The 54,172-nt window shown below is 70.8% G+C and carries 61 protein-coding genes and 2 riboswitches (1 of these 63 cut by a window edge); of the genes, 34 read left to right on the forward strand and 27 right to left on the reverse strand.

Going from position 1 to position 54,172, the window contains the following annotated elements; translation table 11 throughout:
• Positions 1 to 194: 194 nt before the first annotated feature.
• Positions 195 to 683: a transcription elongation factor GreA gene (gene greA / locus ABIC61_RS11545; RefSeq protein ID WP_144755577.1), complete on the reverse strand. Its 489-nt coding sequence runs from the start codon at positions 681 to 683 to the stop codon at positions 195 to 197.
• A 67-nt stretch (positions 684 to 750) separates the two neighbouring features.
• Complete coding sequence (locus ABIC61_RS11550) at positions 751 to 1,236, reverse strand: DUF4307 domain-containing protein (protein WP_186322048.1); 486 nt, start codon at positions 1,234 to 1,236, stop codon at positions 751 to 753.
• A 52-nt stretch (positions 1,237 to 1,288) separates the two neighbouring features.
• On the opposite strand from ABIC61_RS11550, the gene mca reads away from it, so the two are divergent.
• Both mca and ABIC61_RS11560 read left to right on the forward strand, forming a co-directional pair.
• A complete protein-coding gene (gene mca, locus ABIC61_RS11555; protein WP_354030013.1) occupies positions 1,289 to 2,179 on the forward strand; it encodes a mycothiol conjugate amidase Mca in 891 nt (296 codons plus the stop codon).
• Positions 2,176 to 2,478 (forward strand): hypothetical protein, encoded by a 303-nt coding sequence (locus ABIC61_RS11560; protein ID WP_354030014.1) that lies wholly within the window; start codon positions 2,176 to 2,178, stop codon positions 2,476 to 2,478. Before mca ends, ABIC61_RS11560 begins: the two co-directional genes overlap by 4 nt.
• A gap of 54 nt (positions 2,479 to 2,532) precedes the next feature.
• On the opposite strand, the gene trhA is transcribed toward ABIC61_RS11560, so the two are convergent.
• On the reverse strand, positions 2,533 to 3,252 hold the full coding sequence (gene trhA / locus ABIC61_RS11565) for a PAQR family membrane homeostasis protein TrhA (RefSeq protein WP_354030015.1): 720 nt from the start codon (positions 3,250 to 3,252) through the stop codon (positions 2,533 to 2,535).
• A gap of 75 nt (positions 3,253 to 3,327) precedes the next feature.
• On the opposite strand from trhA, the gene ABIC61_RS11570 reads away from it, so the two are divergent.
• The 3 genes from ABIC61_RS11570 to phoH2 all read left to right on the forward strand — a co-directional run bounded on the left by ABIC61_RS11570 (position 3,328) and on the right by phoH2 (position 7,033).
• Positions 3,328 to 4,113, forward strand: coding sequence for an isoprenyl transferase (locus tag ABIC61_RS11570; RefSeq protein WP_354030016.1), 786 nt, complete (start codon positions 3,328 to 3,330; stop codon positions 4,111 to 4,113).
• Positions 4,114 to 4,200: 87 nt separating this feature from the next.
• Positions 4,201 to 5,310: an aminotransferase class V-fold PLP-dependent enzyme gene (locus ABIC61_RS11575; RefSeq protein ID WP_354030017.1), complete on the forward strand. Its 1,110-nt coding sequence runs from the start codon at positions 4,201 to 4,203 to the stop codon at positions 5,308 to 5,310.
• A 361-nt stretch (positions 5,311 to 5,671) separates the two neighbouring features.
• Entirely contained in the window at positions 5,672 to 7,033 is a 1,362-nt protein-coding gene (gene phoH2 / locus ABIC61_RS11580) for an RNA 5'-3' helicase PhoH2 (protein WP_354030018.1), read from the forward strand.
• A gap of 124 nt (positions 7,034 to 7,157) precedes the next feature.
• On the opposite strand, the gene ABIC61_RS11585 is transcribed toward phoH2, so the two are convergent.
• The 4 genes from ABIC61_RS11585 to ABIC61_RS11600 all read right to left on the reverse strand — a co-directional run bounded on the left by ABIC61_RS11585 (position 7,158) and on the right by ABIC61_RS11600 (position 10,254).
• Positions 7,158 to 8,582, reverse strand: a complete 1,425-nt coding sequence (locus tag ABIC61_RS11585) for a class II fumarate hydratase (RefSeq protein WP_354030019.1) — start codon at positions 8,580 to 8,582, stop codon at positions 7,158 to 7,160.
• Positions 8,583 to 8,692: 110 nt separating this feature from the next.
• Entirely contained in the window at positions 8,693 to 9,307 is a 615-nt protein-coding gene (locus tag ABIC61_RS11590; protein ID WP_354030020.1) for a carbonic anhydrase, read from the reverse strand.
• Between the two features lie 66 nt (positions 9,308 to 9,373).
• On the reverse strand, positions 9,374 to 10,012 hold the full coding sequence (locus ABIC61_RS11595; RefSeq protein ID WP_144755559.1) for a DUF4245 domain-containing protein: 639 nt from the start codon (positions 10,010 to 10,012) through the stop codon (positions 9,374 to 9,376).
• A complete protein-coding gene (locus tag ABIC61_RS11600) occupies positions 10,009 to 10,254 on the reverse strand; it encodes an exodeoxyribonuclease VII small subunit (RefSeq protein WP_079238377.1) in 246 nt (81 codons plus the stop codon). The genes ABIC61_RS11595 and ABIC61_RS11600 overlap by 4 nt, the downstream gene beginning before the upstream one ends.
• Before the next feature lie 83 nt (positions 10,255 to 10,337).
• Between ABIC61_RS11600 and ABIC61_RS11605 the strand changes: the two genes are divergently transcribed.
• Positions 10,338 to 11,093, forward strand: a complete 756-nt coding sequence (locus ABIC61_RS11605) for an alpha/beta hydrolase (RefSeq protein WP_354030021.1) — start codon at positions 10,338 to 10,340, stop codon at positions 11,091 to 11,093.
• Between the two features lie 88 nt (positions 11,094 to 11,181).
• On the opposite strand, the gene xseA is transcribed toward ABIC61_RS11605, so the two are convergent.
• On the reverse strand, positions 11,182 to 12,417 hold the full coding sequence (gene xseA, locus ABIC61_RS11610) for an exodeoxyribonuclease VII large subunit (protein ID WP_354030022.1): 1,236 nt from the start codon (positions 12,415 to 12,417) through the stop codon (positions 11,182 to 11,184).
• A 93-nt stretch (positions 12,418 to 12,510) separates the two neighbouring features.
• Here xseA and ABIC61_RS11615 point away from each other — a divergent pair, with 93 nt between their 5' ends.
• Together ABIC61_RS11615 and ABIC61_RS11620 are read left to right on the forward strand one after the other, a co-directional pair.
• The gene (locus ABIC61_RS11615) at positions 12,511 to 13,575 is read left to right on the forward strand and encodes a 4-hydroxy-3-methylbut-2-enyl diphosphate reductase (protein WP_502908806.1); all 1,065 of its coding nucleotides are present in this window, start codon (positions 12,511 to 12,513) and stop codon (positions 13,573 to 13,575) included.
• Positions 13,572 to 14,246 (forward strand): DUF6264 family protein, encoded by a 675-nt coding sequence (locus tag ABIC61_RS11620; protein WP_354030023.1) that lies wholly within the window; start codon positions 13,572 to 13,574, stop codon positions 14,244 to 14,246. Before ABIC61_RS11615 ends, ABIC61_RS11620 begins: the two co-directional genes overlap by 4 nt.
• A gap of 133 nt (positions 14,247 to 14,379) precedes the next feature.
• On the opposite strand, the gene ABIC61_RS11625 is transcribed toward ABIC61_RS11620, so the two are convergent.
• Complete coding sequence (locus tag ABIC61_RS11625) at positions 14,380 to 15,639, reverse strand: M18 family aminopeptidase (protein WP_354030024.1); 1,260 nt, start codon at positions 15,637 to 15,639, stop codon at positions 14,380 to 14,382.
• 92 nt (positions 15,640 to 15,731) lie between these two features.
• Positions 15,732 to 16,760, reverse strand: coding sequence for a class II fructose-bisphosphate aldolase (fbaA, locus tag ABIC61_RS11630; RefSeq protein WP_354030025.1), 1,029 nt, complete (start codon positions 16,758 to 16,760; stop codon positions 15,732 to 15,734).
• Positions 16,761 to 16,862: 102 nt separating this feature from the next.
• Here fbaA and glpX point away from each other — a divergent pair, with 102 nt between their 5' ends.
• Positions 16,863 to 17,852, forward strand: coding sequence for a class II fructose-bisphosphatase (gene glpX / locus ABIC61_RS11635; RefSeq protein ID WP_079238384.1), 990 nt, complete (start codon positions 16,863 to 16,865; stop codon positions 17,850 to 17,852).
• Positions 17,853 to 17,984: 132 nt separating this feature from the next.
• Here glpX and ABIC61_RS11640 read toward each other — a convergent pair whose 3' ends face one another.
• On the reverse strand, positions 17,985 to 19,247 hold the full coding sequence (locus ABIC61_RS11640) for a DNA recombination protein RmuC (protein ID WP_144755395.1): 1,263 nt from the start codon (positions 19,245 to 19,247) through the stop codon (positions 17,985 to 17,987).
• Positions 19,248 to 19,380: 133 nt separating this feature from the next.
• Here ABIC61_RS11640 and iolC point away from each other — a divergent pair, with 133 nt between their 5' ends.
• The 10 genes from iolC (at position 19,381) to ABIC61_RS11690 (ending at position 30,333) form a co-directional block, all read left to right on the forward strand.
• On the forward strand, positions 19,381 to 20,397 hold the full coding sequence (gene iolC / locus ABIC61_RS11645) for a 5-dehydro-2-deoxygluconokinase (RefSeq protein ID WP_354030026.1): 1,017 nt from the start codon (positions 19,381 to 19,383) through the stop codon (positions 20,395 to 20,397).
• Positions 20,390 to 21,364, forward strand: a complete 975-nt coding sequence (locus ABIC61_RS11650; RefSeq protein ID WP_354030027.1) for a class I fructose-bisphosphate aldolase — start codon at positions 20,390 to 20,392, stop codon at positions 21,362 to 21,364. Before iolC ends, ABIC61_RS11650 begins: the two co-directional genes overlap by 8 nt.
• Entirely contained in the window at positions 21,361 to 22,872 is a 1,512-nt protein-coding gene (locus tag ABIC61_RS11655) for a CoA-acylating methylmalonate-semialdehyde dehydrogenase (protein WP_354030028.1), read from the forward strand. Before ABIC61_RS11650 ends, ABIC61_RS11655 begins: the two co-directional genes overlap by 4 nt.
• 7 nt (positions 22,873 to 22,879) lie before the next feature.
• A complete protein-coding gene (gene iolB, locus ABIC61_RS11660) occupies positions 22,880 to 23,794 on the forward strand; it encodes a 5-deoxy-glucuronate isomerase (protein WP_354030029.1) in 915 nt (304 codons plus the stop codon).
• A 35-nt stretch (positions 23,795 to 23,829) separates the two neighbouring features.
• Complete coding sequence (gene iolD / locus ABIC61_RS11665; protein WP_354030068.1) at positions 23,830 to 25,737, forward strand: 3D-(3,5/4)-trihydroxycyclohexane-1,2-dione acylhydrolase (decyclizing); 1,908 nt, start codon at positions 23,830 to 23,832, stop codon at positions 25,735 to 25,737.
• A 37-nt stretch (positions 25,738 to 25,774) separates the two neighbouring features.
• A complete protein-coding gene (locus tag ABIC61_RS11670; protein ID WP_354030030.1) occupies positions 25,775 to 26,701 on the forward strand; it encodes a sugar phosphate isomerase/epimerase family protein in 927 nt (308 codons plus the stop codon).
• 32 nt (positions 26,702 to 26,733) lie between these two features.
• Entirely contained in the window at positions 26,734 to 27,807 is a 1,074-nt protein-coding gene (locus tag ABIC61_RS11675) for a Gfo/Idh/MocA family protein (protein ID WP_354030031.1), read from the forward strand.
• 3 nt (positions 27,808 to 27,810) lie between these two features.
• Positions 27,811 to 28,680 carry a sugar phosphate isomerase/epimerase family protein gene (locus ABIC61_RS11680; RefSeq protein ID WP_144755377.1) on the forward strand — a complete coding sequence of 290 codons (870 nt, stop codon included), beginning with the start codon at positions 27,811 to 27,813 and terminating at the stop codon, positions 28,678 to 28,680.
• Positions 28,677 to 29,792, forward strand: a complete 1,116-nt coding sequence (locus tag ABIC61_RS11685; protein ID WP_354030032.1) for a transaldolase family protein — start codon at positions 28,677 to 28,679, stop codon at positions 29,790 to 29,792. The genes ABIC61_RS11680 and ABIC61_RS11685 overlap by 4 nt, the downstream gene beginning before the upstream one ends.
• Positions 29,793 to 29,919: 127 nt before the next feature.
• Complete coding sequence (locus ABIC61_RS11690; RefSeq protein ID WP_354030033.1) at positions 29,920 to 30,333, forward strand: tautomerase family protein; 414 nt, start codon at positions 29,920 to 29,922, stop codon at positions 30,331 to 30,333.
• Positions 30,334 to 30,337: 4 nt separating this feature from the next.
• On the opposite strand, the gene ABIC61_RS11695 is transcribed toward ABIC61_RS11690, so the two are convergent.
• The 3 genes from ABIC61_RS11695 to ABIC61_RS11705 all read right to left on the reverse strand — a co-directional run bounded on the left by ABIC61_RS11695 (position 30,338) and on the right by ABIC61_RS11705 (position 32,432).
• Positions 30,338 to 31,096, reverse strand: a complete 759-nt coding sequence (locus ABIC61_RS11695; protein WP_354030034.1) for a GntR family transcriptional regulator — start codon at positions 31,094 to 31,096, stop codon at positions 30,338 to 30,340.
• A 164-nt stretch (positions 31,097 to 31,260) separates the two neighbouring features.
• Complete coding sequence (locus ABIC61_RS11700) at positions 31,261 to 31,896, reverse strand: exonuclease domain-containing protein (protein WP_354030035.1); 636 nt, start codon at positions 31,894 to 31,896, stop codon at positions 31,261 to 31,263.
• A 74-nt stretch (positions 31,897 to 31,970) separates the two neighbouring features.
• On the reverse strand, positions 31,971 to 32,432 hold the full coding sequence (locus ABIC61_RS11705; protein ID WP_354030036.1) for a hypothetical protein: 462 nt from the start codon (positions 32,430 to 32,432) through the stop codon (positions 31,971 to 31,973).
• 93 nt (positions 32,433 to 32,525) lie between these two features.
• On the opposite strand from ABIC61_RS11705, the gene ABIC61_RS11710 reads away from it, so the two are divergent.
• Both ABIC61_RS11710 and ychF read left to right on the forward strand, forming a co-directional pair.
• A complete protein-coding gene (locus ABIC61_RS11710; protein ID WP_354030037.1) occupies positions 32,526 to 32,732 on the forward strand; it encodes a hypothetical protein in 207 nt (68 codons plus the stop codon).
• 70 nt (positions 32,733 to 32,802) lie between these two features.
• On the forward strand, positions 32,803 to 33,876 hold the full coding sequence (gene ychF, locus ABIC61_RS11715) for a redox-regulated ATPase YchF (protein WP_079238397.1): 1,074 nt from the start codon (positions 32,803 to 32,805) through the stop codon (positions 33,874 to 33,876).
• A gap of 203 nt (positions 33,877 to 34,079) precedes the next feature.
• Here the strand turns inward: ychF and ABIC61_RS11720 are convergent, their stop codons facing one another.
• The gene (locus ABIC61_RS11720) at positions 34,080 to 34,256 is read right to left on the reverse strand and encodes a hypothetical protein (RefSeq protein ID WP_354030038.1); all 177 of its coding nucleotides are present in this window, start codon (positions 34,254 to 34,256) and stop codon (positions 34,080 to 34,082) included.
• A gap of 334 nt (positions 34,257 to 34,590) precedes the next feature.
• Positions 34,591 to 35,499, reverse strand: coding sequence for a hypothetical protein (locus ABIC61_RS11725; RefSeq protein WP_354030039.1), 909 nt, complete (start codon positions 35,497 to 35,499; stop codon positions 34,591 to 34,593).
• Positions 35,500 to 36,104: 605 nt separating this feature from the next.
• Here ABIC61_RS11725 and ABIC61_RS11730 point away from each other — a divergent pair.
• From ABIC61_RS11730 to ABIC61_RS11750, 5 genes are all read left to right on the forward strand, one after another.
• On the forward strand, positions 36,105 to 36,380 hold the full coding sequence (locus ABIC61_RS11730) for a type II toxin-antitoxin system TacA family antitoxin (RefSeq protein ID WP_144755345.1): 276 nt from the start codon (positions 36,105 to 36,107) through the stop codon (positions 36,378 to 36,380).
• Between the two features lie 4 nt (positions 36,381 to 36,384).
• Entirely contained in the window at positions 36,385 to 36,909 is a 525-nt protein-coding gene (locus ABIC61_RS11735; RefSeq protein WP_354030040.1) for a GNAT family N-acetyltransferase, read from the forward strand.
• 31 nt (positions 36,910 to 36,940) lie between these two features.
• A complete protein-coding gene (locus ABIC61_RS11740) occupies positions 36,941 to 37,405 on the forward strand; it encodes a DUF8821 family protein (RefSeq protein WP_354030041.1) in 465 nt (154 codons plus the stop codon).
• A 408-nt stretch (positions 37,406 to 37,813) separates the two neighbouring features.
• Positions 37,814 to 37,993: a hypothetical protein gene (locus ABIC61_RS11745; protein ID WP_354030042.1), complete on the forward strand. Its 180-nt coding sequence runs from the start codon at positions 37,814 to 37,816 to the stop codon at positions 37,991 to 37,993.
• A 79-nt stretch (positions 37,994 to 38,072) separates the two neighbouring features.
• Complete coding sequence (locus ABIC61_RS11750; RefSeq protein ID WP_354030043.1) at positions 38,073 to 38,444, forward strand: hypothetical protein; 372 nt, start codon at positions 38,073 to 38,075, stop codon at positions 38,442 to 38,444.
• A gap of 57 nt (positions 38,445 to 38,501) precedes the next feature.
• Here ABIC61_RS11750 and ABIC61_RS11755 read toward each other — a convergent pair whose 3' ends face one another.
• The 3 genes from ABIC61_RS11755 to ABIC61_RS11765 form a co-directional block, all read right to left on the reverse strand.
• On the reverse strand, positions 38,502 to 38,789 hold the full coding sequence (locus ABIC61_RS11755; protein WP_354030044.1) for a hypothetical protein: 288 nt from the start codon (positions 38,787 to 38,789) through the stop codon (positions 38,502 to 38,504).
• Positions 38,790 to 39,019: 230 nt separating this feature from the next.
• Positions 39,020 to 39,646: an HD domain-containing protein gene (locus tag ABIC61_RS11760; RefSeq protein WP_354030045.1), complete on the reverse strand. Its 627-nt coding sequence runs from the start codon at positions 39,644 to 39,646 to the stop codon at positions 39,020 to 39,022.
• Between the two features lie 83 nt (positions 39,647 to 39,729).
• Entirely contained in the window at positions 39,730 to 40,506 is a 777-nt protein-coding gene (locus tag ABIC61_RS11765; RefSeq protein ID WP_354030046.1) for an isocitrate lyase/PEP mutase family protein, read from the reverse strand.
• Between the two features lie 271 nt (positions 40,507 to 40,777).
• Between ABIC61_RS11765 and ABIC61_RS11770 the strand changes: the two genes are divergently transcribed.
• Positions 40,778 to 41,965 carry a MalY/PatB family protein gene (locus ABIC61_RS11770; RefSeq protein WP_260852732.1) on the forward strand — a complete coding sequence of 396 codons (1,188 nt, stop codon included), beginning with the start codon at positions 40,778 to 40,780 and terminating at the stop codon, positions 41,963 to 41,965.
• A gap of 74 nt (positions 41,966 to 42,039) precedes the next feature.
• Here ABIC61_RS11770 and ABIC61_RS11775 read toward each other — a convergent pair whose 3' ends face one another.
• The 3 genes from ABIC61_RS11775 to ABIC61_RS11785 form a co-directional block, all read right to left on the reverse strand.
• On the reverse strand, positions 42,040 to 42,228 hold the full coding sequence (locus tag ABIC61_RS11775; RefSeq protein ID WP_079238408.1) for a hypothetical protein: 189 nt from the start codon (positions 42,226 to 42,228) through the stop codon (positions 42,040 to 42,042).
• 17 nt (positions 42,229 to 42,245) lie between these two features.
• The gene (locus ABIC61_RS11780) at positions 42,246 to 42,701 is read right to left on the reverse strand and encodes a GNAT family N-acetyltransferase (RefSeq protein WP_354030047.1); all 456 of its coding nucleotides are present in this window, start codon (positions 42,699 to 42,701) and stop codon (positions 42,246 to 42,248) included.
• A gap of 94 nt (positions 42,702 to 42,795) precedes the next feature.
• On the reverse strand, positions 42,796 to 43,293 hold the full coding sequence (locus ABIC61_RS11785; RefSeq protein WP_354030048.1) for a GNAT family N-acetyltransferase: 498 nt from the start codon (positions 43,291 to 43,293) through the stop codon (positions 42,796 to 42,798).
• A gap of 68 nt (positions 43,294 to 43,361) precedes the next feature.
• Between ABIC61_RS11785 and ABIC61_RS11790 the strand changes: the two genes are divergently transcribed.
• Genes ABIC61_RS11790 through ABIC61_RS11800 form a run of 3 tightly spaced genes read left to right on the forward strand, consistent with a single transcriptional unit; the run spans position 43,362 to position 45,166 of the window.
• Positions 43,362 to 44,249: a LysR substrate-binding domain-containing protein gene (locus tag ABIC61_RS11790; RefSeq protein ID WP_354030049.1), complete on the forward strand. Its 888-nt coding sequence runs from the start codon at positions 43,362 to 43,364 to the stop codon at positions 44,247 to 44,249.
• 42 nt (positions 44,250 to 44,291) lie between these two features.
• Complete coding sequence (locus tag ABIC61_RS11795; protein WP_354030050.1) at positions 44,292 to 44,459, forward strand: ribbon-helix-helix domain-containing protein; 168 nt, start codon at positions 44,292 to 44,294, stop codon at positions 44,457 to 44,459.
• Positions 44,456 to 45,166, forward strand: a complete 711-nt coding sequence (locus ABIC61_RS11800) for a hypothetical protein (RefSeq protein ID WP_354030051.1) — start codon at positions 44,456 to 44,458, stop codon at positions 45,164 to 45,166. Before ABIC61_RS11795 ends, ABIC61_RS11800 begins: the two co-directional genes overlap by 4 nt.
• Positions 45,167 to 45,172: 6 nt before the next feature.
• On the opposite strand, the gene ABIC61_RS11805 is transcribed toward ABIC61_RS11800, so the two are convergent.
• From ABIC61_RS11805 to ABIC61_RS11820, 4 genes are read right to left on the reverse strand one after another with little or no spacing between them, the layout of a single operon-like run.
• A complete protein-coding gene (locus ABIC61_RS11805) occupies positions 45,173 to 45,427 on the reverse strand; it encodes a hypothetical protein (RefSeq protein ID WP_079238412.1) in 255 nt (84 codons plus the stop codon).
• Positions 45,424 to 45,906: an FBP domain-containing protein gene (locus ABIC61_RS11810; RefSeq protein WP_144755305.1), complete on the reverse strand. Its 483-nt coding sequence runs from the start codon at positions 45,904 to 45,906 to the stop codon at positions 45,424 to 45,426. Before ABIC61_RS11810 ends, ABIC61_RS11805 begins: the two co-directional genes overlap by 4 nt.
• Positions 45,907 to 45,946: 40 nt before the next feature.
• Entirely contained in the window at positions 45,947 to 46,684 is a 738-nt protein-coding gene (locus tag ABIC61_RS11815) for a M56 family metallopeptidase (protein ID WP_144755303.1), read from the reverse strand.
• A 13-nt stretch (positions 46,685 to 46,697) separates the two neighbouring features.
• Positions 46,698 to 47,090, reverse strand: a complete 393-nt coding sequence (locus tag ABIC61_RS11820; protein ID WP_144755300.1) for a BlaI/MecI/CopY family transcriptional regulator — start codon at positions 47,088 to 47,090, stop codon at positions 46,698 to 46,700.
• Positions 47,091 to 47,185: 95 nt separating this feature from the next.
• A riboswitch (glycine riboswitch) is annotated at positions 47,186 to 47,287 on the forward strand.
• Positions 47,288 to 47,389: riboswitch (glycine riboswitch) on the forward strand.
• A gap of 49 nt (positions 47,390 to 47,438) precedes the next feature.
• Here ABIC61_RS11820 and gcvT point away from each other — a divergent pair.
• The 4 genes from gcvT (at position 47,439) to ABIC61_RS11840 (ending at position 52,551) form a co-directional block, all read left to right on the forward strand.
• Positions 47,439 to 48,557: a glycine cleavage system aminomethyltransferase GcvT gene (gene gcvT, locus ABIC61_RS11825; protein ID WP_354030052.1), complete on the forward strand. Its 1,119-nt coding sequence runs from the start codon at positions 47,439 to 47,441 to the stop codon at positions 48,555 to 48,557.
• Positions 48,558 to 48,561: 4 nt separating this feature from the next.
• A complete protein-coding gene (gcvH, locus tag ABIC61_RS11830; RefSeq protein ID WP_354030053.1) occupies positions 48,562 to 48,939 on the forward strand; it encodes a glycine cleavage system protein GcvH in 378 nt (125 codons plus the stop codon).
• Entirely contained in the window at positions 48,936 to 51,860 is a 2,925-nt protein-coding gene (gene gcvP / locus ABIC61_RS11835; protein ID WP_354030054.1) for an aminomethyl-transferring glycine dehydrogenase, read from the forward strand. The genes gcvH and gcvP overlap by 4 nt, the downstream gene beginning before the upstream one ends.
• A 154-nt stretch (positions 51,861 to 52,014) precedes the next feature.
• On the forward strand, positions 52,015 to 52,551 hold the full coding sequence (locus tag ABIC61_RS11840) for a hypothetical protein (protein ID WP_354030055.1): 537 nt from the start codon (positions 52,015 to 52,017) through the stop codon (positions 52,549 to 52,551).
• Positions 52,552 to 52,620: 69 nt separating this feature from the next.
• On the opposite strand, the gene ABIC61_RS11845 is transcribed toward ABIC61_RS11840, so the two are convergent.
• Positions 52,621 to 54,172, reverse strand: the 3' portion of a protein-coding gene (locus ABIC61_RS11845) for a S9 family peptidase (RefSeq protein ID WP_354030056.1). It continues 446 nt past the right edge of the window; 1,552 of the gene's 1,998 nt are visible here — the last part of the coding sequence; its start codon lies off the right edge, out of view; the stop codon is at positions 52,621 to 52,623.

The raw sequence follows: 54,172 nt of genomic DNA on the forward strand, positions 1-54,172 counted from the left end.
ACACGATCATCACCGACCCCGCCGTGGGGGCCCCCCGCGGGGGGGGGGGGGGGGGGGGGGGGGGGGGGCGGGGGGGGGGGGGGGGCGGGGGGGGGGGGGGCCCCCCACCCCCCCCCCCCCCCGGGGGGGGGGGGGGGGCCCCGGCGCCCCCCCCGCCTCCAGTCCGTCTTCCGGTCGCCCGCAGGGCACGCGACCTACGGGACGTAGCGCTCGACGTTCGTCACCTCGACGGCGATCTCCTTGCCGTTCGGCGCGGTGTACGTGGTCTTGGCACCGGGACGGAGGCCGACGATCGCGGCGCCGACCGGGCTGACGGGGCTGTAGACGGTGAGGTCCGAGCCCTCGCCGACGATCTCGCGGTTGCCGACGAGGAAGGTCGACTCGTCACCGGCGATGACCGCCGTGACGACGGTGCCGGGCTCGACGGTGCCGTCGAAGTCCGCCTCGCCCACGGTGGCGTTCTTCAGGAGCTCGGTGAGCTGACGGATGCGGGCCTCGATCTTGCCCTGCTCGTCCTTCGCAGCGTGGTAGCCGCCGTTCTCCTTCAGGTCGCCTTCTTCGCGAGCGGCCTCGATGCGGTCCGCGATCTCCTGACGACCAGCACCGGAGAGCGTCTCGAGCTCGGCCTTGAGTCGGTCGTGCGCCTCCTGGGTCAGCCAGGTGACCTGCGTGTCGTTGCTCATCGTGAATCCCTTCAGCAAAGAACAAGACCGGCCGGTGTGGCCGGTCTTGTCCGCGAATCACAGCAGTCTAGGGAACCCAGCAGTCGTGGATCAACCCGGTGACGCCGCGGGACACGGTCTGCACGGGCGTGCTGACGCTCCGGGTGCGCTGGTCAATCGCGGGAACCCGGATCTCCTTCCAGCCGACGATCGTGTACGACTTGTCGAGCACCTGCACCGCGCACTTCGCTGCCGTCCCGGGGTCCACCGAGATCTGCGAGTGCACGACGGTCTCGTGGTCGGAGACGACCTGGTACCCGATGTCGTCGGTGTCGAGGCCGTGGCTGGTCTGTCCCGGGCCCGCCCAGATCACCCAGACGACGAAGACGAGGGCGACCGCGGCTGCGGCGACGATCCCGATGAACCGTGTCCGGCGGGCGCGTCCGGGGGTGCGGCCGTAGCGGTCGTCCAGCGTCGCGGTGGTGGCGGCGGACGGCTGAGGTGCCGATGGGTGCTGCGGTTCGGACAGTTCGGGGCTCCCGGGGTGATTATCCTGATGACCAGGGTAGTTCACGTGACGCTGTGCGCTGCCCGCGTCCGCCGCACGACCGAGTGAGGATCCCCACGTGCCGTACCGCCTGATGGCCGTCCACGCCCACCCCGACGACGAGTCGAGCAAGGGAGCGGCGACCGCGGCGAAGTACGCGGCCGAGGGGAACGAGGTCCTGGTGGTCTCCTGCACGGGTGGTGAGGCGGGGGACATCCTCAACGACCAGCTCGGCGAGCCCGCCACGAGTCGCGCGCACCGCGACATGGCCGGGTACCGCCGCACCGAGATGGCGGCCGCGCAGGCCGCGCTCGGCATCGACCACGTCTGGCTCGGGTACCACGACTCCGGGCTGCCGGACGCCGAGAAGGGCGAGACGGTGCGTCCGGGCACGTTCTCCACGGTGCCGCTCGAGTACTCGACCGAGGCGCTCGTCCGCGTGATCCGGCGCTTCCGGCCGCACGTGCTCGTCACCTACGACGAGAACGGCGGCTACCCCCACCCCGACCACATCCGGACGCACGAGGTCTCCGTGGCGGCCTGGACCGCCGCCGCCGACCCGGAGGCGTACCCGTCCGCCGGGCCCGCGTGGTCGATCTCCAAGCTCTACTACGAGCGCACCATGAACCCGCGCCGGTTCCGGACGATCTTCGAGGCCCTGCAGGAACGCGACCCGGACAGCCCGGCCGTCGAGCAGCTCCGCGAGTGGGTCGAGCGGTTCGCCGATCGTCCCGACCTCGCGACCACCCACGTCGACGTGCACGAGTACTTCGACGCCCGCGACGCCGCGCTCCGGGCGCACGCGAGTCAGGTGCCGCCGGACAGCGCCTTCTTCTACTGGCCGAACGACCTCCTCGCGACGGTGTGGCCGACCGAGGACTACCAGCTCGTCGAGGCACGCGTGCCGACGTCGACGCCGGAGTCCGACCTGTTCGCGGGGATCCCTGCCGACAAGGACACCACTGCGTGAGCACCATCACGGCGGTACTCGCCGCCACCCCCAGCCCGAGCCCGACCTCGACCGTCCCCGACGTCGACGTGACGCCGGGCGTCGCGGGCTTCATCGCGATCGCGCTCGTCGCGGTCGTGACGATCCTGCTCGTCATCGACATGACCCGGCGCATCCGCCGGACCCGCTACCGGTCCGAGATCCGGGAGCGGCTCGAGGCCGAGGCAGGCGGGGACGACGGTGTCGCCACGGACGAGCCGGAGCGCCGCGCGGCCGAGGAGGGCCGGGCCGACGTCGGCGACGACACGGAGCGCGGGTAGACGCGACCCGAACACGCTTGGTGTCGCGACCGTTCTGGGAAGGAACGGGCGGGGTCAGCGGACCGGGTGCAGGGCCACCAGGAGCACGCCGACCCACTGCGCGCCGAAGGCGACGACGGTGAGGGCGTGGAAGACCTCGTGGAAGCCGAACACCGTCGGTGACGGGTTCGGACGCTTGAAGCCGTACACGAGTGCGCCGAGGATGTACGCCACACCGCCCGACAGGATCAGCACGGTCATCGGGACGCTGGCGGCGAAGAACTGCGGCAGGAGCCCGAGCGCCGCACAGCCGAGCACGAGGTAGATCGGCACGTACAGCCACCGCGGCGCCCCGATCCAGAGCACCCGGAACGCGATGCCGAGCGCCGCACCGGACCACATCACCCAGAGCACGACGACCATCAGCGTGTGCGGCAGGGCGCAGATCGCCACCGGGGTGTACGTGCCGGCGATCAGCAGCAGGATGTTGGTGTGGTCGATGCGCTTCAGGACGGCCTTGACCGTCGGCCCCCACGGGAAGCGGTGGTAGGTCGCCGAGACGCCGAACATCGCGAGCGAGGTGGCCATGAACACGGCACTGCCGACCTTCGCGGCAGGGGACCCGGCGAGGGCGATGAGCACGATGCCCATCGCGATGGCGAACGGGAACGCACCGAGGTGGATCCACCCGCGCCAGGCCGGTCGGGGCTCGGGGGTGCGGGCGTCCGCGGTGCTCGCGGCCTCCTCGGTGAAGGGGACGTGGGGGAGCGTCCCGGTGTCGTTCTCGGCCTGCATGGTCCGACCGTAGGGGCCGTTGCCGAACGAACGCCGAACACGCCCTTCCGAGGTGCGGTGCACTATGTTCGTTCCGTGACCGGCACGGTGGGATGGGCAGGACGGGGGATCCTCTACCGCGCCTACCAGAGCCGCATCCGTCGGCAGATCGACGATGCGGCGAAGCCGAAGCACGTCGCCATGATCGTGGACGGCAACCGACGGTGGGCGAAGCAGCTCGGGCTCGAGTCCGCCGCGCACGGTCACCGGGCCGGCGCCGCGAAGATCCCCGAGTTCCTGACCTGGTGCGACGACCTCGGGATCGAGGTCGTGACGCTCTACCTGCTGTCGTCCGACAACCTCACGGGTCGCGGGGGTGACGAACTCGAGCAGCTCGTCGGCATCATCGCGGACCTGGCCGGCACGCTCGCCGACCACCGGGACTGGCGGGTGCAGCACGTCGGGTCGAACGAGGGGCTGCCCGCGGCGCTCGTCGACGCCCTCGCTGCAGCCGAGACCCGGTCCGCGGACCACACCGGGCTGCACGTCAACCTCGCGGTCGGGTACGGCGGACGCCGGGAGATCGCGGACGCCATGCGCAGCATCGTGCGGGCGCACGGCGAGGGCGGCGGCACGCTCGACACCCTGGCCGAGGTGCTCACCCCGGAGCTCATCGGCGACCACCTCTACACGCAGGGACAGCCCGACCCCGACCTGGTCATCCGGACCTCGGGCGAGCAGCGGCTGTCCGACTTCATGCTGTGGCAGAGCGCGCACAGCGAGTTCTACTTCGTCGAGGCGTTCTACCCGGACCTGCGCGAGGTCGACTTCCTCCGAGCGGTCCGCGACTTCGGGCTGCGTTCCCGGCGCTTCGGCGGCTGACGTCCGCCGATCCCCGCGCTGCGGCGACCAACGGGCGTCGATCCCAGTAGACTCACAGGGTTTTTCGTCCCATGGAAGGTTGCCCCTGTGAACATCGACGAGTACGCCGCAGGCTTCGCTGAGGAGCCCGGCTACCTCGACCACGCCGCGTTCGGTCCCGTGCAGACCGCGGTCCTCGAGGAGCAGCGCGTGCTCGGCACGATCCAGGAGCACATGCGTTTCGGCGCCATGGAGACCCTCGACGAGCAGGACGCCCGGGTCCGCACGGTCGCCGCGCGACTCGTCGGCCGCCGCGAGGACCAGGTCGTCTCGCAGACCGCCACCACCCCCGGGCTCCTGCACACCGCGTTCGGGCTCACCGGTGGTGTCCTCGTCGCCGCGGACGAGTACCCGTCGCTGCCGCTCGCCCTCGCCAGCACCGCCTCGGCCACCGGCGGTCGCGTGCAGCCCGTCGTCGTCGAGTCCGGTGCCGGGTGGATGACGCCGTCGCTCATCGAGTCGCGGCTGTCGGACGACGTCACCGCCGTCGCGGTCTCGCTCGTCGACTGGCAGACCGGGTACCTCGCCGACCTCGCCGCCATCCGCGAGGTCATCGGCGAACGCCTGCTCATCGTCGACGCGATCCAGGGCTTCGGCGTCGTGGACGCCCCGTACGAGCTCGCCGACGTCGTCGCGACCGGCGGCCAGAAGTGGTTGCACGCCGGGTGGGGGACCGGGTTCACGGCCTACAGCGACCGGGCCCTGAACCGTCTGCGCCCGGCGTTGTCCGGCCCGCACGGCACGACCGGCTGGCCGACCGAGGTCCCCTCCGTCCGCCCGGGAGCCGCCGGCTTCCAGATGACGCGCATCGACCCCGTGGCGCAGGCCCGGATGGCCGTGTCGCTCGACCGGCTGACGGCCGTCGGGGTCGCCGCCGTCCAGGAGCGCGTCGCCGACCGGGTCGAGCGGGTGTTCGACATCGCCGACGAGTTCGGGCTGTCCGTGGAGTCCAGCCGCGACCCGCGCGAGCGGGCGGGCATCGTGGTGCTCCGGCCGCCGCAGGGGCGCCTCACGGCGCTGTCCGCCGCGTTCCACAACCACGGGGTCACCGCGACGACGCGGCTCGGCGTCGCGCGCGTGTCGGTGTTCGCGTCCACCACGGACGAGACGCTCGACATGTTCCGCGACGCCTGCCTGTCGTACGCCACGATGCAGTAGCGGGCGCGCCGCGTCGCCGCGCCCGACGCGAGCCGTCCTTGTCGCGAAAGCGACACTTCTGCGCCGACGGTTCGCGGGACTCTGTCGCTTTGGCGAGTGGGGCGGTGGGGCCGGCTGCGCCGCTTCGGACTGGAGGCGCGGTGCGGGCTGGCACCGCGCCTCCAGTCCGACAGGCGGCTGCGTTGTTCACGTGACCGTAACTCGGGAAACCGCGTGTCGCTGGTGTCGTGTCGGGGGTCGGACGTAGCTTGTCCCCATCGGGCACCGCGCCCGATCGAAGCGGCCACAGTCGGTGCTTCGGGACCCGCTCCACGGCCGCGTTCGAGGACATGGACCGGGCCGAGCGCGGCCCGGGGATGGAGTGGTCGTGACCTCTCAGAACGTCTCTCGCGGAACACAGCAGCAGCACACCGCGGACTCGTCCACATCGGTCGCCCAGCGCACGTACGTGCTCGACACCTCGGTGCTCCTCAGCGATCCGCGGGCACTGTTCCGCTTCGCGGAGCACGCGGTCGTCCTGCCCGTCGTGGTCGTCAGTGAACTGGAGTCCAAGCGCAACGACCCGGAGATCGGGTACTTCGCCCGACAGGCGCTCCGGCTCCTCGACGAGCTGCGCATCGAACACGAACGGCTCGACTTCCCGATCGCGATCGGCGAGGGCGGCTCGTTCCGCGTGGAGCTGAACCACTCCAACCAGTCCGTGCTGCCGTCCGGGCTGCAGCTCGGCGACAACGACTCGCGCATCCTCGCGGTCGCCTCGAACCTCAAGAACGACGGGCTCGACGTCGTCGTCGTGTCGAAGGACCTGCCCCTGCGCGTCAAGGCGTCCTCGATCGGCATGGCGGCGGAGGAGTACCGCGCCGAACTCGCGGTCGACTCCGGCTACACCGGCATCACCGACCTGCAGGTGTCGGGCGAGCAGATGTCCGACCTGTACGAGAAGGAGGAGATCCGCTCGTCGCAGCTCGACGGGGTCCCGGTCAACACCGGCGTCGTCATCCACTCCGAGCGCGGGTCGGCCCTCGGTCGCGTCCACACCGCCGGTGCGGTGGCGCTCGTCCGCGGCGACCGCGAGGTCTTCGGCCTCCGCGGGCGGTCCGCGGAACAGCGACTCGCCATCGACGCGCTGCTCGACCCGGAGATCGGCATCGTGTCCCTCGGTGGCAGCGCAGGTACCGGCAAGTCGGCGCTCGCGCTCTGCGCCGGACTCGAGGCCGTGCTCGAACGGCAGCAGCACAAGAAGATCATGGTGTTCCGCCCGCTGTACGCCGTGGGCGGTCAGGAGCTCGGCTACCTGCCCGGGGACGCCTCCGAGAAGATGAACCCGTGGGCCCAGGCGGTGTACGACACGCTCGGTGCCCTGGTGTCGGACAACGTGCTCGACGAGGTCGTCGAGCGAGGCATGCTCGAGGTGCTCCCGCTGACGCACATCCGCGGGCGTTCCCTGCACGACGCGTTCGTGATCGTCGACGAGGCGCAGTCCCTCGAGCGCAACGTCCTGCTCACCATGCTGTCCCGGATCGGTCAGAACTCCCGGGTCGTCCTCACGCACGACGTCGCCCAGCGCGACAACCTGCGGGTCGGTCGGCACGACGGGGTCGCCTCGGTGATCGAGCGACTCAAGGGGCACCCGCTGTTCGCCCACGTGACGCTGACACGCTCCGAGCGGTCGGCGATCGCTGCGCTCGTGACGGAGATGCTCGACTCGCCGGACCTGGTGTAGCGAGCGGCGGGTGGCCCGGCGGGCGGCCCGGCGTCGGCCCGGCGTCGCCGAGTCTCGGCCTGAGCGACAGTTCTCGCGCTGATCGGCGCGAGAACTGTCGCTGGGCGCGAGTCTCGGGGCAGCGTCAGTTCGGGTGCGTCATGGACAGGACGTCCAGTGCACTGTCGAGCTGCTCCTCGGTGACCTCGCCGCGCTCGACGTGCCCGAGGGCGATGACCGCCTCGCGCACGGTGATGCCCTCGGCGACGGCGAACTTCGCGACCTTCGCGGCGGCCTCGTACCCGATCACGCGGTTGAGCGGCGTGACGATGGACGGCGAGGACTCGGCGAACGAGCGGGCACGCTCGAGGTTCGCCTGCAGTCCGTCGATCGTCTTGTCGGCGAGGACCCGGGAGCTGTTCGCCAGCAGGCGGATCGACTCGAGGAGCGCCGTGCCCATCACCGGGATGGCGACGTTCAGCTCGAACGCACCGGAGGCCCCGGCCCAGGCGATCGTGGCGTCGTTGCCGATCACGCGCGCGGCGACCATGAGGGTGGCCTCGGGGATGACCGGGTTGACCTTGCCGGGCATGATCGACGACCCCGGCTGGAGGTCCGGGATGTGGAGTTCGCCGAGGCCGGTGTTCGGCCCCGAGCCCATCCAGCGGAGGTCGTTGTTGATCTTGGTCAGGCTGACCGCGATGACCTTGAGCGCGCCGGACGCCTCGACGAGGGCGTCACGCGCGCCCTGCGCCTCGAAGTGGTCGAGTGCTTCGGTGATCGGCAGACCGGTGTCGCTCGCGAGCTGGGCGATCACCCGCTGCGGGAAGCCCTTCGGGGTGTTGATGCCGGTGCCGACCGCGGTGCCGCCGAGCGGGACCTCGGCCACGCGGGGGAGCGTCGCGTTCACGCGCTCGATGCCGAGGCGGACCTGGCGGGCGTAGCCGCCGAACTCCTGCCCGAGGGTGACCGGGGTGGCGTCCATCAGGTGCGTGCGGCCGGACTTCACGGCGTCGGCCCAGAGCGTCGCCTTCGCCTCGAGCGACCCGGCGAGGTGCTCGAGTGCGGGGACGAGCGTGCGGAGGAGCGCTTCGGTCACCGCGACGTGCACCGAGGTCGGGAAGACGTCGTTCGACGACTGCGAGGCGTTCACGTGGTCGTTCGGGTGCACGGCCGAGCCGGCGATCTCGGACGCCAGGGTCGCCAGGACCTCGTTCATGTTCATGTTCGACGAGGTGCCGCTGCCGGTCTGGTAGACGTCCACCGGGAACTGGTCGTGGTGGGCGCCGCCGATGATCGCGTCGGCGGCCTCGGCCACGGCGTCGGCCACGGCGGGGTCGACGATGCCGAGTTCCCCGTTGACGATCGCCGCGGCACGCTTGATCCGGGCGAGGGCGACGATCTGCGCCGACTCGAGACCACTGCCCGAGATCGGGAAGTTCTCGACCGCGCGCTGCGTCTGCGCACGGTAGAGCGCCGACTTCGGCACCCGTACCTCGCCCATGGTGTCGTGCTCGATGCGGTAGTCGCCGTCGCTGTCGGTCACGGTGGTCGCGGTGGTGTCGGTCACGTCGTCGTGGTCCTTCCTGGAGTGCTCGCCGGCCGCGGTCGCGCCGGCTGGTGTGCTGTCCGGGTGGTGGGGTCTCCGCCGGTGCCCGGGACGGTCGTCGTGGCGGGCGGTCAGGCCTGGCCGACGACGGTGTCGATGGTGACCTCGCCCGTGGTGAGGTCGTAGGTCGCCCCGACGACGGCCAATCTACCGTCGGCGATCGCATCGGAGACCGCGCCGGAGCGTTCGAGCACCTGGCGCAGGGTGGCCTCGAGGTGGGCGGCGCCGACGGATTCCTGGGGGACGTCGGCGTCGGTGGCGCGCACGCGCTCGACGCTCGGGGCGATGGCGTCGACGAGGGCCTGCAGGTGGGGCGCCGGGACGGGCTCGCCGGAGCGGGCGGCCGCGACGGCACCGCACTTGGTGTGCCGGAGCACGACCACGAGCGGGGTGCCGAGCGCGACGACCGCGAACTCGATCGAGCCGAGCACGACGTCGTCGACGATCTGCCCGGCGTTGCGGATGGCGAAGAGGTCACCGATGCCGGCGTCGAACACGTGCTCGAACGGCACGCGGGAGTCCGAGCAGCCGAGGACGGTGGCGAACGGCGCCTGCGATCCGGCGAGCTCCGAGCGGCGGTCCGGGTCGATCCGGCCGGTGCGGCGCTTGTCCGCGGCGAAGCGGGCGTTGCCGTCGACGAGGAGACGGAGGGCGTCGGACGGAGTGGCGGCGGCGCGGTCGGGCATGGGGCTCCTCGGGTGCTGGTCTTCGGGGGACGTGCTGCGGGTGCTGCGGGTGGGTCCGGTCGCCGGTCAGTCCGCGAACTGCTTGCTGACGGCGGTGGCGACGGTACGGAACGAGGACTGGTCGGCGGTGCCGGACAGGACGATGGTGTTCGAGCCGAACGTCGACACGAGCGAGTACGCCTGGTTGGCGGCGTCCTTGCCCTCGGACCGTCGGTCGTACACGGTCCACTTCGTGCCCGCGATCGTTCGGGAGCCGGTGGCCGCGTGCTGGTCGAGCTGGTTCGACACCCACGTGTCGTTCGCCCTGATGCCCTGCTGCAGCCCGATGTACTGCTTGTCGGGCGTGATCAGTCCGACGGTCCAGACGCTGACGCCGTCGGTGGTCTTGTCCTTGTAGTCGGCGCGGTTGGACGAGAACGTGTCGGGCAGGGCCGGTGCCGCCAGGGTCACGCCGGGGACCTTCGCCTGCGCCGCGACCTTCTGGTAGTCGACGTCCCGGTCGACGACGGTGGTGTTCGGTCGGACCACGACGGCGACGAGGAACAGCACGATCCCGAGCGACGCGATGAGCGCGATCACGAGGTTGAACGCCGTCTGGTGCTGTCGGCGCGCGGTGCGTGCGGCGTCCTTCCGGGCCCAGGTCTCCTCCGCCGTCTCGGGGCGACCGAGCTCGGCGACGATCGGGCGGCCGTCGGGGTCGGTCATCGGGCGGCGCCGTCCTCGGTCTCGGAGGCGGCACGGGCGGCGTCGAGGCGTGCACGTGCACCGACGAGCCATTCCTCGCACCTGGCAGCGAGGGACTCGCCCCGCTCCCACAGCGACAGCGACCGTTCGAGCGTGGCGGAACCCTGCTCGAGCTCGGCGACGACGCGCACGAGTTCGTCGCGCGCGGCTTCGTAGCTCAGCGACTGGACGTCGGCCTGCTCGGGTTCCTGCTGGGATGACACACCTCGATCCTACCGAGGCTCCACCGACGTGCGGTCCGTCCGCGCAACCTGTGGACAGCCGGGCGGCGAGTAGGTTCGCGTGCATGACGGACCTCCCCGACGGCGCGACCTGGTACCCGGCCCCGACCATCCCGGACCCCGCGAACGCGAACGCGACCGCGCGACCCGCTCTCGCCCTCGTCCTGCCCGGCGGCGGCTACCACGGGCACGCCGCCCACGAGGGCGAGGGCTACGCCCGGTGGCTCAACGCCATCGGCATCTCCGCCGTCGTCTTCGAGTACCCGGTCGCTCCGCACCGGTACCCCGACGCCGTGGTCGCGACCCGCGCGCTCGTCCGCAGCCTGCGCGCCGGAGCCCACCCGGGCCTCCCGTCCGATCCCCGGATCCTGCTGGTCGGTTCGTCCGCAGGCGGCCACCTCGCCGCCCTCGTCTCGAGCGCGCCGACGCCCGGGGAACGCGCCGTGTCGGACGTCGACGACCGGCCCGACCTCGCGCTGCTCTGCTACCCGGTGATCTCGATGACCGACCACCAGCACCGGGGGAGCGCCGACAACCTGCTCGGGAAGGGTGCGACGGTGTGGGCGCAGGGTGCGCTCGACACCGAGCTCATGGTCGACGCCGCGACCCCGCCGACGTTCCTCTGGCACACCGCCGAGGACCCGGCCGTGCACGTCACGCACTCGCTCCTGTACGGGCAGGCACTCGCGCGGCGGGCGGTGCCGTTCGAGCTGCACGTCTTCGAGCGCGGGGCGCACGGGATCGGGCTCGCCGAGGGGACCGGGACCGCAGCAGCGTGGCCGGGCGTCGCCGAGGCCTGGCTGCGCGACCGCGGGTGGTGACGGCCGCCGGAGCCGCACACGCGAGCCCGCACGCGCGCGACGACGCCCGCGGGCACGCGCGCGGCGGCGTCCGTGCGCGCCGGTCCGGTCAGGCCCCGTCGGGGCCGGGCCCGTCCGGCGCGAGCGTCCCCGTGGCCGTCCCGGCGCCGAGCGTCACGTGCACCGGCGTCGCGCCGACGAGGTCCTCCGAACCGCGCACCACGCCGCCGTCCGAGGTCTGCACGATCGCGTAGCCGCGGCGCAGGGTGTCCCGCGGCGACAGCGCCCGCAGCCGCGCCGTGAGGTGCCCGACCTCGGAGTGCGACCGTTCGAGCCGTCGGTCCAGGAGCTCCCGGGCGCGGGAGAGGTCGCGTGCCACCTCTTCGGCGCGGGTGTCGACGAGCCACGCGGTCGACGCGAGGGCCGGCCGGGAGCGCAGCGACGCGATGCGGTCCGCCTCGACCGAGAGCGTGTGCGACAGCCGCAGCCCGAGCCGTGCACGCGCCGCGCGGACGTTCGCGAGTTCCTCGGCCACGTCCGGCACGACGCGCTTCGCGGCGTCGGTCGGGGTGGAGGCACGGAGGTCGGCGACCTCGTCGAGGATCGGCCGGTCGGCCTCGTGCCCGATCGCCGAGACGATCGGCGTGCTCGCCGCCGCTGCGGTCCGGACGAGTCCCTCGTCGCTGAAGCCGAGCAGGTTCTGGAAGTCGCCGCCACCGCGGGCGACGACGATCACGTCGACCTCGGGGTCGGCGTCGAGTTCGAGGATCGCCGCGGTGACCTCGCTGACGGCGCGCTCGCCCTGCACGGCGGTGTGGACCGTGCGGAACTCGACCTGGGGCCACCGGAGCTGCGCGTTGCGCTTGACGTCCTTCTCGGCGTCGGAGTCCTTGCCCGTGATCAGGCCGATGCGGTGCGGCAGGAACGGCAGGCGCTTCTTGCGGGAGGGGTCGAACAGCCCTTCCTCGCCGAGGGTCCGTCGGAGTCGCTCGAGTCGTTCGAGCAGGTCCCCGAGGCCGACGTGCTTCATCTCGACGACCTGCATCGTCAGCGAGCCGCCCTTGACCCAGTAGTTCGGCTTGACGGCCGCGACGACCCGGTCACCCTGCTTGATGTCCGCCGGCACCCGGGAGCGCACGCTCGACCAGATGGAGAACGACACCGTCGCGTCGACCTCGACGTCCTTGAGCTTGCCGTAGACGTTGCCGCCGGCGACGTTCCACTGGGTGATCTCACCCTCGACCCAGGCCGTGCCGAGCCGGTCGATCCAGTCCCGCAGCTTCGCGCCGAGCAGCGCGACGGGCCACGGGTTGTCGGCCGTCGGGGGTCCCTGTTCGATCGCCATGGCCCCCATGCTGCCGCATCCCGGCGACACCGGGCCCGCACCCGCCCGGCGACACCCAGGCCCCGCGCGCGCCCGGCACCTATCATCGGGGACGTGACGATCACCAACGGCCACTCCGTTCCGCTCGCCCCGCCGCGGGTCCTCGCGGCGCGCGGCCGCCTGCGGGACGAGCCGGTCGCCGGCACGAAGAAGGTCCTGCTCGCCGCACCCCGCGGCTACTGCGCCGGTGTCGACCGTGCCGTCGTGGCCGTCGAGAAGGCGCTCGAGCAGTACGGCGAGCCCGTCTACGTCCGCAAGCAGATCGTCCACAACGTCCACGTCGTCTCGACCCTCGAGCAGCGGGGAGCGGTCTTCGTCGACGACGTCGCCGAGGTCCCGCGCGGCTCGCACGTCGTCTTCAGCGCGCACGGCGTCTCGCCCGCGGTGGTGGCCGGCGCCGCCGACCGCGACCTGCACGCCATCGACGCGACGTGCCCGCTCGTCACGAAGGTCCACCGCGAGGCAACGCGCTTCGCCAAGGCCGAGCGCACCATCATCCTCATCGGCCACGCCGGCCACGAAGAGGTCGAGGGCACCATGGGTCACGCCCCCGAGCGCACCATCCTGGTCAACGGACCGGAGGACGTCGCCGCACTCGAGGTCCCGGACCCGGACAACCTCGTCTGGCTGTCGCAGACCACACTGAGCGTCGACGAGACGATGGAGACCGTCCGCCTGCTGCGCGAGAAGTTCCCCGCCATCGAGAACCCGCCGTCGGACGACATCTGCTACGCCACCCAGAACCGCCAGGTCGCGATCAAGAAGGTCGCCCCCGGAGCCGACCTCGTGATCGTGGTCGGCTCGGCGAACTCGTCGAACAGCGTCCGCCTGGTCGAGGTCGCGCTCGAGCACGGCGCCCACGCCGCGCACCGGGTCGACTACGCCTCCGAGATCCAGCAGGACTGGCTCGACGGCGTCCGCACGGTCGGTGTCACGAGCGGGGCGTCCGTCCCCGAGGAACTCGTCGCCGAGGTCCTCGATCAGCTCGCCGACGCCGGCTACAGCACCGTCGAGGAAGTGGTCACCGCGCACGAGGACCTCATGTTCTCGCTCCCGAAGGAGCTCCGCACCGACGCGGCGGGCAACCCGACGCGCGCCCTCGGCGGGCGTCGCTCGTGAGCGGCGGGACGGACGGCTGGTCGTCGGTGCCGGCCCGTGACCCGGGTCACGTCGACGACACGGCAGACGGCCTGGAGGCGCGGCGCACCCACGCCACGTCGGCCGCCGGCGCGCAGGACGGTCGCGTCCACGGCCGCCCGGCGCCGCACTACGGCGAGTACGCCCCGGAGGGCTGGGTGAACCCGGTCCTCGAACATGAACGGCGCGAGCAGCAGAGGCTCGAGCAGGCCAAGCGCCCGGCGGAGCCCGTCACGGTGACGGAGGCTCCGGCCCGCGCGACCCCGGCCGCCGGACGCTTCGGCGCGTCGCCGCGCGACTTCGTGCTGACCATCGGTCTCCTCGTGATCGGCCTCTGGTCCGTCATCGAGTCGCTGTCCGTGGGGAGGATCGCGTCGGCCTTCCGGATCGGCATCGAACGTCAGTCCACCGAGCTCGCCGATCCGGGAGCACTGTCCCAGGCGGCCGCCGTCCGTGCCGTCGTGATGGCGATCGTGTTCGTGCTGGTTGCCTGGTGGTCCATCCGACGTCTCCGTGCCGGTCGTCGCACGTTCTGGGTGCCGCTCATCGGCGGAGTCGTCGCGACCGTGCTCGGTGTCGTGCCCTTGTTGATCGTGCTCTTCCAGGACCCGGCGTTCATGGACTACGTGCACCGGATGACCCCGGGCGGCTGACCCGCCCGACTGCCCTGCCGCAACTGCGCGGCCGGACGACGAGTGTTCGTGGTGCGCCCTGCGCAGTTGTCGTCCTGATGTGCGCTTGCGCGGCTCCGGCAGGCACCGCGCACTCTGGTCAGCCGGCCAGGACTCAGCCGGCCAGGAACGCGGCGACGGCGCCGTGCAGGGCCGCGAGGTCGTCGACGTGCACGAGCTCCCGGACCGAGTGCATGGACAGCAGCCCGACGCCGATGTCGATCGTCGGGATCCCGAGTCGGGTCGCCGCGATCGGACCGATGGTCGAGCCGCCGGGGATCGTGTTCACGTTGACGAACGGCTGCCACGGCACTCCGGCCGTGTCGCACGCGGCGGTCCAGACGGCCTCGCCCTTCGCCTCGGTCATGTAGCGCTGGTTCGCACTGATCTTCAGGAGCGGACCACCACCAGGGCGCGGACGGTTCGTCGGGTCGTGCTTCTCCGGCTGGTTCGGGTGCACCAGGTGCCCGGCGTCGCTCGACAGCAGCCACGAGGCACGGAACGCCCGCGCGGCCTCGGAGCGGGTGGCGCCGAGGCCCTCGTGCACGCGGCCGAGCACGTCCTCGAGGAACGGCCCACCGGCTCCGGACGGCGTCGACGAGCCGATCTCCTCGTGGTCGAACGCCGCGAACACCGGGATGTGGCCACCGTCGGTCGGCGCGGCGATGACCCCGCGGATGCCGGCGTGCACGCTCGTGAGGTTGTCCATCCGGCCCGAGGCGAGGAACTCGCGGTCGATGCCGATCCGGGCGGGAGGCTGCGTGTCGGCGAGGAAGAGGTCCCACGACACCGCGTCCGCGCCGACTCGGGCGCGGAGCCACGACACCACGTCGGTGCCGCCAGCGTCGCCGTCCACGCCGACGATCGGCAGGGTGTGGCGCTGGCGGTCGATCTCCTTGCCGTCGTTCACGCCGCGGTCGAGGTGGATCGCGAGGTTCGGGATCCGGGCCACGGCGTCGGTCGACACCAGGCGGACCGTGCCGTCGGCGTCGACCACCCGGCCGGCGATCCGGAGATCGCGGTCGAACCACGTGGAGAGCAGTGCTCCGCCGTAGACCTCGACGTTGAGCTGCTCCCACCCACCGGTCCGGACGCCGGGGTTCGGCTTGATGCGGAACCCGGGGGAGTCGGTGTGCGCGCCGAGGATGCGGAACGGCGTCGTGCTCGTGGCGCCGGACGGCAGTCGCCAGGCGATGACCGCACCGTCGCGGACCACCACATAGGCACCGGCCTCGGTCGGCCACGCGTCGAGTTCGGACAGCTCGGTGAACCCTGCCTCGACGAGTCGGTCCCGGGCCGCGGCCGCCGCGTGGAACGCGGTGGGGGACTCGGTGACGTACTGGGCGAACTCGGAGGCGATGGCGTCGGCGGTCACCCGCCCATCGTGGCACGCGGTGGAGGCGACCGGACGCAGAACGGGGCGCGTCCGTCGGACGCGCCCCGTTCCTCCCGGCAGTTGCTCTGGTGTCAGCCCTTGGTGTGCCCGGCGGAGCCGAGCACCTTCGCGGCCTCGCCCACGCGGGCCGCCATGGCGGTCTCGGCGACCTTGCCCCAGGCGCGCGGGTCGTACTGCTTCTTGTTGCCGACCTCGCCGTCGATCTTCAGGACGCCCTCGTAGTTGGTGAACATCGAGCCGGCGATCGAGCGCGTGAACGCGTACTGGGTGTCCGTGTCGATGTTCATCTTGATGACGCCGTTGCGGACGGCCTCGTGGATCTCGTCGTCGGTCGATCCCGAGCCGCCGTGGAACACGAGGTCGAGCGGGTTCTCGCCGGTGCCGTGCTTGGCCGCGACGGAGGCCTGGATCTCGCCGAGGAGCTCGGGGCGGAGCTTGACGTTGCCCGGCTTGTAGACGCCGTGCACGTTGCCGAAGGTGAGCGCGGCGATCCAGCGGCCCTTGTCGCCGAGGCCGAGCGCGTCGACGACCTTCTCGACGTCGTTCGGGGTCGTGTACAGGGCGTCGTTCGTGCCCTCGTGCTCCACGCCGTCCTCCTCGCCGCCGACGACGCCGATCTCGACCTCGAGGATCGCGTTGATGTTCCGCGTCTTCTCGATCATGGTCTTCGCGATCTCGATGTTCTCGTCGAGCGGCACGGCCGAACCGTCCCACATGTGCGACTGGAAGATCGGGTTGCGGCCGGCACGGACCTCTTCCTCGCTCGCCGCGATGAGCGGGAGGACGAAGCCGTCGAGGGCGTCCTTCGGGCAGTGGTCGGTGTGCAGGGCGACGGTGATGTCGTAGTTCTTCGCGACCTCGTGGGCGAACTTCGCCATCGCGAGCGCACCCGCGGCGCGGTTCTTCACGGTGTGGCCGGCGAAGTAGTCGGCGCCACCGGTGGTGACCTGGAGGATGCCGTCCGAGCCCGCCTCGGCGAGGCCCTGGAGGACCGCGTTGATGGTCTGGGACGACGACACGTTGACGGCGGGGTACGCGAACTTGCCGGCCTTCGCTCGTTCGATCATCTCGGCGTACTGTTCCGGCGTTGCGATGGGCACTGGGATCTCCTTCGACGTGGTGGTGTCCGGTCCGAGCCTAGTCAGCCCCACCGGAGTGTGACCCGGACGGACGTCGGGGCAGCCGTCGGTAGGCTGGAGGCTGTGACTCCCACCACTGAGACCGGCAGCCTGTTCCTCCAGCCCGACCGCAACCTGGCGCTCGAGCTCGTGCGTGCGACGGAGGCCGCGGCGATCCGTGCGCAGCCGTGGGTCGGGCGGGGTGAGAAGAACCTCGCGGACGGTGCCGCCGTCGACGCGATGCGGAAGTTCCTCGGCACGGTGAACTTCGACGGTGTCGTCGTCATCGGTGAGGGCGAGAAGGACAACGCCCCGATGCTCTACAACGGCGAGCACGTCGGCAACGGACACGGTCCGGCCTGCGACATCGCGGTGGACCCGATCGACGGCACCTCGCTGACCGCCGCCGGCCGTCAGAACGCCATCTCGGTGATGGCCGTCTCGGACCGCGGCTCGATGTACGACCCGTCGGCCGTGTTCTACATGGACAAGATCGCCGCCGGGCCCGAGGGCCGTGGCGTCCTCGACCTCGAGAAGCCGATCGGCGACAACATCCGTGCGCTCGCGAAGGCGAAGGGCAAGGACCTCGAGGACATGCAGATCGCTGTCCTCGACCGTCCCCGCCACGACGAGCTCATCCGTGCGATCCGTGCGACCGGTGCCGGCACCCGACTGCTGCTCGACGGTGACGTCGCCGGTGGGATCGCCGCGGCGCTGCCCGGGTCGACGATCGACATGTGCGTCGGTGTCGGCGGTACTCCGGAGGGCATCATCACGGCGTGCGCGATCAAGGCGCTCGGTGGTGTGATCCTCGGCAAGCTCCAGCCGAAGGACGACGAGGAGCGCGAGAAGGCGATCGCTGCCGGACACGACCTCGACAAGGTCCTCGACCAGGACGACCTCGTCACGGGCGACAACACGTTCTTCGTCGCGACGGGTGTCACCGACGGTGTCCTCGTGGACGGTGTCCGCCGGTCGCGTGGCGTCATCCACACGGACTCGCTCGTGCTCCGGTCCCGCTCGAACACGATCCGCCGGATCCAGGCGGACCACCGCGCGGAGAAGTGGTTCTGATCGGCTGAGCCGGCCGTGATCCGCATGGATCGCGCCCCGATGTGAACATTGCGCCCCGTCACGACGTGGCGCAATGTTCGTCCGGGGGCGCGATCCCGGGCGGCAGCCGCGCCGGGGTCGAAGCGGCGTGCGTCAGTCGCGGTCGGCAGCGGCGACGAGCTCCGGGGCGGTGAGCAGCCGCGGCTCGTCCTCGATCGTGGCGGGGTCGGCGATGACCTTCGACTCGTCGAGCAGTGACAGGCGCCGGGCACTCGGGAGCACCTGCCGCTCGAGTGACCCCACGAACCGGTTGTAGTCGACGACGGAGCCCCGGATCGACCGCCCGAGCTTGTCGATGTGCTGCGCCATCGTGGCCAGGCGTCCGTGCAGTTCGCGCGAGATCGTGAAGAGCTCGCGGGCTTCCTGCGTGACAACGTCCTGCTGCCACGAGAACGCCACGGTCTTGAGCACCGACCAGAGCGTCACGGGTGAGGCCAGGGCGACCCGCTTGCGGAAGGCGTGGTCGAGCAGCCCCGGGTCGGCGGCGAGGGCGCTCGCGATGAGGGATTCCGACGGGATGAACGCCACGGTCAGTTCGGGGGAGGCGTCGTACCCGGACCAGTACTCCCGCGCGGCCAGGGCGTCGACGTGCGCCCGGAGCGCCTTGACGTGCTGTTGGAGGAGCTGGTCGCGGCGGGCGCCCTCGGCCCCGGTGGCGCTCGCGGGGATCTCGGCGGCCTGCAGGTAGGCGCTGAACGGCACCTTGGCGTCGACGGCGAGGCTCTTGCCCCCGGGCAGGTGCACGATCATGTCGGGGCGGGCGGCACCGGCCGAGGTCGTCACCGAGGACTGCACGTCGAAGTCGACCCGTTCGAGCAGCCCGGCGGCCTCCACCACGTTCCGCAGCTGTGTCTCGCCCCAGACCCCGCGCGTGCTGTTGGCGGAGAGGGCACTCGCGAGGGTCTCGGCCGTGGCGCGCAGGCGCTCCTCGGACTCGGCGGCGGAGCGGAGCTGCGCGGACAGGGTGCCGTACTGCTCGCTGCGGGCCTGTTCGAGCTCGGCGATCTTGGTGCGCATGACGTCGAGGGTCTGGGCGACCGGGCTGAGGGCGGAGAGCACCTTCGACTCGTTCTCGTTGCGGGCCGCGTCGGCTCCGTGCATGCGCTGCACGAGGTGCTCCAACTCGGCGCCGCGGCGCTCGAGGGAGTCGACCTGCCGCCGGTACTGCGCGTCCTGCGCGTCGAGTCGTTCCTCGGCGTCACGACGGGCGGCGTCGAGCTGCCCGCGCAGCGCCTCGGCCGTGGCCCGGGCGGACGCGGCGTCCACGCCGGCGCGGGAGCGGGCGAGCGACCAGGCGACGACGGCGCCGACGGCGACGCCGATCACGAGACCGATGACCAGGGCGAGGATCTGCATGTCGTGACCTTGGCAGGATCCACCGACACCGCGCCTCCAGGCCGCCGGAATCCATGTCATGACATTAGGGCAAACAAGGTGTACAGTCGTGATCGTCCGCCGATGAAGCCGCACGGAAGGTCCACCACGTCGCATGACGAACCGAGCTCCCCACGCCTACGACGTGATCACCATGGGTCGCGTGAGCGTCGACATCTACCCCCAGCAGACGGGCCCGCTCGAAGACGTCTCGACGTTCTCGAAGTCCGTCGGCGGCAGCGCCACGAACGTCGCGATCGCCGCTGCGCGCCACGGCGCCGACGCAGCCGTCATCACCCGCACGGGCAACGACCCGTTCGGCCGCTACATCGCCCGCACCCTGCCGGAGTTCGGCGTCGCGAACGACTTCGTCGAGACCGTCGACGGGCTGAACACCCCCGTCGCGTTCTGCGAGATCTTCCCGCCGGACGACTTCCCGCTGTACTTCTACCGGGCGCCCAAGGCTCCGGACCTGATGATCACGGTGAAGTCCCTCCCGCTGCACGAGATCGAGCGGGCGAAGATCTTCTGGACCACGGTGACCGGCCTCAGCGAGGAGCCGAGCCGCCAGGCCCACCACGTTGCCTACGAAGCGCGGAGCGCGTCGCAGAACGACACGAAGCTCCACACCGTCCTGGACCTGGACTACCGGTCGATGTTCTGGTCGACCCCCGAGGCCGCCACGCGTGAGGTCGCCGTCGCCCTCGAGCACGCCACCGTCGCCGTCGGCAACCGCGAAGAGTGCGAGGTCGCCGTCGGGGAGACCGACCCGGTGCGCGCCGCCGACGCCCTGCTCGAACGTGGTGTCGAGATCGCCATCGTGAAGCAGGGCCCCAAGGGCGTGCTCGCGAAGACCCGCGACGAGTTCGTCGAGTTCCGCCCGCACCACATCGACGTCGTGAACGGCCTCGGGTCGGGCGACGGCTTCGGCGGTGCGCTGACCCACGGCCTGCTGCAGGGCTGGGGCCTCGAGCGGATCCTCGCCTTCTGCAACGCCGCCGGCGCCATCGTCGCGACCCGGTTCGAGTGCTCCACGGCCATGCCGACCAGCGACGAGATCGACGCCTTCATCCAGTCGAACCCGGCCGAAGGCACCACCCACGACAGCACCGAGGAGAAGGTCGATGCCTGAGATCAGCACCGCGGACTTCGCCCGGCTGCGGGACATCCGCGCCGGACAGCCCGACCTCGTGCGGGCCACGCTCGACGCCCGCCGCAAGCGCTCCCTGCTCGCCGACGACGGCAAGCTCTTCATCGTCGCCGCCGACCACCCGGCCCGCGGCGCCCTGGCCGTCCGGAACGACGAGTCCGCCATGGCCGACCGCTACGACCTGCTCGAGCGGCTCGTCACGGCCCTCGGTCGCCCGGGCGTCGACGGTGTCCTCGGCACGCCGGACATCCTCGAGGACCTGGCCTTGCTCGGCGCCCTCGACGGCAAGGTCGTCGTCGGCTCGATGAACCGCGGTGGTCTGCGCGGTGCGTCGTTCGAGATGGACGACCGCTACACGGCGTACTCGGCGCAGGCCATCAAGGACTCCGGGCTCGACTTCGCCAAGCTCCTGGTGCGCATCGCCCTCGAGGACTCGGGCACGGCCCCGACGCTCGAGGCCACGGCTCGTGCGGTCAGCGAAGCCGCCGCACTCCAGCTGCCGATCATGCTCGAACCGTTCATGTCCGCGTGGCAGGACGGCCGGGTCGTGAACGACCTGACCGCCGACGCCGTCATCACCTCGATGGCGATCGCCGCGGGCCTGGGGGAGTCGAGCGCCTACAGCTGGCTGAAGATCCCGGTCGTCGACGACATGGATCGGGTGATCGCCGCGACGACGCTGCCGACGCTGCTGCTCGGCGGGGACCCCTCGTCCCGCCCGCTCGAGACCTACGCCAAGTGGGCCGACGCCCTCGCGCTCCCCGGAGTGCGCGGCCTGGTCGTCGGCCGCACCCTGCTCTACCCACCGGACGGCGACGTCGCCGCCGCGGTGGACGTCGCCGCCGGTCTCGTCCACACGGGCGGCCGAACCACGCAAGCAGACGTCAGCACGCACAACGACGCCACCACGCACGAAGAAGCCACCACACTCGAAGGAAGCAACGCATGACCATCACGGAGACCACCACCTCCACCGTCGGCCACTGGATCGACGGCAAGCGCGTCGAGTCCGTGTCGGGAAACACCGCTCCCGTGTACGACCCCGCGCTCGGCGTCGCGACGAAGCAGGTCGCCCTGGCGAACGAGGACGAGATCCAGGCCGCCATCGCGAGCGCCAAGGCCGCGTTCCCGGCGTGGAGCAACCTCTCGCTCACCAAGCGCCAGCAGATCCTGTTCTCCTTCCGCGAGATCCTCAACCGCGACAAGGGCGAGCTCGCCGAGATCATCACGAGCGAGCACGGCAAGGTCATCGACGACGCGCTCGGTGAGATCGCCCGTGGGCAGGAGGTCGTGGAGCTCGCGACGAACATCCCGAGCCTGCTCAAGGGTGAGTTCAGCGACCAGGTGTCGACCGGCATCGACGTGTACTCGATCCGGCAGCCGCTCGGCGTGGTGGGCATCATCAGCCCGTTCAACTTCCCGGCCATGGTGCCGCTGTGGTTCCTGCCGATCGCGATCGCCGCGGGCAACACCGTCGTGCTGAAGCCGAGCGAGAAGGACCCGAGCGCCGCCATCTGGCTCGCCGAGAAGTTCTCCGAGGCCGGGCTGCCCGACGGCGTCTTCAACGTCCTGAACGGCGACAAGCTGAGCGTCGACGGGCTGCTCACCAGCCCCGACGTCGAGTCGATCTCGTTCGTCGGCTCGACCCCGATCGCCCAGTACGTCTACGAGACCGGCACCAAGCACGGCAAGCGCGTGCAGGCCCTCGGCGGCGCGAAGAACCACATGCTGGTGCTGCCGGACGCAGACCTCGACCTCGTCGCGGACAACGCCATCAACGCGGGCTTCGGGTCCGCCGGCGAGCGCTGCATGGCGATCTCGGTCGTCGTCGCCGTCGAGCCCGTGGCCGACGATCTCATCCAGAAGATCAAGGACCGCGCGGCCACCCTGCGCATCGGCGACGGTCGTCGCGGGTGTGACATGGGCCCGCTCGTCACGAAGCAGCACCGTGACAAGGTCGCCTCGTACATCGAGGTCGCAGAGCAGGACGGTGCGGTGGTTGTGGTGGACGGCCGCACCGTCCGACCCGACGGCGACGAGAACGGCTTCTGGCTGGGCCCGACGCTGATCGACCAGGTCCCCACCACGAGCCGCGTCTACACCGAGGAGATCTTCGGTCCGGTGCTGAGCGTCGTCCGCGTCGCCACGTACGAAGAGGGCCTCGAGCTCATCAACTCGGGTGCGTACGGCAACGGGACCGCCATCTTCACGAACGACGGCGGCGCCGCCCGTCGCTTCCAGCGCGATGTGCAGGTCGGCATGATCGGCATCAACGTGCCGATCCCGGTGCCGGTCGCGTACTACTCGTTCGGTGGCTGGAAGAACTCGCTGTTCGGCGACCACAAGGCGTACGGCGCCGACGGCGTGAGCTTCTTCACCCGCCAGAAGGCGATCACGAGCCGCTGGCTCGACCCGTCGCACGGCGGCATCAACCTCGGCTTCCCGTCGAACAACTGACCCGCGCATGACGAACGAACAGCACCAGCACGACGACTGGTTCGTCCCCGCCGGATCCCGCCCCGAGGCGGGCTGGACCGACGTGGTGGACGGACGCATCGAGGGGTGGGCGCACACCGGTCTGCGGACCGGCGCGCTGACCGACGGAGGTGAGCTGCGCCTCCAGGCCGCTGCCGTGGAGCGCATGGTCGTGCCGCTCTCGGGGAGCTTCCACGTCGCGTGGTCCGGCGCCGAGACCGGCGAGCAGGGCCTGGAGGGACGTGGCGGGGTCTTCGAAGGCCCCACCGACGTCCTGTACCTGGGTTCCGGCCTGGAGGCGCGGATCACCGGATCGGGACGGGTCGCGGTCGCCGAGGCGCCCACCGACGTCGTCAAGCCGGTCGGGTACATCGCGAAGGGCGACGTGCCCGTGGAGCTCCGCGGCGCCGGCCAGTCCAGCCGACAGGTGCACAACTTCGGCACCCCGGCCGGGCTCGACGCGGTGAAGCTCCTGGTCTGCGAGGTGATCACGCCGGCCGGCAACTGGTCGTCGTACCCGCCGCACAAGCACGACACGAACGTGCCCGGCGAGGAGTCGAACCTCGAGGAGATCTACTACTACGAGTCCGCGGTGGCCCGGGGGGTCTCCGCCCCGGCCAGCGCCGACCCGTTCGCGCTGCACCGGACGTACGCGTCGGACGACCGTGCGATCGACGAGTTCCGCGAGGTCCGCACCGGCGACATCGCCCTCGTGCCGTACGGCTGGCACGGCCCGGCCGTCGCAGCGCCGGGCTACGACATGTACTACCTCAACGTGATGGCCGGGCCCGACCCGGAGCGCGTCTGGAACATCACCGACGACCCGGCCCACGGCTGGGTCCGCCAGGTGTGGGCGAGCGAGCAGCTCGACCCGCGCCTGCCCTACGAGAAGGAGTCCGCGTGACCACCACCACGCGCGCAGCCGGCGCGACGCGCCGGATGACCGTCGGCCAGGCGCTCGTCGAGTTCCTGGCCAACCAGTGGACCGTCGACGGCGACGTCCGCGAACGCACCATCCCGGGGATCTTCGGCATCTTCGGGCACGGCAACGTCGCCGGCGTCGGTCAGGCCATCAAGCAGCTCCACGTCGAGCAGCCCGGCCTGCTGCCGTACCACCAGGCCCGCAACGAGCAGGCGATGGTGCACGAGGCCGTCGGCTTCGCGCGCATGCACCGCCGCCGAGCGACCTTCGCCGCGACGGCGTCGGTCGGCCCGGGTGCCGCCAACATGCTCACCGCCGCGGCGCTCGCGACGACGAACCGGCTGCCCGCACTGCTCCTGCCGTCGGACACCTTCGCCACGCGCACGACCGACCCCGTGCTGCAGCAGATCGAGCTGCCGCACGACACCTCGTTGCAGGTGACCGACGCGTTCCGTCCGCTGTCCCGCTACTTCGACCGCGTCGAGCGCCCGGAGCAGTTGTTCTCGATCGCCCTCGCGGCGATGCGCGTCCTGACCGACCCGGCTGAGACCGGTGCCGTGACGATCGCGCTGCCCGAGGACGTCCAGGCCGAGGAGTTCGACGTCCCCGTCGCGTTCCTGCAGCCGCGCGAGTGGCACATCCGTCGTCCGCTGCCCGAGCGCGGGCCGCTGGCGCGTGCGGTGGCGGCGATCCGAGCGGCGGAGCGTCCGGTCGTCGTGGCGGGCGGTGGGGTGCTCTACTCGGACGCTGCCGACGAGCTCGCCGCGTTCGTGGAGGCCACCGGCATCCCCGTCGGCACCTCGCAGGCCGGCGGCGGCTCGCTCGTGTGGGACCACCCGCAGTACCTCGGCGGCATCGGTGCGACCGGCACCGCAGCCGCGAACGCGATCGCGGCGCAGGCCGACGTCGTCATCGGGATCGGCACGCGGTACAGCGACTTCACGACGGCGTCGCGGACCGCGTTCCAGAACCCGGACGTCACGTTCGTCAACGTGAACGTCGCTGCGTTCGACGCGTACAAGCACGGTTCGCAGCTGCCGCTGGTCGCGGACGCCCGGGAGGCACTGGTCGCCCTGACCGCGTCGCTCACGTCCGCCGGGTCGTCGCCCGCAGAGCCCGCGTACGTCGTCGACGACGCCTACGCCGCCGAGATCGCATCCCAGAAGGCCGCGTGGGACGCGGCGGTGGACGCCGCGTTCGCGCCGTCCGGCCTCGCCCTGCCCGGCCAGCCCGAGATCATCGGCGCCGTGCAGTCGGTGACCGATCCCCGCGACGTCGTCATCCAGGCCGCGGGCTCGCTCCCCGGCGACCTGCACAAGCTCTGGCGGGTGCGGGACGAACTCGGTTACCACGTCGAGTACGCCTTCTCGTGCATGGGCTACGAGATCGCCGGCGGCATCGGCGTCCGCCGGGGTGCCCCGGACCGCGACGCGATCGTCATGGTCGGCGACGGCAGCTACCTCATGCTGCACACCGAGCTCGTGACCGCCGTGGCCGAGGGCATCAAGATCGTCGTCGTCCTCATCCAGAACAACGGGTACGCGTCGATCGGGCACCTGTCCGAGACCGTCGGGTCCGAGCGCTACGGCACGAAGTACCGCTACCTGGACGAGACCGGTTCGTTCGAGGGCGACGACGTCCTGCCCGTCGACCTCGCCGCGAACGCCCGCTCGTACGGCGTCGACGTGATCGAGGTCCAGCCCGGACCGAACGCGATCGAGGACCTCAAGGCCGCGGTGCGCCAGGCGAAGGCGAACGACCACACCACGCTCGTGCACGTCCACTCCGACCCGCTCGTCTACGCCCCGGACGGCGACGGCTGGTGGGACGTCCCCGTCGCCCAGACCTCCACGCTGCCGAGCACGCAGCAGGCCCGAGCCGAGTACGAGCAGCAGGTCGCGGCCCAGCGGCCACTGCTCGGCTGAACACCCTCCACCACGACTGCAGAAGGACGACGACGTCATGACCGACACCGCCACCGCCACCGACGCCATCCGGATCGGCACCGCCCCCGACTCGTGGGGCGTCTGGTTCCCGGACGACCCGAAGCAGGTCCCGTGGCAGCGCTTCCTCGACGAGGCGACCGCGGCCGGCTACAAGTGGATCGAGCTGGGGCCGTACGGCTACCTGCCGACCGACCCCTCGGAGCTGCGCGACGAGCTGGAGTCCCGCGGGCTCCAGCTGTCCGCCGGCACCGTCTTCACCGGGTTCCACAAGGGTGACGACCAGTTCCAGCGCGCCTGGGACCAGGCGGTGAAGGTCGCCGGCCTCGCCGCTGCGCTCGGCGCGGAGCACCTCGTCACCATCCCCGACCTCTGGCGCTCCGACGCCACGGAAGAGGTGCTGGAGTCGCGCACGCTGACCGACGAGCAGTGGCAGCGACTCGGCAAGGGCCACGACCAGCTCGGCAAGGCGCTGCTCGAGGAGTTCGGCGTCCACCAGCAGTTCCACACGCACGCCGACAGCCACGTCGGCACGTACAAGGAGACCGTGCGCTTCCTGTCCGAGACGGACCCGGCGTACACGAACCTCTGCCTCGACACCGGCCACTTCGCGTACTACGGCGGCGACAACCTCAAGCTCATCGCCGAGCACCCGGAGCGCATCGGGTACCTGCACCTCAAGCAGGTCGACACCGACCTGCTGTTCGACGTGCTGAAGAACGACGTGCCGTTCGCCACCGCCGTCTCGCAGGGGATCATGACCGAGCCGCCGCACGGCACGCCCGAGCTCGCGCCGATCATCGAGGCCGTCGCGAAGATCAACCCGGACGTCTTCGGCATCGTCGAGCAGGACATGTACGGCTGCTCCGTCGACGCTCCCGGCCCGATCGCCGAGCGGACGTTCCAGCACATCTTCGGCTCGACCTCCGCCGCCCGCGCGCTCTGACGAGCGACCGTCCACCACCTCTGGAGAACAGCATGACCACCGAGAACCTCCGCGTCGCCGTCGTCGGTGCCGGCGCCATGGGCAGCGACCACGTCCGTCGCATCACGTCCACCATCGCCGGCGCGGACGTCGTCGCGATCGTCGACCCCGACACCGCGCGCGCCACCGCCGCGGCCGAGAAGGCCCCTGGTGCGATCACCGCCGCGTCCTTCGAGGAGGCGCTCGACGCCACCCCGATCGACGCCGTGATCGTCGCGACCCCGGGGTTCCTGCACGAGCCCGTGCTCGTGCCGGCCATCGAGCGCGGCCTCGCGGTGCTGTGCGAGAAGCCGCTGACCACGAGCGCCGAGGACTCGCTGCGCATCGTCGAGCTCGAGCAGGCGAAGTCCGACCGCCCGAAGATCCAGGTCGGGTTCATGCGCCGCTTCGACAAGGGCTACCAGGAGCTCCGTGCGCTCCGCGAGTCCGGCTCGAACGGTGCCCTGCTCGCCCTGCACCACGCGCACCGCAACCCGACGACCCCGCCGAACTTCAGCGAGTCGATGCTCATCCACGACTCGGTGATCCACGAGATCGACATCATCCCGTTCATCACCGGCGAGCCGATCACGAGCGTCGAGGTGAAGAAGCCGCGCAAGAACTCCCTGGCGCCGGCCGACCTGCCCGAGCCGCAGTTCGTCCTGTTCACCACCGAGTCGGGCACGATGGCGATCGTCGAGATCAACGTGAACGCGCAGTTCGGCTACCAGGTGACGACCGACGCGGTGTTCGAGTCGGGTGTCGCGTACATCGGCCGCGAGACCTCCCTCAACCTCGTCTCGCAGGGCGTCTCCGGTCAGGGCGTCACCCCGTCGTTCGTCGAGCGCTTCGGTGCCGCCTACGACGAGGAGGTCCAGCGCTGGGTCGACGCCGCGAAGAACGGCGGGATCGACGGCCCGAGCGCCTGGGACGGGTACACGGCGTCCGTCGTCGCCGAGGTCGCCGTGCGTGCGCAGCAGACCGGTGCGCTCGAGCAGGTCGCCTACGCCACCGCGAAGCCGGCGTTCTACGACGCCGGTGCCGGTGCCGGCGCCGGTGTCGGCGCCGGTGCGCTCGCGGGGGCCTGATCGATGCCGAAGATCGCCCTCGATCCGACACCGTTCCACCACGACCTGTCGCTGCTGGAGTTCCCGCAGAAGGTCGCGGACCTCGGCTACGACCACCTCCAGCTCACCCCCCACAAGGACTTCATCCCCTTCTACCGGCACCCGAAGGCCGACGACGACCTCGTCGACGCGTTCGCCGCCGCGTGCCGGAAGGCCGGGGTCCAGGTCGCGTCGGTCCTGCCGGTCCTGCGGTGGTCCGGCCCCGACCGTGACGCCCGCGAGGCCGCGGTGACGAAGTGGAAGCGGGTCATCGAGATCACGAAGCGCCTCGGTGTGGACACGATCAACACCGAGTTCTCCGGACGCCCCGAGCGCCCCGAGGAATCCGAGGACGCCTTCTACCGCTCGATGGAGGAACTCCTGCCGATCATCGAGGACGCCGGGATCCGCGTGCTCATCGACCCGCACCCGGACGACTTCGTCGAGGACGGGCTCGAGGCACTGCGGGTGATCCGCGGCCTGAACTCGAAGCACGTCGGGTTCGTCTACGTCGCCTGCCACACGTTCCACTACGGCGGCAACATGGACGAGATCATCGACGCCGCGGGGGACTCGCTCCAGCTGGTCCACGTCGCCGACGCCTACGACCACCGTCGTTCGCACGGCCTGCGCTACATCACGAACCCGCCCGGCAACCCAGTCCGCGTGCACCAGCACCTGCCGGTCGGCCAGGCGGACGTCGACTTCGACGCCTTCTGGGCGGCGCTCGACCGTGTCGGCTTCTCCGCTCGCGAGGACACCGTCGCGGTGTCGAGCGTCTTCGCCGAGGACGAGAACGCCGACGAGGTCTCGCGCTTCCAGCTCGACACGATCACGAAGGGACTCACACGATGACCACGACCCTCGAGACGTCGGCCACCACGACCGATGCAGACACCCGCCCCGTCACCCTGCAGGCGGCCTCGCAGACGGTGACCGCGCTCTGGAACGACTCCGCGGACCCGCACGAGCTGTCCACCGCCATCCACGAGTACGGCGCCGTCGGTGCGACGTGCAACCCGGTGATCGCGTACACGTGCATCAAGCAGGACCCCGACACCTGGGTACCGCGCATCCGCGAGATCGCCGCCGAGCACCCGACCGCGGGGGAGTCCTGGATCGGCTGGAAGGCCGTCGAGGAGCTCTCGATCGCCGCGGCGGAGCAGCTGCTGCCCGCCTTCGAGGCATCGGGCGGCCGCAACGGCCGACTGAGCATGCAGACCGACCCGCGCTTCCACCGCGACCAGGACGCGCTCGTCGAGCAGGCCGTGCGGTTCTCGCAGCTCGCGCCGAACATCATCGTGAAGATCCCCGCGACGAAGGTCGGCATCGGCGCGATCGAGGAGGCCGCCTACCGCGGTGTCTCGATCAACGCCACCGTGTCGTTCACGGTGCCGCAGGTCGTCGCCGTGGGCGAGGCCATCGAGCGCGCCCTCGAGCGCCGTGCCGCCGACGGGCTGCCGGAGCAGGAGTTCGGGCACGTCGTCACGCTCATGGCCGGCCGGTTCGACGACTGGCTGAAGACCGTCGTCAAGCGCGACCACGTCATGGTCGACCCCGGCATCCTCGAGTGGGCCGGTGTCGCCGCGGTCAAGAACGCGTACCGGGTGTTCCAGGAGCGCGGCTTCCGGTCGCGCGTGCTCGTCGCGGCCTTCCGCAACGCGCTGCAGTGGTCCGAGTTCCAGGGCGGCGACCTCGTCGTCTCCCCGCCGTTCCAGTGGTCGAAGGACATCAACGACAACGCGTTCCCGTGGCGCCCGGACGCGATCGACGACGAGGTCCCGGCGTCGGTCGTCGAGGCGCTCCGTGCCGCGACGCCCGAGTTCGCCCGCGGGTACGACGTCGACGGCATGACGATCGACGAGTTCGACCGCTTCGGGGCGACGGTCACGACCCTGCGGCAGTTCCTCGACGCGGACGCGAAGCTGGACGCGCTGGTGCGCGACATCATCGTGCCGGCTGCGTAGTCTTCCGCGACCACCCACCGGACGGGAGGCACGGTGCCAGCTGGCACCGTGCCTCCCGTCCGCTCTTTCCCGGGTTCGCCATCCATGTTAGTTTGTCAGGACAAAGTCCCGAACTGCAGGAGGCATCATGCCGCTCGTCCGTATCGACCTCGCCACCGGCCGCACGCCCGAGGCGGTGCGCGCCATCGCCGACGCGATCCACACCGCGATCGTCGACGTCTACGCGATCCCCGTGCGCGACCGGTTCCAGGTGATCACCGAGCATCCGGCGCAGCAGATCATCGCCGAGGACGCCGGGCTCGGCTTCGAGCGCACCGACGGGGTCGTCATGATCCAGGTCTTCACCCAGCGCGGACGGACCGACGAAGCGAAGACGACGCTGTACGCGGCGATCCACGACGCGCTCGCCGCGGTCGGTGTCGCGTCGGAGGACGTCTTCATCGGCTACGTCGAGAACGGGCCGCAGGACTGGTCGTTCGGGTTCGGGCGGGCGCAGTACGTGACGGGCGAGCTGGGCGTGCCCGCGTCCGTTCCGGCCTGATCGCCTACTTGTCGACCAGCGTGACCTCGAACGAGTAGCGGTCGGGGCGGTAGCAGTGCACGCCGTACTCGACCGCTCGGCCCGAGGCGTCGTACGCGGTGCGGCTCATCGTGAGGACGGGGTCGCCGTCCTCGATCTCGAGCAGACTTGCCTCGTCGTCGGTCACCGCGCGGGCGCCGATCCGCTGCTTCGCGACCCGCATCGTCACGCCGCGGCCTCGGAGCAGCTGGTACAACCCGTGGTCCTGCAGGTCCTGGTCGGTGATCTCGAGGAACTCCGGCGGCAGGTAGTTCTCGAGGATCGCCATCGGGACGTCCTCGGCGAACCGCACGCGTCGGATGTGCGCCACCGTCGTGCCCGGGGCGAGCCCCAGTGCCTCCGCGACGACGTCGGACGCGGGGACGTCGTTGCGCTCGAGCAGCTTCGTCGCCGGCGCCTGCGAGCCCTGCGCGAGGTCGTCGTAGAGGCTCGTCAGCTCGACCTTGCGCGTCACCGGGCCGTGGACGACCTGCGTGCCGATGCCACGGCGACGGACGAGCAGGCCCTTGTCGACGAGGTCCTGGATCGCACGGCGGATCGTCGGGCGGGAGAGCCCGAGCCGTTCACCGAGCGCGATCTCGTTCTCCAGCCGTGCACCCGGCGGCATCGCCCCGGAACGGATCGATTCCTCGATGCGGGAGGCCACCTGGAAGTACAGGGGCATCGGACCCGACCGGTCCAGGTCCATGAACAGGTCGGACGGCAGCTGGCCTTCGTTGGTCATCGCGGTCCTTCGGAGTGCGGGGTTCGGCGTCGGTGCCGAGGGAATGTCGTGACAATACCACCGGGGGTGCTCGGCACCGGGGAGCCCGCTCCCGTCGTCGCTGGACCGGCCCGGGCGGGTCAGTCGGCTGAGTCGGCTCGGCCGGTTCAGTCGGTTCAGTCGGTTCAGTCGGCGAAGATCATCGGGCGGTTCGACAGCCGGGGCTGGCTCGCCTGCTTCGGCTTCTCGGCGCGGGGTCGGACCGGCGCGATGTGCACGCGTGTGGCGGCACCGAGCGCCTCGACCGTCCCGACGCCGTGGTGGCCGGCGGCGTGCACCACGATGGCCGCGCAGGCCTCGGCGTCGGCGGCGGCGTCGTGGTGTTGGAAGCCCTCGTAGCCCGCGGCTCGCGCTGCCATCGGGAGACGGTACGAGTCGAGCGTGTAGGTCTTGCGTGCGACCTGCAACGAGCACATCGAGTGGTGCTCGGCCAGGGCGATGCCCGTCGCCGAGCAGCCGCCCGCGATCACGCCCATGTCGAAGCGGGCGTTGTGCGCGACGAGGACGTCCCCCTCGGCGAACGCGACGATGTCCGGGTACTGCTGCTCCCAGGTCTTCGCGCCGACGACGTCGTCCGCGACGATGCCGTGGATGCGTGTGTTCCACTCGAGGAACGCGTCGTGCCCGAACGGCGGTCGGATGAACCACGAGGCCCGTTCGACGACCTTCCCCGCACGGACCTTGACGAGTCCGACCGAGCAGGCGCTGGCGGGCGAGCTGTTCGCGGTCTCGAAGTCGATCGCGGTGAAGTTCAACGGCACGTTCCCGATGGTCGCACGCGGCGCCGACATCGCCGGAAGCCGCCTCGGCGTTGCGTCCCGGCGCCCGGGGGTGATCAGCGACGACGTCGGCGACGTGAGCCGCGTCGGCGACGTGCCACGAGCCTCCAGACATCCGCCGTGCGCTCCCACTCGCGAACTCGGTGCGGGTAGGCGAACGTGCTGACGAGCTCGAAGGCGAGTGCTGCGGCGTCGATGCGCCAGCGCGGCGGCACCGACGCGACGTGCGCTGAGAACGACTCCGCGAAGGCCGACGTCACGGTCGGGAACGCGACCTCGGCCGGCGGCGCGACCATGCGGAAGCGGTCTTCCTCGTCGTGGTCGATCGCCGGATCGTCCGGGTCGTACTCCACCAGGACGTCGGCCTCGAGCTCCGCGAGCGAATCCTGGAGCGCGATGGACTCCGACGGAGGGAGCACCCGGAGCGCGGCGACCGTCTCCGCGGGGAAGAGTCGTCGTCGCCCTCGGGCGTCCAGGCCCATCGAGTGCACCGTGCTCCGGTCACGTTCGAACCACATCGACGTCCTCCATCCGTGTCGTCCGGACCACGCTGCCACCCGGGCGCTCCACGTGTGCTGTTCTCCGGGCCGGAACACGCCTACGCTGCCCGCATGGGGGACCCTCGCGACCTGGACGAACTGCTGGCCCGCGCCGACGTCGTCGACCCGCCGTCGCACACCGTGCGTCGCGCGGTCGGGCTGGGAGTCGCCCTGACGGGCATCGGGGTCGCCGTCGCCGTCGGTCTCACCTCCGGGGTGTCCGCAGTGCTCGGCGCGGTGCTCCGCGCGGCCTTCGGGCGCTGGGGCGACCTGTTCTGAGCGTCGCCGGCACGGCGGCCTGGAGGCACGGCGCGGCTCCGCCACGCAGCCGCCGGTAGGCTGTACTCCCGTGGCACTCACCATCGGAATCGTCGGTCTCCCGAACGTCGGCAAGTCGACCCTGTTCAACGCCCTGACCAAGAACCAGGTCCTCGCCGCGAACTACCCGTTCGCGACGATCGAGCCGAACGTCGGTGTGGTGAACCTGCCCGACCCGCGCCTCGACCAGCTCGCGGAGCTGTTCCACTCGGAGAAGACCGTCCCCGCGCCGGTGTCGTTCGTCGACATCGCGGGCATCGTCAAGGGTGCGAGCGAGGGTGAGGGGCTCGGCAACAAGTTCCTCGCGAACATCCGCGAGGCCGACGCCATCGCGCAGGTCGTCCGCGGGTTCACCGACGACGACGTCGTGCACGTGGCGAACAAGGTCTCCCCGAAGGACGACCTCGAAGTCATCAACACCGAACTGATCCTCGCCGACCTCGAGACCATCGAGAAGGCCCTGCCCCGGTACGAGAAGACCGTGAAGCTCAAGCAGGCCGAGCCGATCGTGCTCGAGACCGCGCAGGAGGCGAAGGCGGCGCTCGAGGCGGGCACGCTGCTGTCCGCCACCTCGATCGACCTGACCCCGATCGCGGAGCTCGGCCTCCTGTCGGCGAAGCCCTTCATCTTCGTCTTCAACGTCGACGAGGCGATCCTCACCGACGACGCCCGCAAGGCCGAGCTCGCAGCGCTCGTCGCCCCCGCCCAGGCGGTGTTCCTCGACGCGCAGGTCGAGTCCGAGCTGATCGAGCTCGACCCGGCCGACGCCGCCGAACTGCTCGAGTCGACCGGCCAGACCGAGTCCGGCCTCGACCAGCTCGCCCGCATCGGCTTCGACACCCTCGGGCTGCAGACCTACCTGACGGCCGGTCCGAAGGAAGCCCGTGCGTGGACGATCGGCAAGGGGTGGAAGGCTCCCCAGGCTGCCGGCGTGATCCACACCGACTTCGAGAAGGGCTTCATCAAGGCCGAGGTCATCTCCTTCGAGGACCTCGTCGCGACCGGCTCCATCGCCGAGGCCCGTTCGGCGGGCAAGGCTCGGATCGAGGGCAAGGACTACGTCATGCAGGACGGCGACGTGGTGGAGTTCCGCTTCAACAACTGAGCGGGCTCGATCCGCATTAGCGTGCTGATCGACAGGTCCTGTTCGTCAGGGACTCGTCTGCGCGTCTGGTCTTCGGCCGAAGTTCAGAGGTACAGATGGGCGCGATCGGATGTGCGGCTGGCTCTGCCGCGAGCGAAACTCCCCGAAAAGGCGGCCGTCCGGAGCTGCCTGTCGGGGCGCTTCGCGCGTTCGGCAGCGGAGGCTTAGCTCTCCACAACGACGGATCCGGGTTGTGCGCCGCCGTCGATGTAGCGGTAGGCGAGAGCTAGCTCGGCGAGGTACTTTGAGGGCGTGTCGGCAGCGATAGCCTCGCTGATGTGTTCGAGCAACTCGAGCTGCACGTCGTGACGTCTTGAGAGGACTTTGGTGCGGTCGGCCATGGTGGTTCCTTTCGATGATTGGTGAGGACCGCTCATCGGCCCTAAACGCGAGAATATGACACCCCTCCGACAGTGTTCATTACCTGGTCGCTGGTCTGGCAGGGGAGTGCGTGGCCCGTCTTGATGCACACGACCGTCCGTGAGGGCGAGGAGTGACGAGACCCCCACCGGAGATCTTCGGGATCCTGGTGGGGGTCTACTTTCGTTCTATGGTTTGGCCTATCGGCTGCTGCTTCGCGAGTATCCGACGGAGGTGGCGCGAGCACGGAGCCACTGCTTCCGCTCTTCGCTCCTCCGAGCAGCTTCCCGACGGGCTTCGGCCCTCTCGCTGCGGCTACTCGGTGTGGTCTGCGGTGTGTTGATCGGGTGAGTCATCTTCCACGCCCATCTCTTGAGGTGCTGTCAACGTACCCGCAACGGATGACATTTGCGGTTCGGCTTCTCGGCTTGTCAAAACGCGCGGTCCCAGGTCCATCGCCAGAGCAAGCGCCATGACCCGAGCCATCGTGATGATGGTTTCACGCTGTGCTCCGCCGATGGACTGAGGTTCCGAGTTGTTGACGCTGAGCAGCCCAAACTGCACCCCGTGAGCCTTCACGGGGACTGAGATGAAGCACTTGTAGGGCTTCCGGGTCCAGTCAACACCTTGGACGGCGTCTGGAGCGTTGAGCACCTCCGGCTCCTCATCCGGACGTTCCAGGATGCGCCAGACATCGTGGTCAGGTGACTCAGTTTCAACAAACGGACACGGCGGCTTGTCGTGGCGCCCGTACTCAACTGCGTGCTGCGCGTCGCCAAGCACGCGAGCACCCGGAGTAGTGGGGTCCAGCGTGTAGTAGGTGGCTCGGGTGCCAGGTCCGATGGACTTGGCGGCGAACTGAACGAGGCTGCGGCGTAGCCCACGGATGGCGTTGACACGCGACGCTCCTTCGAGGAAGCTCACCTCGACGGCCTCCGCGACGAACGCGTTGAGGTCAGTGACCGAATTCTCGGCGGTTCTTTCGCTACCCTCAAGCGCCCGGTTCGCGTTGCGCTTGTCGAACGAGTCAGCGATCTTATCGAGGATGGCAGCCAGCGCGGCGGCAATACCGAACCCGACCACCCAAGGGGTCCACGCAGGATCGAAATTGCCCTGCCCGTCTAGGAACACCCTGGTCGCCAGCAGAGCGACTGTTGCGCTCGCGAAGATGACAATGGGAAGGATCCAGTTGCGCTTCAGGAACTGCGCGAACGGGCCGAACATATCGAGGAACCCATCGCCTCTGGTCCGGCCGTCGGTGGGTAGATGTGGAGGCACAGCCCGATCTTGACAGATCGTCGTTATGTCCTCAATGTGCGGCGGCAATGGGATCAGGACCGCTGTTGAGCCAATCGCAGTCCGCACCGGAACCCCACTCGATGCGTATGGCGCGGTCAGTCTGCGCGAGCGCACGCGCCTCGACCTCGATGATGCGGTCGGCGAACTGCAGCCAGGTGAGCGCCGGCGTCTACAGCGCCTGCCTGCGGGACGGGCGGCTGATCGCCGTCGAGAGGCACACGGACGGTACATAGGGTGGTGCGCCCTGCCCGGTGGCTCGGCCGGGAACTCGTCGAGGATCGTGGCGTCGAGGTGGCGGAGATCGGGTCCTGGCTCCAGTTCGGCGTCCACGTGGATCGTGGCAGCGACGGGTGGGGTCATCGACTTCCGGCATCGTGGACAGATCGCGCTCGTAGGGTCGTCGAGCCCGTGCGGCCGACCGAAGGCGTCGAGGACCTCGCTCGGATGGTCCTCCTCGCCCGCACGCTGCTCGACGGAAAGCGAGGCTGACTGAGTCGACAATGTACGGCGATCTGCCGTACGATCGTGACATGGTTGCCCCGCGTAAGTCAGATCGGCTCGACCTCCGGCTCACCCCGGAGCAGAAGCACGAGATCGAAGCAGCCGCGGCGATCTCGGGCCGATCGATCACGGACTTCTCGGTCAGCGTCCTGGTGGAACACGCGGAGGACACGATCCGCCGCGAGCGCGAGATCGCGATGTCCGACAAGAGCTTCGCCGCGTTCTCCGCCGTGCTCGACCGTCCGGCGAAGTCCGTCGCCGGGTTGGCCGACCTCCTGGCTCGCCCCAGCGTCTTCGTCGACTGAAGCGATGGCGATCCTCCGGCGCCCTCGGCCGATCACGCAGCACGACGACACCAGCCACTTCGACTGCGGCAAGCCCACCCTGACGAGCTGGCTGCAGATCCGCGCGATCCGCAACGAAGCAGGCGGAGCATCCCGCACGTTCATCTCGATCGACGACGAGACGGATCGGATCGCTGGCTACTACTGCCTCGCGGCCAGCTCGCTCCAGTCGGCGGATGTGCCGGGCTCGTTGCGGCGCAACATGCCCGATCCGATCCCCGTCGTCCTCATCGGTCGGCTTGCCGTGGATCTGGCGTTCCAGGGTCTGGGCCTCGGAACGAGTCTGCTGCAGGATGCGCTCGTCAAGAGCATCGAAGCATCGCGGCTCGTCGGTGCGCGCGCTGTGATCGTGTACGCGATCGACGACGAGGCTGCGGCGTTCTACGAGCGATTCGGGTTCGCCGTGATCCCGGAGACATCACGCTGCATGTACCTGCTGGTGGCGGACGCTGAAGCGACGATCCTCGCCGCGAACGCTGCGGCACGGTAGGTTCACCACGAGCGATGCACCAGGAGGCCCCATGTCGTACGTCGTCGACTTCGTGAACGTGTCCACCACCGGGTTGGAGTCCTCGCCGGTCGCCGAAGCCCTCGCGGGACTCCGTGCCAACGAGGCTCGGTACTTCAAGAACAAGTACGACCACGTCTTCACGACCCATCCGGCCGTCGACGTCCCCGACCTGGTCGACTACGTCGCACGGGTGCTCCAGGAGGAGCGCGGTCTCGTGATCGCATCGCCGCCGCTCGAGGCGACCGAGGCGCTGGTGGACGGCGTCCGCTGGACGTACGTGTTCTACGAATCCGGGCTCGCTATCAACGCGCTCTACACACTGGAACCCGGCGGGAAGCGGGCGGTCGGCTTCAAGCTGTCCGACGGCATGGACGTGCCGGAGGAGTTGGCGGACAAATTCAAGTTCGCGCGACAGAAGTCGAAGCTCGCAGGCACGATCCGCGGGTCGTTCTTCGTCGTCAAGGGCGAGTACTGATCGGCGCGTTGCCTCCCTGCCCCTCCGGGCATTCAAAATGTTCGCTGCGGTCTCCTCGTCCGCGCCATCATCGAGTGACGGCGATGGAGCGGACGGGACTTGCACGATGACGACGAGGATCATGAGTGCGCTCCTGCACGGAGCGTGTGTCGGGATGTCGGGCGACACCACGAGGCTGCGAGCGATGCGGACGCTCCTGACAGATCAGAGGAAGACAGCGAGCAACCGATCTCCCGCCAGGACGGAGAAAGCGACGTCTTCGCGCTAGCCGCTGCCGAACTGTTCAGCGGTCCGATCGCTTCCCCGCGAGCGCTGCGTGACTACGAGCTCGTGGTCGGAGGGGCCGCTCGGTAGCTCATCGACTGCCACCTCCGTTCGGAAGCAGTCGCGGCGGACGCGATAGAGCGTGTGAGCCGCGCAGAGTCCGCAGCAGTGGTCATCGGTGCACAAGTACTGACGGTTGGTGCGCTCGCGGCCGCGGTCGTCCTGATCTCCGTGGGGTCGACGGCTGCAGGCCTCGTCGCGATCGCGCCCGGAATCCTGGCCGCGGCGTCACAGCTCGTCGCTGCCGCACGTCGGCGCTCCTGATGCGCCGGATTGGCCACCGAACGCGCTTCTTGTGCCCACGTGCATCGCCCGCACCTACCGTCGGTTGCTAGGAGGAAACGTGAAGTACATCCACTACGACGGCAGCCTGATCCTGACAGGGGACCTGATCGCCGACGCGGTCGCGGACTACGCAGCGGTCCTCGGTGCGAACGGCCGGACGGACACGGTCTCGATCCCGTCCGTCGCGGACGACGGGTCCGTGACCCGGACGACGGTGCTCGTGGGACCGGCGAGCGAACTGACCGTGAGCACGGCACCGGACGACGAACTCGAACCCGAGGACCACGGGTTCATCCGCAACCTGCGTGACGCCGCGGTCCGGGCCGGCGCGGAGCGCCCACTCGACGTCGACGGCGGACAGCGGTTCGTGGGGGCGGACGACCCTGACCTCCCCGACGACCCCGACGCCTACGAGGGAAGCCGCCCCTGAGACGACGAATGCCGCCGAGCACTGCTCGGCGGCATTCGTGTGTGTGGAGCGTGGGGCTCAGGCAGCGAGTGCGAGCTCGCCCGTGCGGACGGACTGCGCCTGCACGAGCGTGCGGCTCGCTTCGCCGCGCCACGAGCGGCCGGGCACGGTCCAGCCGGCCTCGCCGTCGACGTCCACGCGGGACCCACGGGTGATGAAGCGACCAAGGTCGTCGGCCGGGATGCGGACGAGGTACTCGCGCTGCGAGCGCTCGTCGCGCACACCGAACTCGGCGATGCGGTCGGGTGAGACGGTCGGCGCCGCGAGTGCGGTGCCGATGATGGTGATTCGTTCGTTGCTGGTCATGGTGTTGCGGTACTTCCTGGTCGTTCGGCGCCCAGGGCCTCGGTGTCGGCGGACGGCTGAGTCCGGCGCGACGCATCGAGTGCGGGGCGGGCACGTCGCGTTTCGACGTGCAGCTCGTCCGTTCGGATCGAGCGGTGGTCTCGTGGGAATGCGATTCGGGTGAATCGGCTTCGAGCCGGTTCGGTGTGCGCGAGTCAGATGGGTTCGCTGCAGTGCACCAAACGAACACACTACCCGATGGTGGCCGGAATGTCCAGGAACGATGTCCAACGGGTCCCGCCGGCAGCCACGTTCCCCGAACCGTCGAGTCTGGCGGCGGACGAGGACGGCTTGCGACCGGCCTGCTCGTGGATCGCCCCGTCGAAGGCCTCGGAGAAGTCGAGGCGGGGGACTGCATCGGTGACGGCACGGAGGTCTGACGCGTCCCACCGAGCGAACCCGACCCCGGAGACGTCGAGCGACGTCGCGACCTCGAGCAGGTGCCCCTCGGCGTCGAGAGCGGGGTCGACGGACGTCCACATGTGCCGCTCGATCACCTCGCCGACCCGACGGGCCCGCGCGGCGTCCCAGCCGGCTCCGAGCGCGAACACGGAGCCGACGGCGCCGCCGGCGTCCTCGAACGGCACCGAGTGGGCGTCGAAGGACGGGGTCACGCCGAGGTCGTGCAGCATCGTCGCGACGAAGAGGAGCTCGCGATCGGGGTCCAGGTCGATCGTCGGTGCGAGCAGCGACGCCCACGCCCACGAGCGCAGGCAGTGGTTCACCAGCGCCGGCGAGGACCACGCCCGGACGACGTCGAGCGCTCGCGCGGCCACGGGGGAGGGCGGTGCGAGCAGCGCGTCGACGTCCAGGGTCATGGCACGAACGTAGCGGAGGTGACCGACAGACGGACTGGAGGCACGGAGCAAGCTGGCACCGTGCCTCCAGTCCGGTTCCTGGTTCAGTTCAGGGTCGGGGTGTCCTCCGGCACGACGCCACCGCCGTACAGGTCGGTCGCCAGGTCACGGAGCGCGCGCAGCGCGACGCGCTGCGTCAGCGGGCCGTAGGAGATGCGCGCGACCCCGAGGGCCTCGTACTCGGCAGCGGGGAGGGCTCCGGGCAGGCCGATGACGGAGAGCTTCCCGCGGCCGAGCCCCTCGACGAGCCGCTCCACGACGTCCCGCTGGATGGCTCCCGGCACGAAGACCAGGGCGGCACCGTTGTCCAGGAACGCCTTCCCGCGAGCGATGGCGTCGGCGATGCTCTCGTCGAGCGGCCGTTCACCACCGCGGGCGATCGCGTCGGTGCGGGCGTTCAGCTGGAAGTCGACGCCCTCGGTCTGCGCGGCGGCGGTGATGGCGGCCACGCGGGCGACGGCCTCGTCGAACGGGCGCAGGCGGTCCTCGACGTTCGCGCCGACGATCCCGGAACCGATCGCGCGGCGGATCGTCTCGGCCGGGTCCTCGTAGCCGTCGTCCAGGTCGGCGGTGACGGGCAGGTCGGTGGCGGCGGCGATCTTGGCTGCGCCGGCGAGGGCGACGTCCAGCGGCATCCCGCCGTCGTCGTACCCGTGGCTCGCCGCGATCGAGTGACCGGCTGTGGCGATCGCCTTCGTCTCGGGGAGGTCACTGACGACCTTGGCGCTGATCGCGTCCCAGACGTTGACGACCCGGAGGATCTCGGGGGCTTCGTGCAGCTGCTTGAGGGTTGTCGCCTTGTCGGCGGTGCTCGTGCTCATGACGCCGACAGTAGGCCGACCAGCCCGGGCAGGGATCATCGTGTGCGTCGCACGACGTCACCGTAGCGTCGAGGGTGACGCTCATCCACGGAGCAGAAATCGTCGAGTCGGCGCCAGCGACCCGACGATTTCTGCTCAGTGGACGATCGCAGACCGGCAGCTCCGCGTGCCCGGCCGACGGGGCGGCCCCCGGCCCGGACCCGCCCTGCAGACGACGCGAGATGACGTCCGGACTCGCGCCGTGCCTCCAGTCCGATGCATGCTGGGACGCATGGCGCACGACGAGGAGGACCCGGTCGGCACGCTCCGCGGGGTCCGCACGAGCATCAAGTGGACGCGCTACGCGCCCGACGTGCTGCCCCTGTTCGTCGCCGAGATGGACCACGAGGTCGCGCCGGCGATCCGGCAGGCGCTCATCGAGCGGGTGCAGCAGTCCGACCTCGGGTACCTCGACGGTCCTGGGCCGCTCGCGCCCGCGTTCGCGTCGTTCGCCGCGGACCGGTGGGGGTGGGACGTCGACCCGGGGCGCGTCTACCTGGCGACGGACGTCAGCGTCGGCATCGTCGAGTCGCTGCGGCTCGCGCTGCCCGACGGCGGCCGGGTCGCCATCACGCCGCCCGTCTACCCGCCGTTCTTCGAGCTCGTCGAAGAGGCCCGATGTCAGGTCGAGGAGGTCCCGCTGCTCGAACAGTGGGGCGTCTACCGGCTCGACCTCGAGGGCCTCGAGCGCGCCTTCGCCAGCGGTGTCGGCGTGTTCCTGCTCTGCAACCCGCACAACCCCGTCGGCCTCGTGCACGACCGCGCCGACCTCCTGGCGCTCGCCGAACTGGCCGCGCGCTACGACGTGCTCGTCATCAGCGACGAGATCCACGCACCCCTGACCCACCCCGGCGTCCAGTTCACGCCGTTCGCCGCGATCGCCGAGCCCGCCGGGGCGCGCAGCGTGTGCGTCACGAGTGCGAGCAAGGGGTGGAACCTCGCGGGGGTGAAGTGCTCCGTCATCGTCGCCGGGGACGCGCGTACCGCCACCCTGCTCGACACCCTGTGGGAGGAAGTGGCCTGCCGCACGAGCATCCTCGGGCTGCACGCGAACCTCGCGGCGTTCACGCTCGCGACGGACTGGCTGGACGACGTGGTCGCCCGGATCGTCGCGAACGAGCGGCTGCTCGGCTCGCTGTTGGCGGAGCACCTGCCCGGCGTCGTCTACACCCGGCCCCGGGCTGGGTACCTGGCGTGGCTCGACTTCCGCGGCATCGGGCTCGGTGACGACCCGGCGGTGCCGCTCCGCGAGCACGCCTACGTCGCGCTCAACTCCGGCCTCGGGTTCGGGTCGCAGGGGCGCGGGTTCGCGCGGCTCAACCTGGCGTGTTCGCCGGACACGCTGCGCGAGGCCGTGCTGCGGATCGCGGCGGCCTACCCGTCGAGTGCGCAGGAGGGGCTGGTCTGGCACGTCGCGTGAGCGGCGGGCAGGGTCCTCGGACCGGAGGCGCGGATTGGCTCAGGCGCGTCGGCCCACTCCGCGAGCTCGGCGCGTCAGTCGTCGACGTACTGGTTGCGACCCACGACACGGATGCGCAGGTCGTCAGTGCGGTCCATCGCGAGGAACTCACGGGACACGAACCCGACGGACGGCCACCGCGTGACCTCGGTCACCAGGATCCCGTCGATGAAGACCTGCCACGCGCCGCGCTCTCGGACGGCCTGGACCTCGTACGTCGCCATGCCGCGAGCGTACCGGCTCAGCCGACCCGCTTCGCGTAGTAGCGCACGGTCGGGACCTCGCCCGAGGGCTTGCTCCAGTCGGCGGGGCCGCGACCGGTCATGCACCAGCCACGGCGCTCGTAGAGGCGCCACGCGTCGGGTGTCTCCTCGGTGACGTCGAGTCGCAGGTGCGTGCCTGGTGCCGCGGCCTCGGCGGCGGCGAGGAGCGCGTCGGCGATCCCCTTGCCGCGGTGCGAGGGGTCGACGAACAGTCGGGTGACCTCGGCCATCCGACCGGGTGCCGGCACGGCGACGCCGACGTGGCCCACGACCTGGTCGTCGTGGATCGCGACCCAGGCACCCAGCAGGCCGTCGGGGGAGATCCAGTCGCGCGGCGCGTCCGGCCAGGTGCTGGGGTAGCCGGTGCCGTGGACGCGCCAGAGCACCTCGACCAGGGGGTCGAGGTCGGTTTCGGCGCGCTCGTGGATCCGCATCTCGTCGGACGCTATCGGACGGCCGGGCTGCCCCGTTACGGTCCCGCGCGATCCGGCGGCTGCCGGACTGGTCGTTCCGCCGGCGTGGCCGAGGTCAGAGGTCGAGCGTCATGTGCACGTCGGCGCGGGCGTACGGACTCGGGGCGACCTCGTCGTGGCCGAGGTGCCGGAAGCCGAACGCCTCGTACAGGTGCACGGCGCTGGCGAGCTGGGCGTTGCTCTCGAGGACGACCCGGTGCGCGCCGAGTGCCCGGGCGCGGTCGAGTGCGACGGCGATGAGCTTCCGGCCGGTGCCGTGGCCCTGGTGCTCGGGGGAGACCGCCATCTTGACGAGCTCGAACACCCCGGGGGCGACGGGAGCGATGCCGACGCAACCGATGACCGGACCGTCCTGGTCGAGGCGTGCGACGAACGCGGCACCGCCGGGCTCGACGATCTGGCCGAGCGGGTCGCCGAGGAGCTTGCGGTCCTCGTCCTCCAGCGTGAAGAACCGGCTGATCCAGGCCTCGTTGAGGAGTCGGAAGGCCTCGGCGTCGGCGGTCGAGGCGATGTCGGTGATGGTGAGGGCGTCGGCGGTGGTCGCATCGGGCATGCACCCATCCTCGACCGCCCGTCGAGCGGCGTCCAATACTCGTTCACGCCGATCGATACGCTGTGTGCATGGATCGGGCACCAGATGTCGACCTCCGCCAGCTGCGGGCGTTCCTCGCAGTGGCCGACGAGCTGCACTTCGGACGGGCCGCCGCACGCCTCCGGATCGCCCAGCCCGCACTGTCGCAGCAGATCCGGCGGACGGAGCGCGAGCTCGGCGTCGACCTGTTCACCCGGACGAGTCGCAGCGTCGCGCTCACCCCGGCGGGACGCGTGTTGCAGGGTCGGGCGCGGTCGCTCCTGGAACAGGCCCGCCGGGACCTCGACGAGACGGCGCGTGTGGGTCGGGGCGAGGCCGGTCGGCTCGACGTCGGATTCGTCGTCTCGGCGCTGCCGCTCGGTCCCATCGAACGGGTGCAGGCGTTCCGGGAGCGCTACCCGCTCGTGCGCGTGGAACTCACCGAGGGGTACTCGTCCACGCTGCTGGCACGGATCGTCCGCGGCGAGCTCGACCTGGCGATCGTGCGGGACCCAGATCCCGACCCGGCCGTGCGCTTCCTGCCGTTCCGCAGCGAGCGGTTCGTCGCCGCCGTCCCGCACAGGCACCGGCTCGCCGACCGGACGTCGATCCGCGGGTCGGAGCTGCTCGACGACCCGTTCGTGTTCTTCCCGGCAGCGGCCGGTTCGGTCGCGACGGAGCGCAACCTGGCGCCGGTCGTCTCCGGGGCGCGCCGACCCACCGTCGTGCAGGAGGCCACGACCTGGGCCACCGTCCTGCACCTGGTCGGTGCGGGCCTCGGGGTGACGGTCGCCCCGGAGAGCGCCACCCTGGCAGCGCCGGACTCGGTCGTCCTGCTGCCGCTCGAGGCCGACGACCACCGGAGCGAGCTCGTCTGGGCGGCCCGTGCCGACGACGACCGCGAGATCCTGCGGAACTTCGTCGCCGCCACCGAGTGAGAACCGCGTGACAATCCGGCGCGACGGCGCTAGATTGCTAGCATGGTAGCCAAGGCGAACAGCCCAAAGGTGCAGTTCAACGTGTACCTCCCTGCCGATCTGGTGCGTGACCTCAAGCACCGTGCGATCGACGAAGGGGTCTCGCTCTCCGCGCTCGTCGAGCGCATCGCTGCCGCGTACGTGTCCGAATCCGAAGGGGGAACCCGATGACGATCACCGTGCAGCAGATCCAGTACACGACCGATCCGCCCGCGTGGCACGCACTCGCCAGTGGCCTCGGTCTCCAGCCGTTGCCGGGCGGCGACGACGTGTGGTCCGAGTTCGCCGGGGACGGTGTCCTCGCGGTCCACCGGGTCGACACCGTCGCCGAGGAACGGACCGAGATCGTCCTGCTCACCGACTCCGCGGCCGCGCTCGACGACCTCGAGCGCACCCTGGTCGACGCCGGTGCGACGGTCCGCCGGACCGTCCTCGACGACATCGGTCCGCTGCTCGTGGTCGACGACCCCCTCCCGATGTCCGCGACGACGTCGACGTCCGCGACCGGGAGCACCTCGTCGCCGCTGACGGTGATGCCGATCTGGTACGGCGCCGACCTCACGGCCCAGGCAGGGGTCGCGGAGGCCGTGGGACTCCGTCGCCGGCTCACGTCGGACAGCGGTGTGTGGATCGACTTCACCGCGGCAGGCGGCGGCGCTCTGGCGTTGCATGGGGCCGACCAGCACGGCGTCGAGCTGTCGTTCGAGTACTCCGGGGAGCTCGACGCGCTCGCGACGCGCCTCACCGAGGCCGGGTTCGAGCCGAGGATCATCGACGAGGCCTACAACCGGACCCTGCGCGTCGCTCGGCCCGACGGCCCCGACCTCTGGGTCAACGCCGTCCAGCAGGACCTCTACGGGTACACGCGGTCGAGCTGACGCGGATCAGCCGAGCGGCAGCACCGGTGCCCGCTGGTCGCCCAGCTCGTCGGTGCGCCACGGCCGAGCGCCGCGCAGTGTCAGGCCGAGCTGCACGAGCACGAAGCCCACGTGCGGCTCGACGTCCGGGTCCCACGGGCCCTCCACCCCGAGACCGAAGGCCCCGAGTTCGTCGTCGGCCTCGTCACGCAGGGTAAGACGCCACCGGCCGTCCCCGAGCTCCTCGACGACGGCCCACCGCGCGGTGCTGAACCGACTCATGCGGTCTTCGCGACGTCCTCGGTGAAGTTCCGGACCCGCTGCAGCAGTGCCTCGCCCCGCATCGCGATCGTCGCCGGTGGGTTGAGGTGCGGCGGTGCCGTGCGGATCAGCATGGAACAGCCGAGGTCCTCGCAGATGTAGGAGCCGATGGTGTTGCCGTTCCGCCCGGACTCGCCGGCGCGTGCGGCCGAGAACAGACGCACCTGGGTCGCGGGCTGCGGGGAGTGGCAGAACGAGCACATCGCGGCGATGCCGGGACGCAGGGATCCACCGGCGGAACGCACGACGATGCCCACGGGGCGCTCGTCGATCCAGGACACGATGTACCCGCGGCGGGCGGCCTGGGGGTCGCGCCAGCCGAGGAACTCGCGCTCGTCCCAGAGCATCTCGTGCAGGCCCGGGATGGGCAGCTGGGCGAGTTCGTCCGGGGTGGCGTTGACGAACGACGAACGGATGTCTGCTTCGGTCAGTGGCTTCACGGTCCGATCACCTTATTCCTCGCCTCCGACAGATGCTCCCTCAGGACAGCCTGGAGGCACGGATCGCCCCGAGCGCGCTCGTCCCGTCCGCCACCAGGACAGCCCGGCGCAGCGCGTCCCGCCCGACGCGGCGGGCGGCCGCGTCGTCGGCCGCGAACTCCACGAGGACGCGCGTCGACCGCGCCATGGCGCGTGCCCCCGGGATCCACGGGACCGCACGCTCGATCGATTCGGCGACCCCGACCGCGATCGCGTGGCGCTGGGTCAGGTGCGCTCGCTCGTGGGCGACCACGGCCTCCAGTTCGTCCGTCCGCAGTCGGTCCGCGAGCCCGGTGCTCACCAGCACCCCGCCGGACCTGCCGGGGACCGCGCAAGCCAGTGCGTGCTCGGCCTCGACGACCGCGACGGGCGTGCCGTCGATCTCGCGGTGGGGGGCCGCGCCGGAGCGCATGGCCTCGCGGACGGCGTCGTGCTCGGGGCCGGGGCGGACGCGCACCGCGATGACGAACGCGAGGACCGCGAGCAGTGCGACGCCGATGTTCAGGCCGTGCGTGGGGGAGTCGCCGAGGCGGAACGGGTCGGTGATCGGCCGGTTCGCGAGGACCACGAGGGTGATGCCGGCGACGAAGCCGACCACGCCGAGGAGGACGGCGACCGACCACGACACGAGCGCGGTGCGTGGACGGTCGATCGTCCACGCCGAGCGGGTCAGGAACCGGGGCGCGAGGACCACGACCGCGAGGGCGAGCGCGATGAGGACGACTCCGGTGACGACCACGGCAGGGGGTCCGTCAGGAGCGGGCTCGGGCGTCGAGGGCGCGGCGGAGGACGTCGAGGTCGTCGGAGGCGAGTGACCCCGTGAACTGCAGGAGGGCGGCTTCGCGGTCGGTCGCGGCCGCGAGGGCGTTCGACATGAGGGAGGCGGTCTGTTCCTCACGGCTGTTCGTCGCGCGGAAGGTCAGTGGCGCATCGTCGTGGTGCTGCCGCTCCACCTGGCCCTTGCGGCCGAGCCGGTCGAGCACCGTGAGCACGGTCGTCAGTGCTGGGCGTGGCTCCGGGAACGCGTCGAGGACCTGCCGGGCACTGAGCCCTTCATGAGCGCTGTGCCCGGTCTCGGCGGACCAGAGCGCGTCGAGCACCGCCTGCTCCAGCTGCCCACGGGGGCGCGATCGCTGTCCTGCCACCCGGGCATTCTACGAGATGTCGAAGCGCGGCACACGACACATGCCCGTAACGCGGGCTGGGTATGCTCGTGCGCGGACAACTGAACACCGGCCGCTCATCCGTCGCGGGAGACGTCTTGCGGTGCCCCTGGCACCGGATCGACACCGAAGGAGCAATCCCCCCGCCAATCTCTCAGGTCCAACACCGCAGCGGACAGGCCACTCTGAAAAGCAGACGCTCGGTCGTCTCGCCCACGGTGAAAGCCGCCGGACCTCACGGGCCGCGGTGAAACTCTCAGGCACATGACAGAGGGGGAGTTCCACCCGACGACGGTCGTCGGGCCCTGCCGATGCCAGGAGAACTCCGCCATGAGTCCGTCCCCACTGCGCTCCTCCCCGCTGGAGCCCGCGCACGAAGCCGCCGGTGCGTCCTTCACCGACTTCGCCGGGTACCGCATGCCCGTGCGCTACTCGTCCGACCTCGCCGAGCACCACGCGGTGCGTCAGGCGGCGGGGGTGTTCGACCTCTCGCACATGGCGGAGATCGGCGTCACCGGCGCCGAGGCCGTCCGGTTCCTCGACCACGCGCTCGCCGGGTCCTTCGGCGCGATGGCCGTCGGTCGGGCGAAGTACTCGCTGCTCCTGGCGGAGGACGGCGGGATCCTCGACGACCTCGTCGTCTACCGCACCGACGAGGACGTCTTCCTCGTCGTCGCGAACGCGTCCAACCGGCAGGTGGCGGTCGATGCCCTGACCGCCCGCGCCGACGGGTTCGACGTCGTGGTCTCCGACGACTCCGACAGCACCGCGCTCGTCGCGATCCAGGGGCCCGCGGCCGCCGGGACGCTCGACGCCCTCGTCGTCGCCGACCGCCTGCAGCCGGAGTCCCCGCTCGACGAGCTCCGGTACTACCGGGTCCTGCACGCCGTGTTCGACGGGTCCGACGTCCTCGTCGCCCGCACCGGGTACACCGGCGAGGACGGCTTCGAGGTCTACAGCGACCCGTCCGTCGCGACCGCGCTCTGGGACGCCCTGCTCGAGGCCGGTGCCGACCGTGGCGTCGTCCCTGCCGGGCTCGCCGCGCGCGACACCCTGCGGCTCGAGGCCGGCATGCCGCTCTACGGACACGAGCTCGGCACCGACGTGCGCCCGGCGCAGGCGGGGCTCGGCCGGGTCGTCGCCCAGGACGGTGACTTCGTCGGGTCCGACAGCGTGGTGCCCGCCACCGACGCGCGTGTCCTCGTGGGACTCGTGACCGAGGGCCGTCGCGCGCCGCGGGCCGGGTACGACGTCGTGCACGAGGGCGTGATCGTCGGCACCGTCACCTCCGGGGCGCTCTCGCCGACGCTCGGACACCCCGTCGCGATGGCGTTCGTCGACCCGGCGCTCGCCACCGAGGGACAACTCCTCCACATCGACGTCCGCGGCACGGCCATCCCCAGCACCGTCACCGCGTTCCCCTTCTACCGCCGCCCTCAGAAAGGCTGATCCCGTGACCGACCAGACCGCACTCCAGTACACCGCCGACCACGAGTGGCTCCTCGTCGAGGGCGACACCGTCACCGTCGGCATCACGGACCACGCCGCCGAGCAGCTCGGTGACGTCGTCTACGTCGAGCTGCCCGCCGTGGGCACCGCGACCACCGCCGGCGACCAGATCGGCGAGATCGAGTCGACGAAGAGCGTCGGTGAGCTGTTCGCCCCGATCGAGGGCGAGGTCGTCGCGGTGAACGACGCCGTCGTCGACGCGCCGGACACCGTCAACCAGGACCCGTTCGGCGTCGGCTGGCTCGTGAAGATCAAGGTGGACGGCACGTCCTTCCCCGAGGACCTCATGGACCACGACGCGTACCGGGCGTCCATCGCATGACCGGCGACCTCGAGAACCTCCAGACGTCCTTCGCCGACCGGCACATCGGCACCACGCCGGCCGACCAGCAGACGATGCTCGACGCGGTCGGGCACGCGTCGCTCGACGCGTTGGTCCGTGCCGCGATCCCGGAGTCGATCCACGCCGCCCCGGAGTCACGCTCGTCCATCCCCGCCGCCGTCGGCGAGACCGAGGCGCTCGCCGAACTCCGCGCGAAGGCCGGACGCAACACGGTCCGCCGCGCCATGATCGGCCTCGGGTACCACGGCACCCACACGCCCGCGGTGATCCAGCGGAACGTGCTCGAGAACCCGAGCTGGTACACGGCCTACACGCCGTACCAGCCGGAGATCTCGCAGGGCCGGCTCGAAGCACTCATCAACTTCCAGACGATGGTCTCCGACCTGACGGGCATGGCCACGGCGGGCGCCTCGATGCTCGACGAGGGCACCGCCGTGGTCGAGGGCATGCTCCTCGCCCGCCGCGCCTCCAAGGTGAAGGGCGACGCGTTCCTCGTCGACGCCGACCTGCTCCCGCAGACGCGCGCGCTGCTCGACCACCGGGCCGAGGCCGTCGGCATCACGCTGCGGTCCTTCGACCCGGTTGCCGGACCGAGTGACGAGCAGCTCGACGGTGCCTTCGGCGTCATCCTGCAGTACCCGGGTGCCTCCGGACGGATCGTGGACCCGTCCAGCACCATCGAGCGCGTCCACGCCGGCGGCGGCATCGCGGTCGTCGCGGCGGACCTCCTCGCGATGACGCTCCTCGCCAGCCCCGGAGACCTCGGCGCCGACGTCGCCGTGGGGACCAGCCAGCGCTTCGGCGTCCCGCTCGGCTTCGGCGGCCCGCACGCCGGGTACCTCGCCGTCCGCGCGGGGCTCGAGCGCCAGCTGCCGGGTCGCCTGGTCGGGGTGTCCTTCGACGCCGACGGCGCGATGGCGTACCGACTCAGCCTGCAGACCCGCGAGCAGCACATCCGCCGCGAGAAGGCGACGAGCAACATCTGCACCGCGCAGGTCCTGCTCGCCGTCATGGCCTCGATGTACGCGGTCTACCACGGGCCCGAAGGGCTGCGGTTCATCGCGAACCGGGTGGCCCGGACGACGTCGGCGCTCGCCGCGGTCGCCCGCGACGCCGGTCTCGACGTCGTGCACGACGCGTTCTTCGACACGCTCACCCTGCGGGCCGCCGGTCGCGCCGGGGCGGTCGTCGCCGCGGCGCAGGACGCCGACTTCCTGCTGCACCAGGTGGACGGGGACGTGTTCCAGCTCTCCGTCGACGAGACGACCACGCCCGACGACGTCACCCGCCTGGCGGGCGTGTTCGGGGCGGTGGACGTGACCGTCCCCGCGACCGAGGCGGCCGTGCGTGACGCGGCCACGGGCCTCCCGTCCGCCCTCGAGCGCCAGAGCGAGTACCTGACGCACCCGGTGTTCAGTGCGCACCGCAGCGAGACCCGCATGATGCGGTACCTGAAGCACCTCGCCGACAAGGACTACGCCCTCGACCGCGGCATGATCCCGCTCGGCAGCTGCACGATGAAGCTCAACGCAGCCACCGAGATGGCCGCGGTGACCTGGCCGGAGTTCGCGAACGTGCACCCGTTCGCCCCCCGCGAGGACGTCGAGGGCTACCTCGACATGATCGGTGACCTGGAGACCTGGCTGGCCGAGGTCACCGGGTACGACACCGTCTCCCTGCAGCCGAACGCCGGGAGCCAGGGCGAGCTCGCCGGACTCCTCGCGATCCGCGGCTACCACCGGTCCCGTGGCGACGAGTCCCGGACGGTCTGCCTCATCCCGTCGAGTGCGCACGGCACGAACGCGGCGTCCGCAGTCCTCGCCGGCATGAAGGTCGTCGTCGTGGCATGCGACGAGAACGGCAACGTCGACCTGGACGACCTCCGCGCGAAGACGGTGCAGCACGGCGAGCAGCTCGCGGCGCTGATGATCACGTACCCGTCCACCCACGGCGTCTACGAGCACGACATCCGCGAGGTCTGCGACGCCGTGCACGACGCCGGCGGCCAGGTCTACGTCGACGGGGCGAACCTCAACGCCCTGCTCGGTCACGCCCGGTTCGGCGACTTCGGCGGCGACGTCTCGCACCTCAACCTGCACAAGACGTTCTGCATCCCGCACGGTGGCGGCGGACCCGGCGTCGGACCGGTCGCGGCGAAGTCGCACCTCGCACCGTTCCTGCCCGGACACCCGTTCGCGCAGCAGTCCGACCGGCGCACGGGCGCGACGAGCGCCGATGCCGACGACCGCCTGGCGCACGCCGGCGGTCCCGTCAGCGCGGCACCGTACGGCAGCCCGAGCATCCTGCCGATCACCTGGACCTACGTCCGGATGATGGGACTCGAGGGGCTCACCCGTGCGACCGAGGCCGCCGTGCTCGGGGCGAACTACATCGCCGCCCGCCTGCGGAACGCGTTCCCGGTGCTCTACACGGGCGAGGACGGCCTCGTGGCGCACGAGTGCATCCTCGACCTCCGCCCGCTGCGTGACACCACCGGCATCACCGTGGACGACGTCGCGAAGCGCCTGGTCGACTACGGCTTCCACGCGCCGACGATGTCGTTCCCGGTCGCGGGCACGCTCATGGTCGAACCGACCGAGAGCGAGGACCTGGCCGAGCTCGACCGGTTCGTCGACGCGATGCTCGCGATCCGCGCCGAGGCCTCGGCCGTCGAGCGTGGGGAGTGGCCGGCGGACGACAACCCGCTCGTCCACGCGCCGCACACGGCGTCGTCGGTGATCTCCGGCGAGTGGACGCACGCGTACACGCGCGAGCAGGCCGTCTACCCGCTGCCGGGCATCAGCGCCCGGAAGTACTGGCCGCCGGTGCGACGGATCGACCAGGCCTACGGCGACCGCAACCTGGTCTGCGCCTGCCCGCCGGTCGAGGCGTTCGCCTGACCGACGGTGCCGTTGTCGGCGGTGCCCGCCCCGCGTCGTCGGGGCGGGCACCGACCAACCGATGTTCTCGTGCATTCCCTGAGCACCCGCGACACCCGTCCGACCGAACTGGTCACCTGGACGGGTCCGATCGGAACAGTGAGAGGGGAACCACATGACGATCACGAACACGAAGACCAGCACGGAACACCGAGCCCGTCGGGGCTTCACCCGGGGAGGGCGTTGGGCAGCCACGGTGGCCGCCGGCGCCGCAGCGGTCCTCGCCATCGGCGTCGCCACACCGGCGCACGCAGCGTCCGAGACGACCACGCGGGTGACCAAGGCGGGGCAGTACACGTCGACGCTCACCTACCCGGTGGTCGACGGCTCGAGCATCAGCCTCGCCGTCTACTCGAACTGGTCGTCGGTCTCCGCCAAGTCCGCACACCTGGACTCCGTGCGGGTGTGCGTCGGCAAGCTGCCCGGCGCCACCCCGAACTTCATCTCGCCGACGGTGACGACCTACCACCCGGGTGCGAACAAGGACCACGGCACCAAGGACATCCCGGCAGCCGGGTGCAACACGTACTCCGTCAACCGGACCCTGACGACCTACGACGGCAATGTCCGTGGCCAGGTCGGGCTGACGTGGGTGGCGCTCCCCTTCGGCGGGGAGGGTGCACAGTCGGTCTTCGCCCAGTACAACACCTGATGACGGCGTCCCGATGACGGGAGGCGCGGTGCCAGCTGGCACCGCGCCTCCCGTCCGTCGTCCGTCCGGTCAGGCGACCGGCGTGACGGGCAGGTGCTTCGCCCACCACGTGAGCACGTGCTCGAACCGCTGCACGCGGTGCTGCGGACGACCCGCGCGCGAGAGCTCGTGCCCCTCGCCCGGGAACACCAGGAACGAAGTGTCGACACCGGCGCGCTTCAGCGCGACGAACTGCCGCTGTCCCTGCTCGATCGGGCAGCGCCAGTCCTCCTCGGAGTGCGCGACCATGAACGGGATCGTGACCTGGTGGGCGTACGACAACGGGCTGCGGCGACGCTGCTCCTCCGGGTCCGCGCCCACGTACGCGTCCGCGAAGAACCAGCCGATGTCGGAGCTGCCGGCGAACGAGTCCCAGGCGTTCACGGCACGCTCGCTCCACGCGGCGACGAAGCGCTCGCCGTGGTGCGCCGCGACCCAGCTCGTCATGAAGCCGCCGTACGAGCCGCCCATGATGCCGACGCGGGTCGCGTCGAGGTCGGGTCGCTCGAGTGCGGCGTCGAGCAGGGCGAGCACGTCGTCCACGTCGACGGTGCCCATCGCCCCGATGACCGCGCGGCCGTGCTCGAGGCCGTAGCCGCCGGAACCGCGCGGGTTGCCGATGACGACGGCGTAGCCGGCGCTGGCGTACACCTGCGCCTCGTCGAAGAACGCCCACGTGTCCTGGCCGAACGGGCCGCCGTGGACCACCCGGAGCACGGGGTGCGGGCCCTCGCCCTCGGGCAGGACCACCCAACCGTGCACGGGGGTGCCGTCGGGGGAGGTGCCGGTGAGCTCCTCGATACGGCGGACGCCAGGGGCCGCAGCGTCGGTGCGGAGCGGTGCGGCGTAGTCGGTGAGGACGGTGGCGGGCTGCGCGCCGGGGTCGGTGGATCCGTCGTTTCGCTCGGTGAGGTCGACGACGTGCACCTCGCCGGGGGACGCTGGCGTGCCGGCGGTCGCGACGAGCACGTCCCCGTCCACGTCGAAGCCCGACACGACCACGTGGCCGCCGAGCACCGTCGGGAGCTCGTCGAGCTGCAGCGGCGCAGCCGTCCCGGTCGGGACCCGGCGGATCCCGACGGTGCCGCGGTCGAGGACGGCGATCAGCACGTCGTCGCCGTACACCGCGGGCGTCCCCGTGACGTCGACGGTCTCGCGCGCGGTCAGGCGGACGGGGTCGCTGCCGTGCGCAGCCGCCCAGAGGCCTTCCGGCTCGCCGACCAGCCGACCCTCGAGGTGGGACGCACCGGTGTAGTAGACGGTGCCGTCAGGGGTCGCCGTGGCGGAACTGACCGAGCCCTCGGTGCGGACGGCGAGGGTGATCGTCCCCTCGGCGGCGTCGACGCGGTAGAGGTCGTCGTCGTGCGTCTCGCGGGCTCCGAGGTCGCGCGGTGCGACGACGAGCAGCGCGCTGCCGTCCGGGTACCAGACCGGCGCGGAGACGGAGCACGGGGCACTCGTCAGCGCGGAGTCGACGAGCGGGGCGTCGCGGTCGGTCACGTCCACGACGACCAACTGCTGCGGCTTGTCCAGCAGGTACCCGGTGCCGTTGACGTGGAAGTCCAGCCGGGTGATGAGACGC

The organism is Curtobacterium sp. 1544 (genome assembly GCF_040544915.1).
GTDB lineage: Bacteria > Actinomycetota > Actinomycetes > Actinomycetales > Microbacteriaceae > Curtobacterium > Curtobacterium pusillum_C.

Excerpts from the sequence above, each read along its gene's own strand:
- greA (WP_144755577.1), bottom strand. The coding sequence starts at position 683 with ATGAGCAACGACACGCAGGTCACCTGGCTGACCCAGGAGGCGCACGAC.
- trhA (WP_354030015.1), bottom strand. The coding sequence starts at position 3,252 with ATGCAGGCCGAGAACGACACCGGGACGCTCCCCCACGTCCCCTTCACC.
- ABIC61_RS11590 (WP_354030020.1), bottom strand. The coding sequence starts at position 9,307 with ATGCCCGACCGCGCCGCCGCCACTCCGTCCGACGCCCTCCGTCTCCTC.
- ABIC61_RS11595 (WP_144755559.1), bottom strand. The coding sequence starts at position 10,012 with ATGACCGACCCCGACGGCCGCCCGATCGTCGCCGAGCTCGGTCGCCCC.
- ABIC61_RS11605 (WP_354030021.1), top strand. The coding sequence starts at position 10,338 with ATGACGGACCTCCCCGACGGCGCGACCTGGTACCCGGCCCCGACCATC.
- xseA (WP_354030022.1), bottom strand. The coding sequence starts at position 12,417 with ATGGCGATCGAACAGGGACCCCCGACGGCCGACAACCCGTGGCCCGTC.
- ABIC61_RS11640 (WP_144755395.1), bottom strand. The coding sequence starts at position 19,247 with ATGCAGATCCTCGCCCTGGTCATCGGTCTCGTGATCGGCGTCGCCGTC.
- iolC (WP_354030026.1), top strand. The coding sequence starts at position 19,381 with ATGACGAACCGAGCTCCCCACGCCTACGACGTGATCACCATGGGTCGC.
- ABIC61_RS11650 (WP_354030027.1), top strand. The coding sequence starts at position 20,390 with ATGCCTGAGATCAGCACCGCGGACTTCGCCCGGCTGCGGGACATCCGC.
- ABIC61_RS11655 (WP_354030028.1), top strand. The coding sequence starts at position 21,361 with ATGACCATCACGGAGACCACCACCTCCACCGTCGGCCACTGGATCGAC.
- iolB (WP_354030029.1), top strand. The coding sequence starts at position 22,880 with ATGACGAACGAACAGCACCAGCACGACGACTGGTTCGTCCCCGCCGGA.
- iolD (WP_354030068.1), top strand. The coding sequence starts at position 23,830 with ATGACCGTCGGCCAGGCGCTCGTCGAGTTCCTGGCCAACCAGTGGACC.
- ABIC61_RS11670 (WP_354030030.1), top strand. The coding sequence starts at position 25,775 with ATGACCGACACCGCCACCGCCACCGACGCCATCCGGATCGGCACCGCC.
- ABIC61_RS11675 (WP_354030031.1), top strand. The coding sequence starts at position 26,734 with ATGACCACCGAGAACCTCCGCGTCGCCGTCGTCGGTGCCGGCGCCATG.
- ABIC61_RS11680 (WP_144755377.1), top strand. The coding sequence starts at position 27,811 with ATGCCGAAGATCGCCCTCGATCCGACACCGTTCCACCACGACCTGTCG.
- ABIC61_RS11685 (WP_354030032.1), top strand. The coding sequence starts at position 28,677 with ATGACCACGACCCTCGAGACGTCGGCCACCACGACCGATGCAGACACC.
- ABIC61_RS11690 (WP_354030033.1), top strand. The coding sequence starts at position 29,920 with ATGCCGCTCGTCCGTATCGACCTCGCCACCGGCCGCACGCCCGAGGCG.
- ABIC61_RS11695 (WP_354030034.1), bottom strand. The coding sequence starts at position 31,096 with ATGACCAACGAAGGCCAGCTGCCGTCCGACCTGTTCATGGACCTGGAC.
- ABIC61_RS11705 (WP_354030036.1), bottom strand. The coding sequence starts at position 32,432 with ATGTGGTTCGAACGTGACCGGAGCACGGTGCACTCGATGGGCCTGGAC.
- ABIC61_RS11710 (WP_354030037.1), top strand. The coding sequence starts at position 32,526 with ATGGGGGACCCTCGCGACCTGGACGAACTGCTGGCCCGCGCCGACGTC.
- ABIC61_RS11720 (WP_354030038.1), bottom strand. The coding sequence starts at position 34,256 with ATGGCCGACCGCACCAAAGTCCTCTCAAGACGTCACGACGTGCAGCTC.
- ABIC61_RS11725 (WP_354030039.1), bottom strand. The coding sequence starts at position 35,499 with ATGTTCGGCCCGTTCGCGCAGTTCCTGAAGCGCAACTGGATCCTTCCC.
- ABIC61_RS11730 (WP_144755345.1), top strand. The coding sequence starts at position 36,105 with ATGGTTGCCCCGCGTAAGTCAGATCGGCTCGACCTCCGGCTCACCCCG.
- ABIC61_RS11735 (WP_354030040.1), top strand. The coding sequence starts at position 36,385 with ATGGCGATCCTCCGGCGCCCTCGGCCGATCACGCAGCACGACGACACC.
- ABIC61_RS11740 (WP_354030041.1), top strand. The coding sequence starts at position 36,941 with ATGTCGTACGTCGTCGACTTCGTGAACGTGTCCACCACCGGGTTGGAG.
- ABIC61_RS11755 (WP_354030044.1), bottom strand. The coding sequence starts at position 38,789 with ATGACCAGCAACGAACGAATCACCATCATCGGCACCGCACTCGCGGCG.
- ABIC61_RS11760 (WP_354030045.1), bottom strand. The coding sequence starts at position 39,646 with ATGACCCTGGACGTCGACGCGCTGCTCGCACCGCCCTCCCCCGTGGCC.
- ABIC61_RS11765 (WP_354030046.1), bottom strand. The coding sequence starts at position 40,506 with ATGAGCACGAGCACCGCCGACAAGGCGACAACCCTCAAGCAGCTGCAC.
- ABIC61_RS11770 (WP_260852732.1), top strand. The coding sequence starts at position 40,778 with ATGGCGCACGACGAGGAGGACCCGGTCGGCACGCTCCGCGGGGTCCGC.
- ABIC61_RS11775 (WP_079238408.1), bottom strand. The coding sequence starts at position 42,228 with ATGGCGACGTACGAGGTCCAGGCCGTCCGAGAGCGCGGCGCGTGGCAG.
- ABIC61_RS11780 (WP_354030047.1), bottom strand. The coding sequence starts at position 42,701 with ATGCGGATCCACGAGCGCGCCGAAACCGACCTCGACCCCCTGGTCGAG.
- ABIC61_RS11785 (WP_354030048.1), bottom strand. The coding sequence starts at position 43,293 with ATGCCCGATGCGACCACCGCCGACGCCCTCACCATCACCGACATCGCC.
- ABIC61_RS11790 (WP_354030049.1), top strand. The coding sequence starts at position 43,362 with ATGGATCGGGCACCAGATGTCGACCTCCGCCAGCTGCGGGCGTTCCTC.
- ABIC61_RS11795 (WP_354030050.1), top strand. The coding sequence starts at position 44,292 with ATGGTAGCCAAGGCGAACAGCCCAAAGGTGCAGTTCAACGTGTACCTC.
- ABIC61_RS11800 (WP_354030051.1), top strand. The coding sequence starts at position 44,456 with ATGACGATCACCGTGCAGCAGATCCAGTACACGACCGATCCGCCCGCG.
- ABIC61_RS11805 (WP_079238412.1), bottom strand. The coding sequence starts at position 45,427 with ATGAGTCGGTTCAGCACCGCGCGGTGGGCCGTCGTCGAGGAGCTCGGG.
- gcvT (WP_354030052.1), top strand. The coding sequence starts at position 47,439 with ATGAGTCCGTCCCCACTGCGCTCCTCCCCGCTGGAGCCCGCGCACGAA.
- gcvP (WP_354030054.1), top strand. The coding sequence starts at position 48,936 with ATGACCGGCGACCTCGAGAACCTCCAGACGTCCTTCGCCGACCGGCAC.
- ABIC61_RS11840 (WP_354030055.1), top strand. The coding sequence starts at position 52,015 with ATGACGATCACGAACACGAAGACCAGCACGGAACACCGAGCCCGTCGG.